Annotated in this window: 72 protein-coding genes and 1 pseudogene (1 of these 73 cut by a window edge); 51 read left to right on the top strand and 22 right to left on the bottom strand. The window is 43.0% G+C overall.

Annotated elements, in window-relative coordinates; genetic code table 11:
- The 4 genes from LWH95_RS09655 to exnP form a co-directional block, all read left to right on the top strand.
- Positions 1–2,636 carry the 3' portion of a dynamin family protein gene (locus LWH95_RS09655; protein ID WP_232919418.1) on the top strand. It extends 946 nt beyond the left edge of the window, so only the last 2,636 of its 3,582 coding nucleotides appear in the window; its start codon lies beyond the left edge, outside the window; its stop codon occupies positions 2,634–2,636.
- Positions 2,637–2,700: 64 nt separating this feature from the next.
- The gene (locus tag LWH95_RS09650; protein ID WP_004397958.1) at positions 2,701–2,958 is read left to right on the top strand and encodes a YpbS family protein; all 258 of its coding nucleotides are present in this window, start codon (positions 2,701–2,703) and stop codon (positions 2,956–2,958) included.
- A 74-nt stretch (positions 2,959–3,032) separates the two neighbouring features.
- On the top strand, positions 3,033–3,179 hold the full coding sequence (locus tag LWH95_RS09645) for a hypothetical protein (protein WP_003230761.1): 147 nt from the start codon (positions 3,033–3,035) through the stop codon (positions 3,177–3,179).
- A 100-nt stretch (positions 3,180–3,279) separates the two neighbouring features.
- The gene (gene exnP / locus LWH95_RS09640) at positions 3,280–4,170 is read left to right on the top strand and encodes a 5'-3' exonuclease (RefSeq protein WP_232919417.1); all 891 of its coding nucleotides are present in this window, start codon (positions 3,280–3,282) and stop codon (positions 4,168–4,170) included.
- 8 nt (positions 4,171–4,178) lie between these two features.
- Here exnP and sspL read toward each other — a convergent pair whose 3' ends face one another.
- The 3 genes from sspL to LWH95_RS09625 are packed head-to-tail and all read right to left on the bottom strand — an operon-like array spanning position 4,179 to position 5,435.
- Positions 4,179–4,307, bottom strand: coding sequence for a small, acid-soluble spore protein L (gene sspL, locus LWH95_RS09635; RefSeq protein WP_004397949.1), 129 nt, complete (start codon positions 4,305–4,307; stop codon positions 4,179–4,181).
- Between the two features lie 40 nt (positions 4,308–4,347).
- Positions 4,348–4,746 carry a reverse transcriptase-like protein gene (locus LWH95_RS09630; protein ID WP_232919416.1) on the bottom strand — a complete coding sequence of 133 codons (399 nt, stop codon included), beginning with the start codon at positions 4,744–4,746 and terminating at the stop codon, positions 4,348–4,350.
- Positions 4,746–5,435, bottom strand: coding sequence for a queuosine precursor transporter (locus LWH95_RS09625; RefSeq protein ID WP_004397946.1), 690 nt, complete (start codon positions 5,433–5,435; stop codon positions 4,746–4,748). Before LWH95_RS09625 ends, LWH95_RS09630 begins: the two co-directional genes overlap by 1 nt.
- An 82-nt stretch (positions 5,436–5,517) precedes the next feature.
- Between LWH95_RS09625 and LWH95_RS09620 the strand changes: the two genes are divergently transcribed.
- Positions 5,518–6,198 (top strand): ribonuclease H family protein, encoded by a 681-nt coding sequence (locus tag LWH95_RS09620; protein WP_232919480.1) that lies wholly within the window; start codon positions 5,518–5,520, stop codon positions 6,196–6,198.
- Positions 6,191–6,373 (top strand): zinc-finger domain-containing protein, encoded by a 183-nt coding sequence (locus tag LWH95_RS09615; protein ID WP_004397944.1) that lies wholly within the window; start codon positions 6,191–6,193, stop codon positions 6,371–6,373. The genes LWH95_RS09620 and LWH95_RS09615 overlap by 8 nt, the downstream gene beginning before the upstream one ends.
- A gap of 28 nt (positions 6,374–6,401) precedes the next feature.
- On the opposite strand, the gene LWH95_RS09610 is transcribed toward LWH95_RS09615, so the two are convergent.
- Complete coding sequence (locus LWH95_RS09610; protein ID WP_004397942.1) at positions 6,402–6,671, bottom strand: DUF2564 family protein; 270 nt, start codon at positions 6,669–6,671, stop codon at positions 6,402–6,404.
- Between the two features lie 155 nt (positions 6,672–6,826).
- On the opposite strand from LWH95_RS09610, the gene degR reads away from it, so the two are divergent.
- On the top strand, positions 6,827–7,009 hold the full coding sequence (gene degR, locus LWH95_RS09605; protein ID WP_004397939.1) for a transcriptional regulator DegR: 183 nt from the start codon (positions 6,827–6,829) through the stop codon (positions 7,007–7,009).
- A 43-nt stretch (positions 7,010–7,052) separates the two neighbouring features.
- Here degR and cspD read toward each other — a convergent pair whose 3' ends face one another.
- The 4 genes from cspD to metA form a co-directional block, all read right to left on the bottom strand.
- Complete coding sequence (gene cspD, locus LWH95_RS09600; protein WP_003153604.1) at positions 7,053–7,253, bottom strand: cold-shock protein CspD; 201 nt, start codon at positions 7,251–7,253, stop codon at positions 7,053–7,055.
- Positions 7,254–7,268: 15 nt separating this feature from the next.
- Positions 7,269–7,415 (bottom strand): hypothetical protein, encoded by a 147-nt coding sequence (locus LWH95_RS09595; RefSeq protein ID WP_133487171.1) that lies wholly within the window; start codon positions 7,413–7,415, stop codon positions 7,269–7,271.
- Positions 7,416–7,496: 81 nt separating this feature from the next.
- Positions 7,497–8,645: a diglucosyl diacylglycerol synthase gene (locus LWH95_RS09590; protein ID WP_004397915.1), complete on the bottom strand. Its 1,149-nt coding sequence runs from the start codon at positions 8,643–8,645 to the stop codon at positions 7,497–7,499.
- A 230-nt stretch (positions 8,646–8,875) separates the two neighbouring features.
- Positions 8,876–9,781 (bottom strand): homoserine O-acetyltransferase MetA, encoded by a 906-nt coding sequence (metA, locus tag LWH95_RS09585; RefSeq protein ID WP_119913946.1) that lies wholly within the window; start codon positions 9,779–9,781, stop codon positions 8,876–8,878.
- Positions 9,782–10,119: 338 nt separating this feature from the next.
- On the opposite strand from metA, the gene LWH95_RS09580 reads away from it, so the two are divergent.
- The 11 genes from LWH95_RS09580 (at position 10,120) to LWH95_RS09530 (ending at position 19,185) form a co-directional block, all read left to right on the top strand.
- Positions 10,120–10,602, top strand: coding sequence for a glutathione peroxidase (locus LWH95_RS09580; protein ID WP_133487173.1), 483 nt, complete (start codon positions 10,120–10,122; stop codon positions 10,600–10,602).
- 13 nt (positions 10,603–10,615) lie between these two features.
- A complete protein-coding gene (locus tag LWH95_RS09575; RefSeq protein WP_133487175.1) occupies positions 10,616–11,233 on the top strand; it encodes an HD domain-containing protein in 618 nt (205 codons plus the stop codon).
- Between the two features lie 59 nt (positions 11,234–11,292).
- Positions 11,293–12,426 (top strand): conserved virulence factor C family protein, encoded by a 1,134-nt coding sequence (locus LWH95_RS09570; RefSeq protein ID WP_133487177.1) that lies wholly within the window; start codon positions 11,293–11,295, stop codon positions 12,424–12,426.
- 286 nt (positions 12,427–12,712) lie between these two features.
- On the top strand, positions 12,713–14,389 hold the full coding sequence (ilvD, locus tag LWH95_RS09565) for a dihydroxy-acid dehydratase (RefSeq protein ID WP_148983096.1): 1,677 nt from the start codon (positions 12,713–12,715) through the stop codon (positions 14,387–14,389).
- Positions 14,390–14,496: 107 nt separating this feature from the next.
- Positions 14,497–14,931: a bacilliredoxin BrxA gene (gene brxA, locus LWH95_RS09560; protein WP_225516703.1), complete on the top strand. Its 435-nt coding sequence runs from the start codon at positions 14,497–14,499 to the stop codon at positions 14,929–14,931.
- A gap of 41 nt (positions 14,932–14,972) precedes the next feature.
- Complete coding sequence (locus tag LWH95_RS09555) at positions 14,973–15,758, top strand: class I SAM-dependent methyltransferase (protein WP_148983097.1); 786 nt, start codon at positions 14,973–14,975, stop codon at positions 15,756–15,758.
- 259 nt (positions 15,759–16,017) lie between these two features.
- Positions 16,018–16,632: a YpjP family protein gene (locus LWH95_RS09550; RefSeq protein WP_232919415.1), complete on the top strand. Its 615-nt coding sequence runs from the start codon at positions 16,018–16,020 to the stop codon at positions 16,630–16,632.
- A 17-nt stretch (positions 16,633–16,649) separates the two neighbouring features.
- Positions 16,650–17,183, top strand: coding sequence for a phosphatidylglycerophosphatase A family protein (locus LWH95_RS09545; protein ID WP_019258702.1), 534 nt, complete (start codon positions 16,650–16,652; stop codon positions 17,181–17,183).
- Positions 17,184–17,266: 83 nt separating this feature from the next.
- A complete protein-coding gene (locus tag LWH95_RS09540; protein ID WP_232919414.1) occupies positions 17,267–18,061 on the top strand; it encodes a thymidylate synthase in 795 nt (264 codons plus the stop codon).
- The gene (gene dfrA / locus LWH95_RS09535; protein ID WP_004397873.1) at positions 18,058–18,564 is read left to right on the top strand and encodes a dihydrofolate reductase DfrA; all 507 of its coding nucleotides are present in this window, start codon (positions 18,058–18,060) and stop codon (positions 18,562–18,564) included. The genes LWH95_RS09540 and dfrA overlap by 4 nt, the downstream gene beginning before the upstream one ends.
- On the top strand, positions 18,565–19,185 hold the full coding sequence (locus tag LWH95_RS09530; RefSeq protein WP_232919413.1) for a lysophospholipid acyltransferase family protein: 621 nt from the start codon (positions 18,565–18,567) through the stop codon (positions 19,183–19,185).
- A 32-nt stretch (positions 19,186–19,217) separates the two neighbouring features.
- Here the strand turns inward: LWH95_RS09530 and trhA are convergent, their stop codons facing one another.
- Both trhA and LWH95_RS09520 read right to left on the bottom strand, forming a co-directional pair.
- Positions 19,218–19,859: a PAQR family membrane homeostasis protein TrhA gene (gene trhA / locus LWH95_RS09525; protein WP_232919412.1), complete on the bottom strand. Its 642-nt coding sequence runs from the start codon at positions 19,857–19,859 to the stop codon at positions 19,218–19,220.
- Between the two features lie 20 nt (positions 19,860–19,879).
- Positions 19,880–20,875 (bottom strand): sigma 54-interacting transcriptional regulator, encoded by a 996-nt coding sequence (locus LWH95_RS09520; RefSeq protein WP_060398862.1) that lies wholly within the window; start codon positions 20,873–20,875, stop codon positions 19,880–19,882.
- A 247-nt stretch (positions 20,876–21,122) separates the two neighbouring features.
- On the opposite strand from LWH95_RS09520, the gene ilvA reads away from it, so the two are divergent.
- From ilvA to LWH95_RS09485, 7 genes are all read left to right on the top strand, one after another.
- Positions 21,123–22,391, top strand: coding sequence for a threonine ammonia-lyase IlvA (gene ilvA, locus LWH95_RS09515; protein WP_232919411.1), 1,269 nt, complete (start codon positions 21,123–21,125; stop codon positions 22,389–22,391).
- An 86-nt stretch (positions 22,392–22,477) separates the two neighbouring features.
- The gene (locus LWH95_RS09510; RefSeq protein ID WP_003218212.1) at positions 22,478–22,729 is read left to right on the top strand and encodes a YpmP family protein; all 252 of its coding nucleotides are present in this window, start codon (positions 22,478–22,480) and stop codon (positions 22,727–22,729) included.
- A gap of 152 nt (positions 22,730–22,881) precedes the next feature.
- On the top strand, positions 22,882–23,463 hold the full coding sequence (gene scuA, locus LWH95_RS09505; RefSeq protein ID WP_088110732.1) for a cytochrome c oxidase assembly accessory protein ScuA: 582 nt from the start codon (positions 22,882–22,884) through the stop codon (positions 23,461–23,463).
- Positions 23,464–23,540: 77 nt separating this feature from the next.
- The gene (locus tag LWH95_RS09500) at positions 23,541–24,308 is read left to right on the top strand and encodes an SGNH/GDSL hydrolase family protein (RefSeq protein ID WP_148983103.1); all 768 of its coding nucleotides are present in this window, start codon (positions 23,541–23,543) and stop codon (positions 24,306–24,308) included.
- A gap of 9 nt (positions 24,309–24,317) precedes the next feature.
- Positions 24,318–24,881, top strand: a complete 564-nt coding sequence (locus LWH95_RS09495) for a YpmS family protein (RefSeq protein ID WP_232919410.1) — start codon at positions 24,318–24,320, stop codon at positions 24,879–24,881.
- A 12-nt stretch (positions 24,882–24,893) separates the two neighbouring features.
- Complete coding sequence (gene ypmT / locus LWH95_RS09490; RefSeq protein WP_003241529.1) at positions 24,894–25,088, top strand: protein YpmT; 195 nt, start codon at positions 24,894–24,896, stop codon at positions 25,086–25,088.
- A gap of 69 nt (positions 25,089–25,157) precedes the next feature.
- On the top strand, positions 25,158–26,495 hold the full coding sequence (locus LWH95_RS09485; RefSeq protein WP_148983105.1) for an MATE family efflux transporter: 1,338 nt from the start codon (positions 25,158–25,160) through the stop codon (positions 26,493–26,495).
- A gap of 50 nt (positions 26,496–26,545) precedes the next feature.
- Here the strand turns inward: LWH95_RS09485 and LWH95_RS09480 are convergent, their stop codons facing one another.
- Positions 26,546–26,971, bottom strand: a complete 426-nt coding sequence (locus LWH95_RS09480; RefSeq protein WP_003241533.1) for a MarR family transcriptional regulator — start codon at positions 26,969–26,971, stop codon at positions 26,546–26,548.
- A gap of 131 nt (positions 26,972–27,102) precedes the next feature.
- Here LWH95_RS09480 and msrA point away from each other — a divergent pair, with 131 nt between their 5' ends.
- Both msrA and msrB read left to right on the top strand, forming a co-directional pair.
- A complete protein-coding gene (msrA, locus tag LWH95_RS09475; protein WP_003241535.1) occupies positions 27,103–27,636 on the top strand; it encodes a peptide-methionine (S)-S-oxide reductase MsrA in 534 nt (177 codons plus the stop codon).
- Positions 27,637–28,071 carry a peptide-methionine (R)-S-oxide reductase MsrB gene (msrB, locus tag LWH95_RS09470; RefSeq protein WP_232919409.1) on the top strand — a complete coding sequence of 145 codons (435 nt, stop codon included), beginning with the start codon at positions 27,637–27,639 and terminating at the stop codon, positions 28,069–28,071. It abuts the gene before it with no gap.
- A gap of 462 nt (positions 28,072–28,533) precedes the next feature.
- On the opposite strand, the gene alr is transcribed toward msrB, so the two are convergent.
- Positions 28,534–29,718 (bottom strand): alanine racemase, encoded by a 1,185-nt coding sequence (alr, locus tag LWH95_RS09465; protein WP_232919479.1) that lies wholly within the window; start codon positions 29,716–29,718, stop codon positions 28,534–28,536.
- Positions 29,719–30,184: 466 nt separating this feature from the next.
- Here alr and LWH95_RS09460 point away from each other — a divergent pair, with 466 nt between their 5' ends.
- Positions 30,185–31,333: a phytase gene (locus LWH95_RS09460; RefSeq protein WP_232919408.1), complete on the top strand. Its 1,149-nt coding sequence runs from the start codon at positions 30,185–30,187 to the stop codon at positions 31,331–31,333.
- Positions 31,334–31,403: 70 nt separating this feature from the next.
- Here the strand turns inward: LWH95_RS09460 and LWH95_RS09455 are convergent, their stop codons facing one another.
- Together LWH95_RS09455 and cgeA are read right to left on the bottom strand one after the other, a co-directional pair.
- Positions 31,404–32,357, bottom strand: a complete 954-nt coding sequence (locus tag LWH95_RS09455; protein ID WP_232919407.1) for a CgeB family protein — start codon at positions 32,355–32,357, stop codon at positions 31,404–31,406.
- A gap of 6 nt (positions 32,358–32,363) precedes the next feature.
- A complete protein-coding gene (cgeA, locus tag LWH95_RS09450) occupies positions 32,364–32,765 on the bottom strand; it encodes a spore crust protein CgeA (RefSeq protein WP_148983109.1) in 402 nt (133 codons plus the stop codon).
- Between the two features lie 207 nt (positions 32,766–32,972).
- Between cgeA and cgeC the strand changes: the two genes are divergently transcribed.
- The 14 genes and pseudogenes from cgeC (at position 32,973) to LWH95_RS09380 (ending at position 43,392) form a co-directional block, all read left to right on the top strand.
- Positions 32,973–33,278 (top strand): spore maturation protein CgeC, encoded by a 306-nt coding sequence (gene cgeC, locus LWH95_RS09445; RefSeq protein ID WP_019258686.1) that lies wholly within the window; start codon positions 32,973–32,975, stop codon positions 33,276–33,278.
- A 64-nt stretch (positions 33,279–33,342) separates the two neighbouring features.
- Positions 33,343–34,623 carry a glycosyltransferase family 2 protein gene (locus LWH95_RS09440; protein ID WP_133487202.1) on the top strand — a complete coding sequence of 427 codons (1,281 nt, stop codon included), beginning with the start codon at positions 33,343–33,345 and terminating at the stop codon, positions 34,621–34,623.
- Positions 34,624–34,651: 28 nt separating this feature from the next.
- Entirely contained in the window at positions 34,652–35,431 is a 780-nt protein-coding gene (gene cgeE / locus LWH95_RS09435) for a spore maturation N-acetyltransferase CgeE (RefSeq protein WP_100274526.1), read from the top strand.
- A gap of 79 nt (positions 35,432–35,510) precedes the next feature.
- Positions 35,511–35,624 (top strand): YjcZ family sporulation protein, encoded by a 114-nt coding sequence (locus LWH95_RS21805; protein ID WP_032732322.1) that lies wholly within the window; start codon positions 35,511–35,513, stop codon positions 35,622–35,624.
- A pseudogene (locus LWH95_RS09425) lies at positions 35,618–35,774 on the top strand (hypothetical protein). Before LWH95_RS21805 ends, LWH95_RS09425 begins: the two are co-directional and overlap by 7 nt.
- A complete protein-coding gene (locus LWH95_RS09420) occupies positions 35,755–37,089 on the top strand; it encodes an aspartate aminotransferase family protein (RefSeq protein WP_232919406.1) in 1,335 nt (444 codons plus the stop codon). The pseudogene LWH95_RS09425 and the gene LWH95_RS09420 overlap by 20 nt, the downstream one beginning before the upstream one ends.
- Positions 37,090–37,095: 6 nt before the next feature.
- Positions 37,096–37,785 (top strand): CoA transferase subunit A, encoded by a 690-nt coding sequence (locus LWH95_RS09415; RefSeq protein WP_133487206.1) that lies wholly within the window; start codon positions 37,096–37,098, stop codon positions 37,783–37,785.
- Positions 37,770–38,423 (top strand): 3-oxoacid CoA-transferase subunit B, encoded by a 654-nt coding sequence (locus tag LWH95_RS09410; protein WP_003241565.1) that lies wholly within the window; start codon positions 37,770–37,772, stop codon positions 38,421–38,423. The genes LWH95_RS09415 and LWH95_RS09410 overlap by 16 nt, the downstream gene beginning before the upstream one ends.
- A gap of 8 nt (positions 38,424–38,431) precedes the next feature.
- Complete coding sequence (locus LWH95_RS09405; RefSeq protein WP_133487208.1) at positions 38,432–39,742, top strand: peptidase; 1,311 nt, start codon at positions 38,432–38,434, stop codon at positions 39,740–39,742.
- Positions 39,720–40,547 carry a putative beta-lysine N-acetyltransferase gene (ablB, locus tag LWH95_RS09400; protein WP_133487210.1) on the top strand — a complete coding sequence of 276 codons (828 nt, stop codon included), beginning with the start codon at positions 39,720–39,722 and terminating at the stop codon, positions 40,545–40,547. Before LWH95_RS09405 ends, ablB begins: the two co-directional genes overlap by 23 nt.
- A 12-nt stretch (positions 40,548–40,559) precedes the next feature.
- Entirely contained in the window at positions 40,560–41,975 is a 1,416-nt protein-coding gene (ablA, locus tag LWH95_RS09395; protein WP_003241571.1) for a lysine 2,3-aminomutase, read from the top strand.
- Complete coding sequence (locus LWH95_RS09390; RefSeq protein ID WP_019258677.1) at positions 41,972–42,250, top strand: YokU family protein; 279 nt, start codon at positions 41,972–41,974, stop codon at positions 42,248–42,250. Before ablA ends, LWH95_RS09390 begins: the two co-directional genes overlap by 4 nt.
- An 86-nt stretch (positions 42,251–42,336) precedes the next feature.
- Entirely contained in the window at positions 42,337–42,561 is a 225-nt protein-coding gene (locus tag LWH95_RS09385; protein ID WP_003241575.1) for a YozE family protein, read from the top strand.
- A gap of 150 nt (positions 42,562–42,711) precedes the next feature.
- Complete coding sequence (locus LWH95_RS09380) at positions 42,712–43,392, top strand: hypothetical protein (protein ID WP_003241576.1); 681 nt, start codon at positions 42,712–42,714, stop codon at positions 43,390–43,392.
- On the opposite strand, the gene LWH95_RS09375 is transcribed toward LWH95_RS09380, so the two are convergent.
- Entirely contained in the window at positions 43,389–43,532 is a 144-nt protein-coding gene (locus tag LWH95_RS09375; RefSeq protein WP_003241578.1) for a hypothetical protein, read from the bottom strand. The genes LWH95_RS09380 and LWH95_RS09375 overlap by 4 nt on opposite strands.
- A gap of 121 nt (positions 43,533–43,653) precedes the next feature.
- Between LWH95_RS09375 and LWH95_RS09370 the strand changes: the two genes are divergently transcribed.
- The 3 genes from LWH95_RS09370 to yodL all read left to right on the top strand — a co-directional run bounded on the left by LWH95_RS09370 (position 43,654) and on the right by yodL (position 44,899).
- Complete coding sequence (locus tag LWH95_RS09370) at positions 43,654–43,830, top strand: YozD family protein (RefSeq protein WP_003241581.1); 177 nt, start codon at positions 43,654–43,656, stop codon at positions 43,828–43,830.
- A 79-nt stretch (positions 43,831–43,909) separates the two neighbouring features.
- Positions 43,910–44,521 carry a phosphatase PAP2 family protein gene (locus tag LWH95_RS09365; protein ID WP_232919478.1) on the top strand — a complete coding sequence of 204 codons (612 nt, stop codon included), beginning with the start codon at positions 43,910–43,912 and terminating at the stop codon, positions 44,519–44,521.
- A 60-nt stretch (positions 44,522–44,581) separates the two neighbouring features.
- On the top strand, positions 44,582–44,899 hold the full coding sequence (gene yodL / locus LWH95_RS09360) for a shape determination protein YodL (RefSeq protein WP_003241586.1): 318 nt from the start codon (positions 44,582–44,584) through the stop codon (positions 44,897–44,899).
- Positions 44,900–44,934: 35 nt separating this feature from the next.
- Here yodL and LWH95_RS09355 read toward each other — a convergent pair whose 3' ends face one another.
- Complete coding sequence (locus LWH95_RS09355) at positions 44,935–45,060, bottom strand: hypothetical protein (RefSeq protein WP_003241588.1); 126 nt, start codon at positions 45,058–45,060, stop codon at positions 44,935–44,937.
- Between the two features lie 202 nt (positions 45,061–45,262).
- On the opposite strand from LWH95_RS09355, the gene deoD reads away from it, so the two are divergent.
- Positions 45,263–45,964, top strand: a complete 702-nt coding sequence (deoD, locus tag LWH95_RS09350) for a purine-nucleoside phosphorylase (protein ID WP_003241589.1) — start codon at positions 45,263–45,265, stop codon at positions 45,962–45,964.
- Positions 45,965–46,046: 82 nt separating this feature from the next.
- Positions 46,047–46,868 carry an LD-carboxypeptidase LdcB gene (gene ldcB, locus LWH95_RS09345; protein WP_032732298.1) on the top strand — a complete coding sequence of 274 codons (822 nt, stop codon included), beginning with the start codon at positions 46,047–46,049 and terminating at the stop codon, positions 46,866–46,868.
- A gap of 82 nt (positions 46,869–46,950) precedes the next feature.
- On the opposite strand, the gene LWH95_RS09340 is transcribed toward ldcB, so the two are convergent.
- On the bottom strand, positions 46,951–47,202 hold the full coding sequence (locus LWH95_RS09340; protein ID WP_003241593.1) for a hypothetical protein: 252 nt from the start codon (positions 47,200–47,202) through the stop codon (positions 46,951–46,953).
- A gap of 87 nt (positions 47,203–47,289) precedes the next feature.
- On the bottom strand, positions 47,290–47,991 hold the full coding sequence (locus LWH95_RS09335; RefSeq protein ID WP_003241595.1) for a class I SAM-dependent methyltransferase: 702 nt from the start codon (positions 47,989–47,991) through the stop codon (positions 47,290–47,292).
- A 153-nt stretch (positions 47,992–48,144) separates the two neighbouring features.
- On the opposite strand from LWH95_RS09335, the gene ctpA reads away from it, so the two are divergent.
- On the top strand, positions 48,145–49,545 hold the full coding sequence (ctpA, locus tag LWH95_RS09330; RefSeq protein WP_232919405.1) for a carboxy-terminal processing protease CtpA: 1,401 nt from the start codon (positions 48,145–48,147) through the stop codon (positions 49,543–49,545).
- A 34-nt stretch (positions 49,546–49,579) separates the two neighbouring features.
- Here ctpA and LWH95_RS09325 read toward each other — a convergent pair whose 3' ends face one another.
- Positions 49,580–51,070: a sodium:solute symporter family protein gene (locus LWH95_RS09325; RefSeq protein WP_232919404.1), complete on the bottom strand. Its 1,491-nt coding sequence runs from the start codon at positions 51,068–51,070 to the stop codon at positions 49,580–49,582.
- Positions 51,070–51,270, bottom strand: a complete 201-nt coding sequence (locus tag LWH95_RS09320; RefSeq protein WP_003241600.1) for a DUF3311 domain-containing protein — start codon at positions 51,268–51,270, stop codon at positions 51,070–51,072. The genes LWH95_RS09325 and LWH95_RS09320 overlap by 1 nt, the downstream gene beginning before the upstream one ends.
- A gap of 183 nt (positions 51,271–51,453) precedes the next feature.
- Here LWH95_RS09320 and LWH95_RS09315 point away from each other — a divergent pair, with 183 nt between their 5' ends.
- Both LWH95_RS09315 and LWH95_RS09310 read left to right on the top strand, forming a co-directional pair.
- A complete protein-coding gene (locus LWH95_RS09315; protein WP_232919403.1) occupies positions 51,454–52,365 on the top strand; it encodes a ring-cleaving dioxygenase in 912 nt (303 codons plus the stop codon).
- Positions 52,366–52,380: 15 nt separating this feature from the next.
- Positions 52,381–52,983, top strand: a complete 603-nt coding sequence (locus LWH95_RS09310; RefSeq protein ID WP_019258669.1) for an alpha/beta hydrolase — start codon at positions 52,381–52,383, stop codon at positions 52,981–52,983.
- A 43-nt stretch (positions 52,984–53,026) separates the two neighbouring features.
- On the opposite strand, the gene LWH95_RS09305 is transcribed toward LWH95_RS09310, so the two are convergent.
- Positions 53,027–53,635: a nitroreductase family protein gene (locus LWH95_RS09305; protein ID WP_003241606.1), complete on the bottom strand. Its 609-nt coding sequence runs from the start codon at positions 53,633–53,635 to the stop codon at positions 53,027–53,029.
- Between the two features lie 129 nt (positions 53,636–53,764).
- On the opposite strand from LWH95_RS09305, the gene yodB reads away from it, so the two are divergent.
- A complete protein-coding gene (gene yodB, locus LWH95_RS09300) occupies positions 53,765–54,103 on the top strand; it encodes a transcriptional regulator YodB (RefSeq protein WP_019258668.1) in 339 nt (112 codons plus the stop codon).
- Positions 54,104–54,546: 443 nt separating this feature from the next.
- Here yodB and LWH95_RS09295 read toward each other — a convergent pair whose 3' ends face one another.
- Complete coding sequence (locus LWH95_RS09295) at positions 54,547–54,936, bottom strand: tautomerase family protein (protein WP_232919402.1); 390 nt, start codon at positions 54,934–54,936, stop codon at positions 54,547–54,549.
- Between the last annotated feature and the right edge of the window lie 27 nt (positions 54,937–54,963).

The raw sequence follows: 54,963 nt of genomic DNA, 5'->3' as shown, positions 1-54,963 counted from the left end.
CAAAACAAGCGACTGAGGCAGAAAACAGGATGCAGGAAGAAATCAATCGAATTTTAAAAAACGCCAACCTGACGCCTTTTGAAATGCGTGAATTGGCAGCTGCATTTCTAGAATCGCGAGAGCCTTCTTTTAAAACCGGCTTTTTCTTTTCTAAAGCAAAAACTGCACAGGAAAGAGATAGAAGACGGAATGCTTTATTCTCTGATGTGACAAAACGAACAGAGGCCGAAGCGGATTGGCATATGATAGACACGTTCCATAAACTCGCTAAGGCATTTGATGTTCATGCAGCTGAAAGTGAAAAGCTGATTCAGGCCTATCGCACTCCGCTTGAAATTGACATCATTGAACGCGCGGTCAAGCATGGTGCAGCTTTTTCTTCTGAATATGTATTGCAATATACAAAAGACTTGGCAGAGCTTATCCGCAAAGAGGCGAAGAGAGAAGCGGCAGACATCATAAAGGCGCTGGCCGCGATGGTGAAAGAGCGTGTTTCCGAAGACGTGCAAACGATCAATGGCCGGCTCATTCAGGAATCAGAAAAACTTGTCCTTCTCCAAGAACAGGCCCGTTTAGAGAATAATGCCCGCGAGAAAGCCGATCGCTTATGGGCCATTTGGGAAGAAGAGTCTGCATGCCCAATGCACATAGACACTGACTGGTTTAAAACGAAGAAAAAAACAGTGGCCGCTCCAGAACAGAAACGAAGTCAAGGCCAGCAGACACAGCAGCCAATACAGAAACCAGAAATCAAAATGGAGCAAGAACTGCCGCTTCAAGACCAGATCAAACGTTTTTACAGATTATCTGACCGTTTAGGCGAGTATAGCATGCTGTCAAAGCAAACCTCAGCCTTTCGGGAAAGGATTAAAAGGCTTGAGGAACGGAAATTTACACTTGCGCTTTTTGGAGGATTCAGCTCGGGGAAATCATCATTTGCCAATGCGCTTGTCGGCGAAAGGGTGCTACCGTCCTCACCAACGCCAACCACAGCCACAATTAACAAAATCACAAAACCAGCCAATGGCAACATCAACAAAACAGCGGATGTGGTGTTTAAGACGGAGGATGACATAACGGCTGACATTTTGCAGCTCACCGGGATACAAGAAGAACCGACAGGCCGTTCTTTCACAGAGAAGTGGGAAAAGGCAGTCAAAAAAAGCCGGATGCAGGAAGAACACATTAAATTAATCAGCAACTTCCTGCTTGCATACGAAAAGTATCAGCAATATATACAGGAACAAAAGAAATTAACGATTCCGCTGTCTGAATTAAAGCCGTATGTAGCAGAGGAGGCAACGGCCTGCGCTGTGAAAGAGGTAACGGTCTATTATACATGCCCGCTGACTGAAAAAGGGATTACAATCGTCGATACGCCCGGCGCGAGCAGCATGAATAAACGGCATACAGAGCTGGCGTTCCAATATATTAAAGATGCCGATGCGTTTTTTTATATGACCTATTATCAGCACTCCTTCTCGAAAGGAGACCGTTCGTTTTTGCGCAAGTTGGGGCTGGTGAAAGAATCGCTCAGCATGGATAAAATGTTTTTCGTCATTAATGCAGCAGACCTTGCGAAAGATAAATCAGAGCTGGAAACAGTGACCGATTATGTCAGCACAGAGCTTGTAAAAGAAGGGATTCATAGTCCGCAGCTCTTTACCGTATCAAGTAAGGAGGAACTGCTGGGAAAATCGGAATCATTTTATAACCAGTTCCCGAAAGTAAGAACGCACTTAGACCGGTTTATCGAAGTTGATGTAAAAAAAGCCGCAACTGCACAGCTCAGTTCGGAAGCAGACAAACTATGCGAAACTGTTTTCCAGCTTCACCAATCACAGCATCAGTCCAAGGAAGAAAAGGAAGCGCAGAAACAGCGCCTTATGCTGTCATTTGAGCGGACAGCAGCCGAAATCGAGAAACGGCGGAACTCAGAAACCATCATTGAGAAGGTAAAAAAAGATACAAGAGAGCAGCTTTATCACATAACACAGCGATTATCTTTTTTTGCGAATGATTTACTAAAATCAGCATTTCATCCGGGGCTTCAGAACGGGGATTGGAAAAAGAACGTCGGGAAGGCAATGAAAACCGCCTTACATGAGTATCAGTTTGAATATGTTCAGGAAATCAAAACACTTGATGTTCGTATGAGCGGTTTCATCGAGCGGCATATCACCGAAGAGTGGCTGGAAAGCTTTCAAAAAACATTAAACGCGGACGGTTATTTTTCCATTTATGCGGGTGATCAGCATTCGACCGGCATACAGCTGAAGGAAGTTGAACCGAAAATAGATGTACGTGCCTTCGAGCAGGAACAAAAAGAGGTCAAATCACCGAAGCACTTTTTTGAACAAAAAGGAAAAGCGGCCTTCATCGAAGCTGTACGGATGAAGCTCACGAAAATCACAGAGGATTGGGTGAAAAATGAAGAAGAAAGCCTTATCTCTCATTACACAGATCACCTCAGGCGCTTGCAGGAAGATATGGCTGAAAAAGCAATGACACAAATAAAGGATCAAAAAGATACGTATTTAGGAGGATATGGGCAAGGGGAACATGCGAAAGAAATTGAAAAGGCATACCAGGCATGCATCTCCTGGCAAAGATCAGACAATACAATAAAAATGTAAAATTCAGTTGGCTTGTATTTCAAGTCATGATAGACTAAATAGAAAAAAGCGAGATGAACGATTCATGTCAGAGGTACATAAAGCAATTTCAGCACATTCATCAAAACAGCACGAGCATATCAAAGCATTTATGCGTCTTGAAAACATGCGTGAACTGGCCATTGAAGAAGCGGTTTCAAAATGCAAAAACGATGAGCCTTTTACTACAGATGCGATTAATGAAATTACCGAGCAGATCAATCAGCTCGCCAAAAAAGGGATCGTACCGACAAGACGCCTTGTATCAACGGAAATGGTCAGAGAATACGTAAGCCGTATGTAAGCTGGATGATCCTGTCGCGAGTGAATCTCCTGCCGGAAGCATATACTATGTGTATCCGACGTAAGGGGGGATTCATGTTGGGCAGAACAAAGCTGGGAAACAGAAATGCACAGGCGAATAACAATGCCAAAAAGAAAAACGGATTTCAAACCCATTTTGACTCTTACGCAGGACGCGAAGCTGAAAAGCTGATCGCCAGCAACAAAAGACACAACGACTGATGATACACAAAACAGTATCTCTAATCAAAGAGATGCTGTTTTTTATTTTTGGGCTGCTTTATGGTAAAATAGAAAGAATGAAAGAAAAGGGAGTTATCTTATGAATAATAATAAACTATTGCTAGTTGACGGCATGGCTCTTTTATTCCGGGCGTTTTTTGCCACGGCCGTGCATCGCAACTTTATGATAAATGACAGCGGGGTGCCGACGAACGGCGTCAACGGGTTTTTAAAGCATTTGATCACAGCTGTGGAAACATTCCAGCCGACACATGTCGTCTGCTGCTGGGACATGGGGAGCAAAACGTATCGAAATGACCTGTTCCAAGATTATAAGGCGAACCGCAGCGCACCGCCTGTAGAGCTTATTCCGCAGTTTGATTTGGCAAAGGAAGCGGCCGCTGAGCTTGGGATTATGAACATCGGCTTTGCCGGGTATGAAGCGGATGATTGTATCGGAACTCTTGCCGATTTATTTGCCAATGAAGCTGACATTACGATCGTAACAGGGGACAGAGATTTACTTCAGCTGTTAACGGATGAAGTGAGTGTGGCCTTGCTCCAAAAAGGAATCGGAAATTATAAAGTCTATACAAAAGAGACTTTTTATGAAGAAACAGGCGTCCTGCCGAAAGCTTTGATTGATATTAAAGCGCTTATGGGTGATTCCAGTGATAACTATCCTGGCGTCAAAGGGATTGGAGAAAAAACAGCCTACAAACTGATTCGTGAATACGAAACGATTGACCGTTTATTAGAAAATCTTTCTTTGCTTCCGAAGGGGCAGCAGGGGAAAATTCAGCAAGGCTTGAGCGATTTGGAGATGTCGAGGAAGCTTGCGGAAATTCATTGCTCTGTTCCGCTGGTCTGCACACTGAAAGACGCTCTATTTACACTGCAAATGGAGCAGGCGGCTGACATGCTTCGCCGCCACCAAATCAAAGGAATTGAGCGTATGCTCGAAAAGCTGAACGCTAGAGAGATCGTGTAAGATCTTCTCTAGCGTTTTGTATTGCTTTTTTTGGCTCTTTCCTCAAGCTCTGTTTTAGGGTCGTCATGTGTATTACCTTCCAGGTCGCCTTGCGGAGTCACACCGCCGGTCAGCCGGCCTTTATCTTTCTTTTTCATGTTTGTTCACCTCGTCATTAGGATGACCATTGATCGAGATTTAATTCTTATCATTCAGCCGAATCGCTTCTTTTGCCAGCTGGTCGGCTTTTTGGTTTTGCTTGCCCGGTATCCATTTGATGAAAAAAAGAGGGAAGGCCGCTTTTAATCGGATGATTTCTTCCACATACGGGTGATATGTTTTATTTTTGACCATTTCAAACTCAGCGGCCCGTTCCACAATATCTGAATCGGTTCGAAAGGAAACAGATTGATACCCGCGCTTTGCACATAGCTTCATCCCTTCAATTAATGCAAGAAATTCCGCTTCCTGGTTTGTATGCATTCCGACTGGAATAGAGAAAGATTCTGCTTTTCCTTCATGTTTGATAAAAATGCCGACACCGGAAGGCCCGGGATTACCGGCGCTTGCGCCGTCTACATAAATTTCTGTAGGCATTATGAACTCCTTTCATCATTCGGTATCATTTTTTTCGCTGCATAAGCATAAGGCAAGGAAATCAAAGATACCGCAAACTTAATCAAATATGTAGAAATAAAAATATGAAGCCAAACGCCTGCCGGATAAATGCCGAAAAAAGCGACACCAGTAAATATCAGTGTATCAAATAGCTGGCTGACTGCTGTACTGCCGCCGTTTCTGAGCCATAAAAGCCGATCAGAAGGAAATATCCTTCTAATTGCCGAATATACATAAACATCCAGCGTTTGGCTGAAGATAAAGGCAAGCAGACTTCCTAACGCGACTCGTGGAAGGAATCCGAAAATCGTTTCCAGCGCAGTTTGTGATATGTCGCTGGAAGCCGGTTCAAAAAGCAGCACGCCCTGCATGACAAATGTCAGCGTCAGGAGCGTTGAGAATCCGAGCCATACCGCTTTTCTAGCTTCAGCCGGTCCGTATTTTTCATTCAGTACATCTGTCGCAAAAAAGATTGTGCCGTACATCACATTCCCGAGCGTTGCTGTTAAGCCAAACAGTTCGACTGTCTTGACGACTTGAAGGTTGGCGCAGACTGTCGCAAAACCGATCCAAACAAACAGTCCCATTTTGCCAAATCCTTTATAAAATAAAAGAACAATGATAAAATGAATGATCGCAAAAATGATCCAAAACGAATTATTAAACAAAATGAAAAAGCTTCCTTTCCGGGATTAGATTGGTTTGATTATAGCACAAGCCCGGCAACTAATGAATGGTAAGGTGATCGTAATGAAGCTCAGACCGCATATGAAAATAGAAGCAAAAGGGACGGGATCCGTCTCATTTTTGGGTGAAGACTGGCTGACTGCTCAGCAAGCACGTATGCTAGCCAGAGAACTCGGCCGTTTTCCATACATGAAAGAGCTCGAGTTTGAAGACGAGAAAGGCGGCAGCTGGACGCTGAAGGAATTGGAAAAGCTGACCGAGGAGCTTGCTCAAGAGCCTGATGATATTACTGTTTATTTTGACGGCAGTTTCGATAAGGAGAGCGAACTGGCCGGACTCGGAATCGTCATTTATTATTCATTGGGAGGAATCCGGCATCGCTTGAGAAAAAATAAAAGCTTCCGGCTGAAAACCAATAATGAAGCTGAATACGCGGCGCTATATGAAGCAATAAGAGAAGTAAGAGAGCTTGGGGCAAGCAGAAATTCAATTACGATCAAAGGGGATTCACTTGTTGTGCTGAATCAGCTTGACGGCAGCTGGCCTTGCTATGATCCGTCGCATAATGAATGGCTGGACAAAATAGAAGCACTCATTGAATCGCTGAAGCTTACCCCAACCTACGAAACCATACAGCGGAAAGACAACCAGGAAGCTGACGGCCTCGCTAAAAAAATTCTATCCCATCAATTCGTAGAAAGCCACACGAAATTAGACCGTAACGGAGATGACGATATTGGATAAGAAAATGATTTTTAAAGAACTGACAGAACTGCACGATGAATACTGCAAGGATTGTTTTATTAAGAAGCAATTTCGCAAGGAATTTGGCAAAACCTATGCGCATTCATTTTGCATTAATAAATGTACGGTTGGTGAAAAGCTGAAAGCATACGGCGATGTTTTAACCAATCACTAAAGAATAAAAACCGCAGAAGCTGCGGTTTTTATTCTTTGAATTCATCAAGCTGATGCTGGCTATCATCCAGCAGCTGCTGTTGCTGCTGAACAAATTCAGGATCATCGAGAGCTGCCAGCTCTTCAGATTGTGACAGTTCTCTTGCATCCTCAATAGCTTGGTATGCGGAATCGACTAATGTTGTGCTTTGGCCTCTCGTCGCAGCTCCTGTCGTTTTTTGCGCTGTTTCCACCGCTAGTTCCAGCTGCCGCTTATCAGTAAATCCAGCCTGATCCTCTTTATGAAATTCTGATGTCACAAAAAACACCTCCGCAACTATTTTGCAGAGTTTTTTTGAAATTTATGTACCAAAATAGAAAATAAAATGAAAATAAGCCGATATAACTATTGAACCAGAATAAATAGGTCTGATTTACTATTTGGGGTATCTTGGAAGAGAAGGGGAACGCAGCTATGGATGATAAAGACTTGAAGTCGATCCTTCACAAAACATTTATAGAAATATACAGTGATTTAGAAGAACTGGCGGATATCGCGAAAAAAGGGAAGCCGTCAATGGAAAAGCATGTTGCAGAGATTGAACAGAGGTGCAAACAAAATATTTTGGCTATTGAAATTCAGATGAAAATCAAATAGGAGAGGCAAATGCCTCTCCTCTATTTGTCGTCATGTATTGAGTTTAGAGTTTTACAACATTAGAAGCTTGAGGTCCACGATTACCTTCGACAATTTCAAAAGAAACTTCTTGTCCTTCTTCTAATGATTTGTATCCTTCTCCTTCGATAGCTGTGAAGTGAACAAATACATCGTCTCCGCCTTCAACTTCAATGAAGCCGAATCCTTTTTCGTTGTTGAACCATTTTACTTTACCGTTTTGCATATTGCTTAATTCCTCCTAGTACTGTAGCACCCGTGTGCTAAAAAAAATTTTGTCATCATTTAACGTTGATTCATTGTTAAATGATGGTTCAACTATACACCATCTGGGAGCACCCGTCAAGTTGCGAAACTGCTTATTTTTTAAAAGAAGGGCAAGTTTCACAAAAAAATGTAACCGCTTTTATAGATAGGTGAATATAAATAAAAAGAGCACACGATTTTCGTGTGCTCTCTATGAACATCATTAAGATAGCGCTTTGGCTTTTTGTTTGGATGTCATCATTTCTGATTCCTTCAGGATATCCTCTAAGATCACTTCAGAGGAGTTTGCTAAATGAAGCTCCTTAATGTTTTTCTTCATGCGCTGTAAGGTATCTTCATCTGCGAGAAGGGAAGTGACTGACTCGAGAATCTCTTCATGACGGTTCACGACAATGGCAGCTCCGCGATCTTCAAAGAAGTTTGCATTTTCTTTTTCCTGGCCAGGCACGGGTTTGTACAGAATGACAGGCACACCGATGGCAGTTGCTTCTGTCAAAGTAATGCCCCCAGGTTTTGTAATCATGCAATCTGTGATCCGGAACAGCTCATCGATGCGCTCCACATAGCCAAGAACTTTTAATTTGTCACCGTTTTCTGCTTCAAGCGCGCTTAAAGATTCCTTTAAAGCCGTATTTTTCCCGCACACGACAACCACTTGCACATGATCATCTTTGACAAGATTTTCACACAGCTCTTTTACGTTCTTTAGAACACCGTGGGCGCCTGCCATAATAAGAAGCACTTTTTTGTTTGGTGAAAGATTGTACTTTTTATATATCGGCTCCACCGGCAGGGATTCTTCAAATTGCGGCCTGATTGGAATTCCGGTGATTTTCACGTTGCTTGGATGAGTGCCGATCTCCAGCAGTTTTTCCTTCACATAATCTGTCGCCACATAATATTTATCCACGTTTTCGTGAACCCAAATTTTATGAAGGCAAAAATCAGTCATAACGTTGAAGGTAGGGATGACTCTTCCTGTTCGGCGTCTGTATTCCGGCACGACGATCATCGGAAATGTATTAATAATAATATCGGGCTGATGTTCCTCGACAAGTTCGCCCAATCGTTTATTACCCATTTTAAAGTAAATATTAAATTTACGTTTATTATAGATTTTGTCAACTCCGTAATAAAACAAACGATAAAACTGTTTCCCGATTGAGAAGCTTTTTAAATAAAGGTACTGAGTTACCTCTGAAACAATCGGATTTGACTCTTGGTACAAATTAGAAACTGTTACATGCTGAAAGCCGAGACGTACACATTGCTCGTAAAGCGTTTTGGCTACCTGCACATGTCCATTTCCGTAATTTGCAGTCAAAATTAATACTCTTTTATTGGTATTCAAGTAAATTCACCTCAATGTAATCAACAACAAGCAAGCTTCATGCATCGTAAGGAGTTATTGTCTATACATAAACATAACACAAATACATAATTGAATTATTAATGCAGTGAAAAAATTAAGCTAATTTTAAATGATTTGGATTCCAGTATTTTAAATTTTTGTTATACGCAGACTGAATCAGATGTATTTTATCATATTTTTTGCTCAGCGTATCACTAAAAAAAGAAAAATTAGTCCCATTCGTAAGGAGTTTCTTGGTAAACGTAATAATTCAGCCAGTTCATAAACAATAATGTCGCATGCGCTTTCCAGCGATTCACTGGCTCTTCGCTGTCTTTTGCGAAATAATGTTTAGGCGCCTCGACAGTAGAAAGGTTTCGCTCCAGATCTCTTTCATACTCTTGAAGAAGCGTATTTGTATCATATTCGGGGTGCCCTGTTAAAAAGACTTGTTTTTCGTCTTTTGACACAATTAAGCAAACCCCAGCTTCCTTTGATGCGGATAGAATATTTAACTCGGGCACTGCTTGAAGCTGTTCCATATTTATATCTGTATGCCGGGAATGCGGCACGTAGTATAGCTCGTCAAAACCTCTTACCAATCTTTCGTGTTTTGCAAGAACGGAATGTTCGAACACACCGAAGATCTTTTTCGGCATTTGAATTTTTTCCACACCGTAATGGTAGTACAAACCTGCTTGAGCGCCCCAGCAAATATGCAAGGTTGAAGTGACATTCGTTTTGCTCCACTCCATGATCTCTTTGAGCTCTTCCCAATAAGAAACCTCTTCAAACGCCAAATGCTCGATCGGCGCACCGGTGATAATCATGCCGTCAAACTTCTTGTGACGGATATTGGAAAAAGTCGTGTAAAATTCGTCAAGGTGTTCTCTTGCAGTATTTTTCGGCGTGTGTGTGCTTGGGATTAAAAATGTAAAATGAACCTGTAAAGGCGAATTTCCAAGCAATCTGAGAAGCTGAGTCTCTGTTTGGATTTTTTTCGGCATCAAATTCAATATGATAATTTTTTGCGGCCGGATATCCTGATGAAATGCTCTGCTTTCATCCATTACAAATATATGTTCACTCTCAAGCACCTGTTTTGCCGGCAGGTGTGTTGGTATATTAATAGGCAACGTGCCACCTCCATCATTTCCCCGTTTAATTTTCTTCATTATAGGAATTTTCACGCCAATTTTCAATCTATCTATAAGGGTTGATGGGGAAACAACGGAAAACTCTTTAAATAAAACGCATAGATACGCCTTTTGGTTTCACTGTAAAATGATTTTCCATGATGTATCTAAGAAGGTAAATGTAATGTTTTATAGAATGATAAGATAAAAAATGAGCCGCATGAATTTAAGGTTCATTTGACTCTTTTCTTAAGAGTTCTGATAAATGATGTTTGCATTTTGAATTGAGATATAAAAAAGGTAAAATAATCAGCACTAGGGACATAGGAGGGACTTACATGTCTATATATCATATGAAGGTACGTACAATAAAAGGGAAAGACATGACACTTCAGCCTTTTGCCGGAAAGGTATTGATGATCGTGAATACAGCGAGTAAATGCGGTTTTACTCCGCAATTGAAGCAGCTTCAGGAGTTATATGATACATATCAGCAGGAGGGCCTAGAGATCTTAGGGTTCCCCTGCAATCAATTTATGAACCAAGAGCCTGGTGACGAGGCAGACATACAGGATTTTTGCGAAACAAATTACGGTGTTACGTTTCCTATGTTTTCAAAAGTAGAAGTAAACGGGAAAAATGCCCACCCGCTGTTTGTGTATTTGACAGAGCATGCGAAAGGGATGCTGGGAACTAAGGCGATCAAGTGGAATTTCACAAAATTTGTAGTGGACAGAAATGGAGAAATCGTTGACCGATATTCTCCCAATACAAATCCGAAAGAGCTGGAAGACGTTATCGTGAACCTATTAGGGCAATAAAGAGGGTGTTTTTGTGAAGGAATTGAAGCAGACAGAGCAAATTAGGACATGGGTTCAATCTGTCCTTACCGGCGAAAGCTCTGGACATGATTGGCATCATGTATCAAGAGTTGCAGATCTTGCTGTGTATATTGGAGAAAAGGAAAATGCGGATTTGTTCATTGTTGAAACGGCGGCTTTGGTTCATGATTTAATTGATGTCAAGCTGCCTGACACGGTCAGGCTTTCAGTGAGTGAAGTTTATGACCAGCTCGTTTCTTTCGGAGTTGGAATAGAGGCTGCTGACAGAGTGGTTGATATTATCACAAGGATGTCCTTTCGGGACAGGGAAAAGCTGGCGGAAGAGCCGCTCTCAATTGAGGGGAAAGCCGTACAGGACGCTGACAGGCTTGATGCGATCGGTGCTGTCGGTATTGCGAGAACTTTTATGTTTGCGGGCGCAAAAGGCTACAGCCTTTATGGAGATGATCAAAGCGCCTACGCTCATTTTTTTGATAAGCTGCTGCAGCTGAAAGATATGATGAATACAGACACCGCACGGGAACTGGCAGAAGAAAGACATGATTTTATGCTCCATTTTGTCCGCCAATTAGAAAAAGACATACCCGGGATTGATGCCAAAACGTCGTAATAGAAGGCTTGCTGTGACTATGATAGAATAAGTCACAGATATGCTATAGGAGGACGATCATGAAGATAAAATCAATTGAACCTACCCCAAGCCCGAATACAATGAAGGTCATCTTAACGGAAGAGCTTCCGGCGGGCAAAAGCAATAACTATAAACCGGATCAAGCAGAAGGCGCACCGCCTGTTATAGCGGAAATCCTTAACATAAAAGGGGTTAAAGGTGTCTACCACGTCGCTGATTTTCTTGCTGTTGAACGGAACGCAAGATACGACTGGAAAGACATTTTACCGCAAGTCCGCTCTGCATTTGGGATGGAAAGTGCTGAAAGTGCAGAAGAAAATCGCTCTGACCAAGAGTCTTTTGGAGAGGTGAAAGTTTTTGTGCAGATGTTCAGCGGCATTCCTATGCAGGTCAAATTGACGGATGGGGAGCGGGAAGAGCGCTTCGGGTTACCTGAACGCTTTCAGCAGGCGATCTTAAAACTCAGGTCTGAAGCTTCAAATGTTGTGTTTGAGCGGGCCTGGAAAGAACAAGGCGTCAGATTCGGCGACTTTAATGAAATCGGTCATGACGTGACAGAAGAGCTTCAGGCCGCATACAGTGATGAACGGCTGAAACGGCTGACAGAAGCAGCAGCTCAGGGAAAGGGCGAAGCAAAACAAGCTGTACAGCGCAAAGCGTATAAAGTAACGCTTGATATGCTGGATGATGAGGACTGGAAAAAGCGTTATGCACATCTCGAGCAGATGGATCCGAAAGAGGAGGATATCCCGGTTTTACAGAAGGCATTGGATGATCCCAAGGTGTCCATCAGAAGACAGGCTGTTGTGTATTTAGGGATGATTGAAACACCTGATGTTCTTCCTTTATTGTATAAGGCACTTGAGGACAAAGCTGTCTCAGTGAGAAGAACGGCCGGAGACTGCCTGTCTGATATCGGCGACCCTCAAGCCATTCCTGCTATGATCAAATCGTTAAGCGACTCCAGCAAGCTTGTTCGCTGGCGTGCGGCTATGTTCCTGTACGAAGTCGGCGATGAAAGTGCAATTGAAGCTTTGCGCGCTGCCGAAGATGATCCCGAATTTGAGGTCAGCCTTCAAGTGAAAATGGCGCTTGAGCGTATTGAGCATGGAGAAGAAGCAAAAGGTTCGGTTTGGAAACAAATGACAGAGAGCAGAAAAAAAGGAGAATAGAAAGAAAAAGGTGCAGATCATGCACCTTTTTTTGTGAATTCACTTTTTATAAAAATTATTTCGAATATTGTTGAAAAATGCCCGAAAACTATTTATAGTAAGTAACAATATTAATAGTTGGAGGGTTTACATCGACAGAAAACTATATAAATATAAAAACATGAAGGAAACAATTAAGGCGAGGGCGGCCTGTATTTTATCTTTTTGCAAAAATAGCCCACAAATAAACTGAAAATTGTTAAAATAAAATCCAGTCTAACAATTGAAAGTATTTAGGAGGATCACCATGGCAGAATTACGCAGTAACATGATCACACAAGGAATCGATAGAGCTCCGCACCGCAGTTTGCTTCGTGCAGCAGGTGTAAAAGAAGAGGATTTCGGCAAACCGTTTATTGCGGTTTGTAATTCATACATTGATATCGTTCCCGGTCATGTTCACTTGCAGGAGTTTGGGAAAATCGTAAAAGAAGCAATCAGAGAAGCCGGGGGCGTACCGTTTGAATTTAATACCATCGGAGTAGATGACGGCATCGCGATGGGGCATATCGGTATGAGGTATTCGCTGCCGAGCCGTGAAATCATCGCGGATTCTGTGGAAACAGTCGTATCCGCGCACTGGTTTGACGGAATGGTCTGTATTCCGAACTGTGACAAAATCACGCCGGGAATGCTTATGGCGGCAATGCGCATCAATATTCCAACGATTTTTGTCAGCGGCGGGCCGATGGCGGCAGGAAGAACAAGTGACGGGCGCAAAATCTCCCTTTCCTCAGTATTCGAAGGGGTAGGCGCTTACCAAGCCGGAAAAATCAATGAAAACGAGCTTCAAGAACTAGAGCAATTCGGATGCCCAACGTGCGGGTCTTGCTCTGGAATGTTTACAGCAAACTCAATGAACTGTCTGTCCGAAGCACTTGGACTAGCTTTGCCGGGTAATGGAACCATTCTCGCGACATCACCGGAACGAAAAGAGTTTGTCAGAAAATCGGCTACGCAATTAATGGAAACAATTCGCAAGGATATCAAACCGCGTGATATCGTCACAGTAAAAGCGATTGATAACGCCTTTGCACTCGATATGGCGCTCGGCGGTTCAACAAATACCGTTCTTCATACGCTTGCTCTAGCAAACGAAGCCGGCGTTGAATACTCTTTAGAACGCATTAACGAAGTCGCTGAGCGCGTGCCGCATTTGGCCAAGCTGGCTCCTGCATCAGATGTGTTTATTGAAGATCTTCATGAAGCGGGCGGCGTGTCAGCGGCACTGAATGAACTTTCCAAGAAAGAAGGAGCGCTTCATTTAGACGCGCTGACTGTTACAGGAAAAACACTTGGAGAAACCATTGCCGGACATGAAGTGAAGGATTTTGACGTCATCCATCCGCTGGATAAACCATTCACTGAAAAGGGCGGCCTTGCTGTTTTATTTGGCAATCTGGCTCCAGACGGCGCTATCATTAAAACGGGCGGCGTACAGAACGGAATTACGAGACACGAAGGTCCGGCTGTCGTATTTGATTCTCAGGATGAGGCGCTTGACGGCATAATCAACCGGAAAGTAAAAGAAGGCGACGTCGTCATCATCCGATACGAAGGGCCAAAAGGCGGACCTGGAATGCCGGAAATGCTGGCGCCTACTTCTCAGATCGTTGGGATGGGACTCGGACCAAAAGTGGCATTGATTACGGACGGACGTTTTTCCGGAGCCTCTCGAGGCCTCTCGATCGGCCACGTTTCACCAGAGGCCGCAGAGGGAGGACCGCTTGCCTTTGTTGAAAACGGAGATCATATCATCGTTGATATTGAAAAACGTATCTTGGATGTACAAGTGCCAGAGGAAGAATGGGAAAAACGGAAAGCGAACTGGAAAGGTTTTGAACCTAAGGTCAAAACCGGCTACTTGGCGCGTTATTCTAAACTGGTGACAAGCGCCAACACCGGCGGTATCATGAAAATCTAGACAGCGGGGAATCACTTTCTCCTATTTTAAGTCGTGAACATTTGAAATCCGGCCCTCTCTATAGTATCCTTTACATCAGATGAAGGATAATAGAGGGGGCTTTTTTTATGTCAATGGCTTATGAAGAATACATGCGCCAGCTTGTCGTACCGATGCGCCGCGAGCTGACTGGAGCAGGTTTTGAAGAATTAACAACAGCGGAAGAAGTAGAAAACTTTATGGAAAAGGCAGAGGGCACAACTCTTGTAGTGGTTAACTCTGTGTGTGGCTGTGCGGCAGGCCTTGCGCGTCCTGCGGCAACACAGGCAGTCCTCCAGCACGATAAAACACCTGACAATACGGTGACTGTATTTGCGGGCCAAGATAAAGAAGCTACTGCAAAAATGCGTGAGTATTTTACTGGCCAGGAGCCTTCTTCACCGTCAATGGCTCTTTTGAAAGGCAAAGAAGTCGTACATTTTATTCCGCGTCATGAAATTGAAGGACACGATATGGAAGAGATCATGAAAAATTTGACCGCTGCCTTCGATGCACACTGCTAAATGCCCGTTTTCCGGGCATTTTCTTTTTGGGAGTATAGAAGATGATAACAACAAGCTATAGACCGACTGAACACACCATAAAAACCGCAAAGCAGCTTTCTAAAGAGCTGGGCATGCCATATTGCGGCCGAAATAAACAAACCGTTGAAAACCTGCTGAAGTCAGCTGAACGTGATTTGCTTGTGGTCGGCAAAGAGCGGTTTGAACTTTATACGAAACAAGGTGCCAAATTCTTTTTTCATCCGAATACAGCGATGTTTAGAGCCAAACGCTTCTTACGGGGGGAGAAAGAGCCGATGCTTCGGGCAGCTGGTTTATCGGAAGGGGATACGTTTTTAGATTGCACACTCGGACTGGGTTCGGATGCCATTATCGCAAGTATGGCAGTAGGCGAAACAGGCTCTGTGATTGGGATCGAAAAAACCCAACTTGTATCCGTTTTGGTGAGGACGGGACTGCATTCATGGGAAACGGACATAGAAGAGCTTCAAGCTGCAATGAGAAGAATCCAAGTGGAGAATGGGGATTGCTTTGAATATATCAAGCAGCTTCCTGACGACTCTGTTGATGTAATTTATTTCGATCCAATGTTTCATGAGCCTGTAGAGACATCTGACGGCATCGCACCTTTACGGGATTTGGCAGAGGATTTAGTTTTTCATGAAGGGTGTATCAAAGAAGCGGTGCGCGCTGCCAGAAAAAGCGTAGTGCTAAAAGACCACTGGAAAAGCCCGCGATTTGAACAGTTTGGTTTTCACGTCATGAAAAGAAAAACAGCACTGTTTCATTATGGCGTTATTCAAGTTGCAAGTAAAACAAGCCCGTGACTACTCTCACGGGCTTTCTGTTAATCGGTGACTTCCATGACGACAAAGTATAACAATGTTAAGAGTGAAACTGTGGCAAACAAAGCGTCAATCATGCGGAAAGCCTCCTTTCATAGTATATTGTAAGCGTTTTTACATATGCGGCAAAGCAACGAATCTCCTAATTTCCATATCAGTTTCATATAGTACATGACTTGCATGTTTCGGGTGTGCTAAAATAAGAGAAACATGACAATAAAATAGAGAGGAATAAGCAGTCATGAAATTGTGGATGAGAAAGACCCTTGTGGTTTTATTTACCATCGTAACGTTCGGGCTCGTATCTCCTCCGGCTGCTCTTATGGCGGACAAGCCCTCCGGACAGCCGAGCAGTCTTGAGCAGAATGATTACACCGCTTTTTATGATGAGCATGACCTGTATGATGATTATGAGTCGGAAGACAGGCGAGATCCTGAACTGCTTTTTCAATCGTACAAGGAACAGCTCCTTGACAGCGCTGAGGATCAATCCTTTTTGAAATTCGGCAGCAAAATCGCTTCTGTCATTGAGGATGACTATCGGAATGAGATCCTGCCGAAAATCGAAAATGTGATTAGCGATTTTTTAGCGACATTGCAAGATGATGAGGCATATCAGGATGTTGTGATCTCGAGCAAGCCTTCAGCAGGCAAAACGGAAAAAATTTTCAACGTTTACAATCGGACGACTGGAGAAGATCTCCTCAGATTCCATGTGCGCAGAGACCACCCGCCTCATGACGGCTACTGGTTTAATTTTCACTATCATACAGCAGAAGATGGATTTCAATCACATCATGAGCTTGGGAGCATTTACTGGGACCGCAACACGCCTCCCAACTGGATGAGTGCGTAAAGGAGATGCCATTAGACATGAAAAAGTACACAATGAATGAAATGGTCGATATAACAAAAGATATGCTGAACAAACGGGGCGTTATGATAGAAGATATTGCCCAGATTGTTCAAAAGCTTCAGGAAAAATATAATCCAAATCTGCCGCTCAGTGTTTGTATGGAAAATGTAGAAAAAGTGCTGAACAAACGTGAAATTATTCATGCTGTATTAACAGGACTTGCGCTTGATCAGCTTGCTGAGCAGAAATTGCTTCCTGAACCGCTGCAGCACCTTGTTGAAACGGATGAACCGCTTTACGGCATAGATGAAATTATCCCGCTTTCAATCGTCAATGTGTACGGGTCGATCGGTTTGACTAACTTCGGTTATCTAGATAAAGAGAAGATTGGAATTATTAAGGAACTTGATGAAAGTCCAGACGGTATCCATACCTTTTTGGATGATATTGTGGCAGCACTTGCGGCAGCAGCGGCGAGCAGGATTGCCCATACGCATCAGGATCTGCAAGATGAAGAAAAAGAACAGGATGAAAAGCCTGTCGTCAGCTGACTATAAAAAAATCATTTCTGGGTTCAGAAATGATTTTTTATTGTGTTACACTACTAGAAGACTACTTTTAAAGGATGAAAAAAATGAAACAGTATAAGGATTTATGCAGGTATGTTTTAGAGCATGGCGAAAAAAAAGGAGACCGGACAGGGACCGGAACAATTAGCACCTTCGGGTATCAAATGAGATTTAATTTACAGGAAGGCTTTCCGATGTTGACCACTAAAAAACTCCACTTTAAATCAATTGCACATGAATTGCTTTGGTTTTTAAAAGGGGATACCAATGTACGCTATCTGCAGGAAAATGGAGTGCGGATCTGGAATGAGTGGGCTGATGAAAACGGTGAACTCGGGCCTGTATACGGTTCACAATGGCGTTCTTGGCGGGGAGCTGACGGGGAAACCGTTGATCAAATTTCCCGTCTTATTGAGGATATTAAGACAAATCCGAATTCCAGACGCTTAATCGTCAGTGCCTGGAATGTTGCTGAAATTGATAAAATGGCGTTGCCGCCGTGCCATTGCCTGTTCCAATTCTACGTGTCTGACGGCAAGCTGTCCTGTCAGCTGTATCAGCGCTCTGCCGATGTTTTCCTCGGTGTGCCGTTTAACATTACTTCTTATGCCCTGCTAACCATGATGATTGCTCATGTGACTGGGCTTGAACCGGGAGAGTTTATTCATACATTTGGCGATGTCCATATTTATCAAAACCATATTGAACAAGTCAATTTGCAACTGACAAGAGACATTCGCCCGCTTCCGAAGCTTCGTTTCGCCAGGGAGATTGATTCTATTTTCAACTTTGCATTTGAGGACTTTATCATCGAGGATTATGATCCGCATCCTCATATCAAAGGAGCGGTAAGCGTATGATTTCGTTCATTTTTGCGATGGATGCCAACAGGCTTATCGGCAAAGACAATGATTTGCCGTGGCATTTACCCAATGATCTTGCGTACTTTAAAAAAGTAACATCGGGCCATTCAATCATTATGGGCCGAAAAACATATGAATCCATTGGACGTCCGCTTCCAAACCGGAAAAATATTGTTGTCACTTCAGCGCCGGCTTCAGAATTTCCGGGATGCACGGTTGTCAGTTCATTAAAGGATGTGCTGGACATTTGTTCAGGTTCTGAGGAATGCTTTGTGATCGGAGGGGCTCAGCTCTATACAGCGCTGTTCCCTTATGCGGACAGACTGTATATGACCAAAATTCATCACGAGTTTGAGGGTGACCGTCACTTCCCTGAATTTGATGAAACCAATTGGAAGCTGGTTTCTTCTGAGCAGGGGATCAAGGACGAAAAAAACCCGTACGATTACGAATTTCTAATGTATGAAAAAAAGAATTCTTCTGAAGCGGGAGGATTTTAATTGGTTCGTTACAGCTTGCTAGTAGTTTATATTGTGTATATGCTGTTAAAAAATATGAAACAATTATTTAATCAAACGATGCTTGACCCCCGTCTGTCATACAAAAAACAGATGACTCTTGTCTATGAACAGCCAAAGGCGTTTATGGAAGGCTGCATCGGCATCACCGGTTCAGTTGTGACGATCCATCAGCTTGAACCAATACCGAGCGGTCCTGTTTTGTATGTGCATCCCCGTTTGCGTTTGGCTGAACTGGCCTTAATTGCTGGATATATTGAGGAACCGGCCGGCTTTATCGCTAATCCAAAAGTATTTCGCTTGCCTTTTATTGGGCAATGGCTTAATCGGATGGATGTGATTGCAGACGGCAGTTCAGAAAAGGTATATGAAGATGTGACGAAACAGCTTGAAAAAGGACAAAGCCTGATTCTTTCATTAGATGGTTCTATAGATCCTGTTGAACTTGCGGCCCGCTATCATCTTCCGTTGGTGATGGTGGAAACGAAAGGGACAGATGAACTGCAAAAGGGATCGATTTTTAAACGTTTAAAACCGGCAGACATTGAATTGTCATTTTCAAAAGCTTATATACCTGCAAATGAAAAGCAATTACGTGCATAAAAAAGCGCAGTCTTTAAGACTGCGCTTTTCTGTTACGACATGAACGGCACCTTCACACAATAAAGCAGCACGCAGAAGAACATCGCAGCGCTTCCGCCTAATACAAAGCTGTGCCAAATGGCGTGATGGAAGGGGATCTTTTTCCAAATGTAAAAGATGGTTCCGACAGAGTATAAAATGCCGCCGAGAAAAAGAAGGCTGAATCCCGCTCCGCTCAGCGAAGCATATAAAGGTTTAACCGCGATAATCATCAGCCACCCCATGATCAAATACACTAAGGTTGACAATAGGATAAAGCGTTTCACGAAGAAAATTTTAAAAACGATTCCGCCTAGGGCGAGTGACCATACGATAACCAGCAGGGTGAAGCCGAGCGTGCCTTTCAGCGGGCCCAGCAAAAAAGGCGTATAGGTTCCGGCGATCAGAACGTAAATGGCGCTATGGTCAATAATCTCCAAAATATCCTTCGTTTTTTTATGTGTGATGCTGTGAAGCAGTGTGGAGCTTAGATAAAGCAGCAGCATAGAGATACCGAATATCGTAAAGCTGACAATATCCCATGCGGAGCCGTAATTAGCTGCAAATATGATCAGAAACACTAGTGCGGGTATGGATAAGAGTACACCGATGCCATGTGTAATTGCATTGGCGATCTCTTCTTTGATTGTAAACAAGTGCATTCTCCTTTCGATCGCTAGATCATTTGATTTTTCAGCGTTTCTAAAAAGCTCAAGCCCTCTAACGTAATTTTAGTGCCGGCGCGTCCGCGGCTTTTTGTGACATAATCTTTTTTCTCCAAATAGTCGAGTCGGCTTCTGACCTGCTGAGGAGTTAACGACGTTTGGGTGTTTTTGCTGTGTTCGGAAATGATCCGTCTGCTGGCTGGCTCTCCTTTTTCGTTTAACGCTTTTATTGTTTCCAAAATAAACAAAAACTCCGCTTTTTCCATTAAAGTCAGCAGCTTCGCTTTTTTCTTTGACGCTTTTCCGTCTATTGCGCCCCTAATGTATGGCGGGACGTCATATGAATGAATTGTTCCTCCGCTTGACACTGCTGCCATATAATCTGCGGCGTTTTTTAATTCTCTGACATTGCCTTCAAATGTGTGCTGCTCAAGCATCGGAAAGACTGAGGGATCAATTAACAATTGCTGACCTGAATTTGAGAGAAAATACTGTGTCAAAAGCGGTATATCGCTTTTTCGTTCAGACAATTCGGGAAGTGTGAGCGTTAAAATATTCAGTCTGTAAAATAAGTCTTGTCTGAATGTATGTTCCGCGCATCCGTCTGCGGAAGCACAGATCATTCGCGGTTTTTCCGTGTCTGAATCAAGCGCTTTTAGCAGCTGAGCTTGTACAGAAGCAGGCATACGCCATACTTCATCAATAAAAAGGGTTCCTCGTGCCGTTTTTTGAAACGCTCCTGAGTTTCCGTTAGGACCAAAAAGCTCATGCATAAGGCTTTCTTCCGAGTGGGCGCTGCAATTGACGCTAATAAAAGGTTCGTTGTTTCTCGAAGATCTCTGGTGTATGGCTTGTGCGAAATGATCTTTCCCTGTTCCGATTTTTCCTGTGATCAGGACGGGAAGCTCCGATAATGAGAACTGCTTAGCGATTCTCTTCGCTTCCAAAAATGTTTGATGTTCTCCGATTAGGTTATGAAATGTGTTGAGTGTTGGTGCGGTATTCATCAATTGGCTCCTTTTGGTTCTAATTGGTTTTATTATATCATGTCTTTTGGCTGAAAACACCTATTATTTACGATCATCTTTTTTCTTGGGTCAGCAGGATACTGATGACGCAGATGTTACAACAGGATGTGGTGAATATAGTCTGTATTTTTTTAATTATTAAATAAAAATAATTGTCTTATTTTTTGAATATTCGTGTTATAATGGCATATTAAATAGGGATTTAAAACAAGAAAGGAATCTGTACATGAAACCGTTGCTTAAAGAAAACTCTCTCATCCAAGTGAAAGACATTTTAAAGGCTCATCAAAACGTGAAGGATGTTGTGATTCACACACCTTTGCAAAGGAATGACAGACTTTCTGAGAGATATCAATGCAATATCTATTTGAAACGTGAAGACTTGCAAGTTGTCAGATCTTTTAAGCTCAGAGGGGCTTATCATAAAATGAAACAGCTTTCCAGCGAGCAGACTGAGAACGGAGTTGTGTGTGCAAGTGCCGGAAACCATGCTCAAGGTGTGGCGTTCTCATGTAAACATCTTGGCATTCACGGGAAAATTTTTATGCCGTCTACAACACCGAGACAAAAAGTGTCTCAAGTTGAACTGTTCGGAAAAGGATTTATCGATATTATTTTGACAGGTGATACGTTTGACGATGCGTATAAAAGCGCTGTTGAGTGCTGCGAGGCGGAATCCCGGACGTTTATCCATCCGTTCGATGACCCGGATGTAATGGCCGGACAGGGAACGCTGGCAGTCGAGATTTTAAACGACATTGATACAGAACCGCATTTTCTGTTTGCAAGTGTCGGAGGCGGCGGCCTTCTCTCAGGGGTAGGTACATATTTGAAAAATGTGTCCCCTGATACAAAGGTAATTGCTGTTGAGCCGGCTGGTGCGGGATCCTATTTTGAATCAAACAAAGCCGGGCATGTCATCACACTTGATAAAATTGATAAATTTGTTGATGGAGCAGCTGTTAAAAAAATTGGGGAGGAAACGTTCCAGACGCTGGAAGCGGTCGTGGATGACATCCTCCTTGTGCCTGAAGGGAAAGTATGTACATCCATTCTTGAATTATATAACGAATGTGCGATTGTTGCTGAACCGGCTGGAGCTCTTTCTGTTGCCGCGCTTGATTTGTACAAGGATGAAATTAAAGGCAAAAATGTAGTGTGTGTGGTCAGCGGGGGCAATAACGATATCGGAAGAATGCAGGAAATGAAAGAGCGGTCTTTGATTTTTGAGGGACTTCAGCATTATTTTATCGTCAATTTTCCGCAAAGAGCGGGAGCGCTCCGCGAGTTTCTTGACGAAGTCCTCGGACCTAATGATGACATTACAAGGTTTGAATATACAAAGAAAAATAATAAAAGCAACGGGCCTGCTCTTGTCGGCATCGAGCTGCAGAACAAGGCAGACTATGGACCGCTGATTGAACGGATGAATAGAAAAGCGTTTCATTATGTAGAGGTGAATAAGGATGAGGACTTGTTTCATTTGCTGATCTAATTTTTTCACACAACCGCGCAAAATGACAGACAGCCTGGCTGGCATTGTATATAATAGAAGAAAAACAAAAAAAGAGGATTGATAGCTTGTTACTCAAAAGCCTAGAGTTCAAACGCAGTGATGGGATTCAGGTGAAAGTGACAGAAATACCTGTTTTAAAGGAAGATGAGCACTATTTCTTTATGTTACATCACCATTTGCAGTTCTACTTAAAAGAAGTGTTTTCATCAAACAGCAGGGCAAAAGTGTATTCTTTCCGACATTATATGAAGCGCCGGATGAAATGGGCAGATTATCAGGCTGTTTTTCATCAAGAGGTGTTAAAGCACAACGCGTGATATGGCGTTTATACCTGTGTGTCCCCCTTTGTATTTGTACATTGGGAGGCATGCAGGATTTTTTTTGACCGGTATCGAATACAAATATGGGACGCAGCAGGTAAGGACTGTTTTGGAAAGCGTTTTTATGCTGGCTGGAAAGGGTGAAAGTCATGAAGGTTATCAAGGGTTTAACGGCAGGGCTGTTTTTTCTACTTTTGTGTGCCTGCGGAGGACAACAGATTAAAGATCCGCTCAATTACGAGGTGGAGCCTTTTACATTTCAAAACCAAGACGGCAAGAACGTTTCTTTAGAGAGTTTAAAAGGAGAAGTATGGCTGGCGGATTTTATTTTTACCAATTGTGAAACTATATGCCCGCCAATGACCGCTCATATGACTGAGCTGCAAAAAAAACTGAAAGCCGAGAATATAGATGTCCGCATCGTATCCTTTAGTGTTGACCCAGAAAACGATAAGCCAAAACAGCTGAAGAAATTTGCCGCAAATTATCCATTATCTTTTGATAACTGGGATTTCCTCACGGGATACAGCCAGAGTGACATTGAAGCGTTCGCGCTTAAGAGCTTTAAAGCAATTGTGAAGAAACCGGAGGGAGAGGACCAAGTCATTCATCAATCTTCTTTTTATTTGGTAGGCCCCAACGGTAAGGTGCTGAAAGATTACAATGGAGTGGAAAATACACCGTACGATGATATCATCGCGGATGTGAAGACAGCCAGTACACTCAAGTAAGCTAGGAGACTAGGCATTTGCAAATCTTCTAAAACATGATACACTTTCCACTAGTAGAATGGGAAGGAGCAACAAGATTGAAGCTGCGCATTTTTTCACTCATGGCCAGTTTGATTTTGCTTCTTACTGCTTGTACGAGCATACGTACAGCATCTGAGGGAAAACAAAAAGCCCATGAAACGAAAACGAAAGAGCACATTGTCATTGCGGCTGTCGGAGATTCGCTGACAGAAGGTGTCGGAGATCCTGACGGAAAGGGATACGTCGGCAAGGTGGCGGATTCTATCCGGTCAGATAAACAAGTCAAAACGGTAGACGTAAAGAATTATGCCGTGAAAGGGAACCGTTCGGATGATTTGTTAGAGAAACTAAAAGATAAAAAGGTTCAAAAAGGCATAAAGGACGCAGATTATGTCTTTTTTACCATTGGCGGTAATGATTTGATGAAAGTCCTTCGCCAAAACTTTCTGCAATTAACCGTTGAACCGTTTCAGGAAGCGGAAAAGCCGTATAAAAAGCGTTTTGAAAAAATCATTTCTGAAATCCGGGAGCTGAATGATCACGCTGAGCTGATTTATGTCAGCATGTATAATCCGTTTACGTTCACGCTATCTGAATTAAATGAAATAAACGGAGTCGTCACTGATTGGAACCATATTGCTGAAAAAGAGCTGAAAAAAGATAAACATGCAAAAATCATTCAAATTGAAGACTTGTTCAATCAAAAAAGTGACAGCAGCCGAATTTCTGAGGAAGATGATTTTCATCCTAATGGTACGGGCTATTCCCTTATCGCGAAGCGGGTCTATCAAGCCATTAAAAAAGAAGGATTACCGAAAGAGTAGGGTGACATCATGAATAAGTGGAAACGACTGTTTTTTATATTGCTTGCAATCAATATTGTTCTCGCCGCTGGGTTTTTGACACTTGTTATGCTACCGGGAGAACAAGCTCAGGTGAAGGATTCATCTCAGAGTGAGTATGGATTTCAAGTGACAAGCACAAAAGAATCATTAGCTGCGTTTGTCAACTCATATTTAAACGACAAAGCATCAAACAAGCTTGATTATAAAGTAGAGATAGATGACGATGTTCATGTCGCAGGGAAAATCAAGGCTTTTTCCACGTCCATTGATGCGTTTGTCGCTTTTGAACCGACTGTGAAAAAAAATGGCGATGTGGAGTTGAATGTCACGAAATTTTCGTTAGGGAAATTGAGTATACCGATTAGCTTTGTGTTAAATTATATGGACAGCTTTTACGAATTGCCGTCATTTGTCCACGTTCATCCCGGCGATAAAAGCATTGAAGTGCGTCTGTCAGAAATGCCTTTAACGAATGGAATGTATGTCAAAGCGGATAAAATAAATTTAGAAAAAGATGAAATTGAGTTTTCCTATTACCATCCTAAACAATAGAGGTGACTGAAAATGAAACGGATTTACCAGTATTTCAGTTTATTATCCTTTATATTTTCCCTGTATTTCGGCTGGCTTGCTTATCATCATCTGGCTACTGAAGATATGGATCAAATGTATTTAAACGTTTCCTATTGTGCCTTGTTCCTAAGTGTGATGGTGTTTACATTCGGTATGAGAGACCGGAAAAAAACCGATAAATCATGAAAAAGAGACATGAAACAACGTCTCTTTTTTCGTGCGCCTGAAGAAAATTTGAGAACACGAGGAGAAAAAATGAAAGCATACGATTTTACACAGGGGAACGTGCTGAAACAGCTTGTGCTGTTTTCAATGCCTATTATGCTCGGAAACGCATTGCAGGTTTCCTTTCAATTTATAGACAGTTTGTGGATCGGAAATTTACTGGGGGCAAAGGCCCTTGGGGCAGCCGCGGTATCAAGCACGATTGTATTAACCGTGCTGTCTTTTATTTTGGGCCTTAACAATGCGACGTTAACGATTTTGTCACAGCAAAAGGGAAAAGATGATGAAAAAGGAATGGCGTCGTATATTAACGCATTTGTTGTTTTATTAACAGGCCTAAGCATCGGATTCGGCGCGGCCGGTTTTTTTCTGTCAGAGCTTTTGCTTCGTCTTCTAAAAACGCCGGAGTCGATGATTCCGCTTGCTGAGACCTATTTACAGATTCAATTTATCGGCATTTTATTTTTGTTTGGATATAACTTTATCAGTACTGTGCTTCGGGCGCTTGGCGACAGCAAAACACCTCTCCGGTTTATTGCGTTTGCCGTTGTGCTGAATACAGTGTTAGCACCGCTCTTTATTTCTGTGTTCCGCATGGGAATAGCGGGAGCTGCTTATTCGACAATTTTGTCACAGGGCATTGCGTTTCTGTATGGGTTGTTTTATGTCATCAAACATAAGCTTGTGCCGTTCTCTATTCCGCGCATGCCCAAATGGGAAGAGTCCGCGCTGATTTTAAAACTCGGGATTCCAGCCGGTCTGCAGATGATGGTGATTACAGGCGGCATGATGGCGATTATGAGTGTTGTCAACTCATACGGAGAGCACGTTGTGTCAGGCTTCGGCGCGGTGCAGCGGCTCGACAGCATCATTACGCTTCCGGCTATGGCTGCCGGTACGGCGGTCAACAGTATGGCAGGGCAAAATATCGGAGTCGGAAACTATAAAAGAGTGGGAACCATTGCGAGGCTTGGTGTGATGGCTGTTATTTCTTGCATGCTGGTGATTGCAATTATACTTTGGGTATTTGGTAAATACCTCATGAGGTTATTTATCAGCGAGCCTGATGCGGTCGCGTTTGGTGAACAATATTTGCGCTGGATCGCGTTTTTCTATCCTTTTATCGGAATTAATTTCGTACTGAACGGAATCGTCAGGGCAGCGGGAGCGATGCTGCAGGTGCTGGTTTTAAATTTGATATCGTTTTGGGTTTTGAGATATCCTTTCACAGCCCTATTTTCAGCTTGGCTTGGACAGAAAGGAATCGGGCTCGGAATCGGAATGAGTTTTTTATTAAGCAGCTGTGCGGCTTTTTTGTATTACAGATACGGCCGCTGGAAAACAATGAAACTGTTCACTGCAAAATAAGTGAGCGTTGTGAAAAGCACATACCCATATATAGCGGTATGTGCTTTTTTTCACCGTTTTTTATCAAGTTTGCTGAAGAGCTCGATTAATGAGGCAAGTTCGGCATCACTGTAGCAGTCAAAGCGTTTAAAGAAATATTCCGTTTTTTTCTCGTTGAAATGCTGAAGGACTTTTTCACCCGCTTCAGTGATATGAATGCGGATGATGCGTCTGTCTTCCTTCGATCTGATTCTCGTAATCCATTCCTTTTCTACCAGCGCATCAGTCACAGCCGTAATGTGACTTGCCGATACCTCTAAAATAGGCGCAAATTCAGTAACTTTTTTGGGCCCTTGTTCACTGAGGATCCGCAGAATCGTAAATTCATTCCGTGACAGCTCTTTATCTAGAATTTCATTGATTTCGTTGCGTATTTGTTTAAAGACTTTACGGAGTAAAGTTTCCATATCGTACATCATCTGTGTTCTTACTTTCAAATTTGTGAACCTCCATTACATAAGCATATTGCTTAAAACCTATAGATTTTATTGAAAAGCAGAATCATTTTCATTCTATTATTACATGCTATAATATAATAATACCACGTATTAACAAAGGAGGCACCAGTATGTCTGAAAAAAAAGAAATCGCCACATTTGCAGGAGGCTGTTTTTGGTGTATGGTTAAACCTTTTGACGAACAGCCGGGAATTGAAAAAGTGGTGTCCGGGTATACAGGCGGCCATACTGAAAACCCTACGTATGAAGAGGTGTGCAGTGAAACGACAGGTCATCGTGAAGCGGTTCAAATCACGTTTCATCCTGATGTGTTCCCTTATGAAAAACTGCTTGAATTATTTTGGCAGCAAATCGACCCGACAGATGCCGGCGGCCAGTTTGCAGATCGCGGCACCTCCTACCGTGCAGCCATTTTTTATCATAATGAAAAACAAAAGGAGCTTGCGGAAGCTTCCAAGCAGCGCCTGGCAGAAAGCGGCGTCTTTAAAGACCCGATTGTAACGGACATTTTAAAAGCTGAACCTTTCTATGAAGCGGAAGACTACCATCAGCATTTTTATAAAAAGAATCCAGGACATTATCAGCGCTACCGGACAGGTTCTGGACGAGCCGGATTTATCAGCGAGCATTGGGGGGCGAAATAAATGGCGTACAATAAAGAAGAAAAAATGAAGTCACTAAATCGCATGCAATATGAGGTGACGCAAAATAACGGCACGGAGCCGCCGTTTCAAAATGAATATTGGGATCATAAAGAGGAAGGGATGTATGTAGACATTGTGTCAGGCAAGCCATTGTTTACATCCAAGGATAAATTTGATTCCCACTGCGGCTGGCCAAGCTTTACAAAGCCGATTGAAGAAGAAGAAGTGGAAGAAAAACTAGATACGAGCCACGGCATGATTCGCACAGAAGTGAGAAGCCGCACTGCTGATTCTCATCTTGGCCATGTATTTAATGACGGACCGGGGCCAAGCGGGCTGCGTTACTGCATAAATTCAGCGGCGCTGCGTTTTGTGCCGAAGGATAAACTGAAAGAAGAAGGGTACGAAAGCTATCTGTATCTCTTTGATAAATAAATCAAAAAAACAGGCCTGCCTAATGGATAGACAGGCTTGTTTTTATGCCTTTTTTTCTTGATGCAAATCTTCAATATCTGGGCAATTCTGTCTTTTGTAATAAGTGGGGCTTGATCTGATTGATACCCAGGCAGATTGACTTTGCGAACTGGAAGGGTCACATAGGATTGGCAGTGATTCAATTTCATGAGGGGATGTTAATTGTTTACGGTTCTGTTGTATAAACAATGATTTCGCGTTTTTTAATTTGACCTTGTAAGTTTTCCTTTTCTGGCTTTCCACCAGCATCCAACTCCCTGTCTAGTCCAATTGTCGGGCAAGTTGGATGACAATGGAGAGATTTAGAAATTTGTCGAAGATTTCTATACATCAGAAAAATCCCTCAGATGAGGAACCTTGATTTTGCATAAAAGAAGATTTTAAGATGAACAACCTCGTGTTTGTATAAAAATAAGTGAACATCTACACGTACAATACTGGAGTTGATACCTTAAAAATCTCGCGATCTCTTATATAAAAACGAGGGACGCGGCGGCTTAATGTAGACACCACTTCATAGTTAATCGTGTTGAGCATTTCAGCAACTTCATCTACGGGAATCTCAGCTCCCCTTTGCTGACCATAAATCACGACTTCCTCTCCTTGTTTACCTTCACCGCTCTCTCCTAAACTAACCATTATCATATCCATTGTCACTCTTCCCACTACCGGCACTCGTCTTCCGCGATGAAGAACAAATCCGCGATTGGAAAGTGCACGGGAATAACCGTCAGCATAGCCGACCGGGAGTGTAGCGATTACTTCCTCAGGCTCCGCGATGTATGTAGCACCATAACTAATGGTCCGCGGTTCTGTTCGCATCGTTTTCACATAAGCGATACGCGCCTTTAAACTTAATGCAGGTGTAAGCCTAACGAGGTTAAGTTCTTTTATATATGCTGAAGGATATAAACCATATAAGCCTATACCTAAACGAATCATATCAGCACTAAATTCAGGGAAAGCGATAGCGGCAGCCGTATTGCTCATATGCACGGTGGGCAGCTCAATGCCTTGCTTCTTTAAAAAGCTGAGAAAACTGACAAATTTATCGTGCTGCAGCTTGGTTAGTGTGGTGTCTGGTTCATCAGCTGTTGAGAAATGTGTAAAAATACCTGCCCATCTTAGGGATTTACTTGCTGTTAGTGCTTTCACTACTGCTAAAAGTTCTTCTTTTGTACGTACACCTAATCGGCCCATACCAGTATCCACATTAATATGTATACCCAATCGGTTAGTACTTGCTTCATTTTCCAATATTTCGTTAGCTTTTTTAATCCAATCAACCTGAAATGCGGATAACTCTATATTCCAAGCTGCTGACTTTTTCACACAACTAAGGGATGTAAAACCAAGCACAAGAATAGGTGCTGTAATCCCTGCTTTTCGTAAAACGATTCCTTCCTCCACGCTGGCAACAGCGAGCTCACTCGCCCCGTGTTCCAGTGCATGGCGCGCTACTTCTACAGACCCATGACCATAACCGTTCGCTTTTACGACAGCCATAATTTTGCTCTTTTTTGGTATATGATGGCGTATGGCTCGCAAATTTTTTTTTATGGCGTCAAGATTGACTTCGATCCAAACTTCTCGGCAAAGCTTTGTCATCAACGATTCCTTCCTTCTTATGGAATAGTACAAACCGCATTTAGCCGCAATAATCTTAATGTTAATTGTTGGATGATTCCAATTTTATTTTTATTCAACTTTAACTGAAATCATTCAACAGCAAATCCAGGATTTACGAGAAGGTGCTCATAGATGCTCGAGTTAATGAAAGCAACCAATAAAAAAATTTAGGGGAATGATCATGTCGCAAAGTACTTTTTTAAATAGAAAATGAAAATAGACGTAACAGAGAATATTCTAACTAAATAAACAATGTACTAAATATTCAATTTGGTTTATTTCGCGCCGCAAAAGCAAATCTGACGAGAGATTTTCACGTACATCGTAAGGAAAAGCGATTTATGAGTCAGAAACACTATAAAAAAAGGGTTCATTTTCCTCACAGTTAAAGACCTGTATATATTTTACAATAGAGAGTGATAGTGATAAAAAGGAGGGTATTCAAATGAAGGTTTCAAAAACAATGCTGCTAAGCACTGCCGCGGGTTTATTTCTTAGCCTGACAGCAAACTCGGTGTCGGCACATCATGTGAATGAGGAACAGCATTTTAAAGTGACGGCGGAAACGGAGACAGATCCAGTCGCTTCTGGTGATGACGCAGCGGATGACCCGGCCATTTGGGTCAATGAAAAGCATCCGGAAAAAAGCAAGTTGATCACGACAAATAAGAAATCAGGTCTAGTCGTGTATGATTTGGACGGCAAACAGATTCATTCTTTCGAGTTTGGCAAACTCAATAATGTCGATCTGCGCTATGATTTTCCATTTAGAGGCGAAAAAATTGATATAGCTGCCGCCTCCAACCGGTCTGAAGGAAAGAATACAATTGAAGTATATGCAATTGACGGGGATAAAGGAATATTGAAAAGCATTACAGACCCGAACCATCCTATAGCCACTAATATTTCTGAGGTATACGGATTCAGCCTGTATCATAGTCAGAAAACAGGAGCATTTTACGCATTAGCGACAGGCAAACAAGGAGAATTTGAGCAGTATGAAATTGTTGATAATGGAAAGGGTTATGTGACAGGGAAAAAAGTGCGTGAATTTAAATTGAATTCTCAGACCGAAGGCCTTGTTGCGGATGATGAGTACGGGAACCTGTACATAGCAGAGGAAGATGAAGCCATCTGGAAATTTAATGCTGAGCCTGGCGGAGGATCAAAGGGGCAGGTTGTCGACGTTGCGACAGGAGAACATTTGACAGCTGATATTGAGGGACTGACGATCTATTATGCGCCAGACGGCAAAGGATATCTCATGGCTTCAAGTCAAGGAAGTAACAGCTATGCAATGTATGAACGGCAGGGAAGCAATCGCTATGTAGCCAACTTTGACATTACAGATGGCGAGAAGATAGACAGTACTAGTGATACAGATGGTATTGATGTTCTCGGCTTCGGGCTTGGCCCAAAATATCCGTACGGGATTTTTGTGGCGCAGGACGGCGAAAATATTGAAAATGGACAAGCCGTCAATCAAAACTTCAAAATTGTGTCGTGGGAACAGATTGCAAAGCATCTCGGCGGAAAGCCTGATCCTCATAAACAGGTGAATCCGAGGAAGCTGAAGGACCGTTCTGACGGCTAAAAAAGAAAGCAGCTGAGTAAGCTGCTTTTTTCTGTAGATCAAAAAATCGTTCATATCAATGAACGATTTTTCAAGAAAGCGACAGATGAATCGCCTTTAGTTTTGCAGGAAGCTCATCATACGTATTTGCGGGTACGGTCTCTTTGTAATTGGCTGCTGCTGCTTTATGCCGTTCCTCAGGATGGTTGATATAGAAAGCGGCTTTTTCCTTAAAATCGTTGATGTTGTGATAAGAAATAAAGGATGAAAAAGGATGTGCCGCGGGTAAATCTGTTAATTGAAATGCTTCACATGCAGCGATATCAAACGTTCTGTTATTAAAACTGGCATTTTTGATGCGGATATGATTTTTGTTGAAAGCAAAATGATAGGGCCGATGCGCATTGATCACGATATCTGCCCCATTGTAATAATGAACGGCCTGTTCGGGCGGAACCCACGTGCTGACGACATCGATATGCGGCTGTTTGAGCACTTTTTTAGGCAGATATTTTCTCCATTCCTTTCCGATTACTCGAACCGTGAAAGGCAGATGTACCGCTTCTTTCATAAGCTGAACCCGATTAGGGTAAGGATAGCCGATGATAAGCAGATTTGAATGAAAGGAATGTTCTGTGTCCATTTTTTTAAACAGCCGATGATTAACTGGAATCGGAACATAATAGACGTGCTGGCAGCCAAGCTCCCGGTAATAGAGAGCGGCATTTTGTTCAATTGTTAATATGGCGTCAGCGTGCTTAATCACCTGAAGACTGATATCAATATAAAATGGGTCTTCGGTCAGCCAAACATACACGGGGATACCCTTACCCTTTAACCAGGTCAGCCAGTCGTGAGGAACGCGGTCTCCTACCATCATAAGTGCGAAGTCCGGCTGAAACGTTTCGATCTTCACCAGAGATTCTGCCTCCGGTGTATCTGCAGACATATACTCTGTAAGAGTGTTTCGAAAACATTCTTCAGCCCAGCGGTCAAAATAACTGTATATTCCTCCGTATCCCGACTGGATATACAAGACTTTCATCAGATGTTATGAAAAGAACGTAACGCTTTCTACTTTGTCTACATCAATTAATGTTGTAGCTTGACCTGCCGGAGTGACGGAGCTTTCCTGTGTTACAAATACGATACCGTGAACTTGATCGAAAGCAACGAAGACAACCGGGCCGATCATGTCACCGGAATCAGTCACAATACTGATTGTAGTGCCTGGCGTAACTCTGGCAAAAATCCATCTTGCCGGAAGGGAAGGATCTAAAAGAGATTCAGCCGTAACGGTTTCGCTTTCATCTACTTTTTGATCGATGGCAGCTTCAAGCAAGTCTTTAAGATTATTATCCACGTTTTCTCCTCCTTCTGTTGCAGTTGAGAATAAAGGGCTTAAAAGGGTTTTAATCAAATCCTTTTTTAACTGCGCGTTTTCAGAGCTCATTACACACACCTCCTATTCAATAGTGAACTCACGTTAATCATATTCCTCGGGCTGCCATTTGGTATGAGTCGAACGCCGTACCTGATCTATTTTTCATATATTTTAAGGAAAAAGCTGATTTTTTAAATGAGCGTATATCGCCTATACCATAAATCGAAGTCAGTTCATATTGTGAAATAGAGTATAAGGATAAAGGAGAGGGATTGTTTGGATTTAGAGAAACACGTGAATCATGAAGAAAACCAAGATGAACTGCATTTTATTCTGCTTTTGCTGATTTTGCTCATACGTCAATCATCTTCTGAAGGAAATCCATCTGATCTCAGACGTCAGCTCGTATTTGCAAAAGAGCTTGGCGTACCGGTTTCAACAGTTCATCTGTTGAATGGAAATACGCTTCAAAACGTCATCGTAAAAGAAGTTCTGACTGATTTGGTTATTTTTCAAAACCCGTTAAATAATACGAGATCTCATGTCGCACTCTCAAGTATTGTAAGCTGGGGTGCTTTTTAAATGATGACAGAGGCTCTGCTTGCTGCGGAGCCGTTTTTATGTTTGACGATAGGAGGGTGTATAGATGGGAGAGAAAGTGTCCATTATTTTAACGAGTTACAACAAACCTAATTATCTGCAAAAAGCGATCGAAAGCGTCATGAAGCAAACATATGATCACTGGGAGCTATTTATCATGGATGATCATTCTAATGAAGAAACAACTGCGGTGATTCACAAGTACCTTCATGACCAGCGCATTCGTTATCAAAACAGTTTCGTACATCCCGCAGAACGACTAAAAACAACCCGTTATGCCACATTAATTAACAGCGCGCTCCCATATGCCGACGGCGATTACATTTCCTATCTCACCGATGACACTGTTTATCACCCTGAGCGGCTGAGCCGTATGGTGCAGACGTTTTCACATAAGCCTGAGGCACAAGCTGTCTATTCAAAACAAAAAGTTGTACATGTAAACGAAAGGGGAGAGGAAATTTCCCATTTCTATAGAAATGCCAATGCAGTGCTTGATCAGGCCGCTTTTCAAGTTGATCATTGTTCAGTTATGCATCGCCGTTCGCTACTTGATCGTATTCAACATAAATATGGAAGCTATTGGGATGATGATATGAAGCATTGGAATCATGGCGACTCAATTTTTTGGGCCAGGATCAACAACTTTGCCCCATTTTTGCCGATAAATGAAGTATTAGATACAACCTATAAAACCCCCGATTCATTTCAAAATGCATATCGGTTTCTGCCCGCTGATTTGATTGACGGTTCTTTTGTAAAAGGTTCAGATCAAAACGTGTATTTTCTTGATCAGGGTGTAAGGCATCCTGTCGGGGAAAGGTGGGGTTCTTTGTATCTAAATCGGACTGTGGCTGTTCCGGACCCGTATTTATTCCAATATAGCATTGGAAAGATTTTAAACATTCCGAACTATATATTAGTAAAGGAAGCTGACCATCCAGCAATATTTTATATCGAAGCCGGAAAAAAAAGACGGATTGAGGGCCAGTATGCTTTTCAGTTTTATCAATTTAAAAGAAAAGACATATTGACAATTGAAAAAGAAGAACTGGAGGCGCTGCCGGAAGGGCTGCCAATTACGCGGGAACGATCTGGATGGATCGAAAATCCGCCTGGGCGAAGGCTGTTTTTTATAGAACGCGAGCCGTTTTTGTTTCTAAACGGCGTCTTTCACCCGATTAGTGAGCAAGTAGCAAGGAAATTCTTTTTACATCAGAAGCCAATATCCGCTTCTTTCCGAAATATTCAGCAATTTCCAATTGGAAAGCCGTTTTATCCGGTGTACGATGAGATTATAAAGAAATTGAATATTGCAACTGAGTAAAGGTATAGGTCATAAAAAGGAGACGTTCATGACAGGACATTATTCAAAAACGGAACATCAATATATATTGTTAACGTCTGAATCAGCATCGTTTGATCATTACAGCGTATATAGAGATCCGGAACTTCCGCAAATTTTTTCTCATAACTTTGTTCAGCTCCATGATACGTTTCCATTGGAGCGGTTACTGGATTTTTTGCCATCCGTACCAAAGCTTCTTGATGCGAATTATCTTCATTTAAAAGCGTCCCCGCAGCATGTTTTTCCGCTCGGTTTGAAGCAATCGCTTGTAAAAAGCGGATTTGTTGTCGAGGATGAGCTGTTTTATGACATGAAGCTTGATGACTGGAAGGGGCAGACGGGACATCCGTTAACGGCATGGGGGACGGCAAAAAGCCTTAGCGACGGATCTTCTATCATGAAAATTTACGATTCCATTTATATTGGAGAAGCGATCGCTGAACAAAAACTAAAAAGAAAATATCCCTTTTACAAAGCGGGTACGATTATCCTGGTTGTTTGTTACAGCGACCAGGAACAGAAGATTCCCATTGGATGCGGGGAGCTGTTCATTCATCCGCAAGAGAAAACGGCCAAAATCGAAGAAGTGGCAATTTTGGATCAGTTTCAAAGGAAGGGCTATGGCAGTATCTTAGTGAAAGAAATGCTGTCCATCGCCAAATCACTAGGAATGGAAGCGGCCTATTTAGTGGCTACAAGCATTGACGGAGCAACCCATTTTTACGAAAAGCTGACGTTTAAAAAATATGAGCGGGTGCATACTGTTTTTCATTATTTCCTTACATGAAATAGGCGTTCGCACAAACCATTTGGGACTTGGCCCGCATAAAATGCCGTATATCGTGATAAGAAAGGATGAAAACAGCATGCATAGATACCCTGGATACGGTTACGGATTTGGCTGCGAGAAAAATACGTTTGTATTGATTGTTGTCTTGTTCATTTTATTAATTATTGTCGGAGCCGCTTTTATTTGCTAGAAGGTGAAATTCAAAAAGAGCCTTTCCGTTCAGGAAGGCTCTTTTTTGTGTGAAAAAGTTTTTGCGGGGAACGTCATGACGCAATTTGGACACTCATACAATATAGCAAATGGGTTTTTGAGGTGGGAGCATGAGCAGTTATTTGATTAAGCCGGAGCTTAGTTCGGCCTATCCGGTTGTCAGCTATGCGAAGGGTTCATATGTTTATGATCAAACTGGAAAAAGATATCTTGACGGCTCATCAGGTGCGGTGACATGCAACATCGGCCACGGGGTTCGTGATGTGACTGAGAAGCTGAAAGAACAGCTTGATCAGGTGTCTTTTGCTTACCGCTCACAGTTTACGAGTGAGCCCGCCGAGCAATTAGCCGCTCTCTTGGCGCAGGAGCTTCCGGGAGATGTGAATTGGTCTTTTTTTGTCAACAGCGGTTCAGAAGCAATAGAAACCGCTATGAAAATCGCCATTCAATATTGGCAGGAAAAAAAACAAACGCAAAAATCCATCTTTTTGTCGCGATGGAGCAGTTACCACGGAATAACTTTGGGAGCGCTTTCATTATCTGGTTTTTATGAAAGGAGATACCGGTTCACCCATCTAGTTGAACGATATCCCGCTATCTCAGCTCCTCATGTTTATCGGCAGAATCATAAGACGGAAGAGGATTTTGTTCAGGCTGCCGCTGATGAACTCGATACGGCCATCAAAAGAATCGGAAGCCAATTTATCGCCGGCTTTGTGGCTGAGCCTATCATCGGAGCCGCAGGAGCAGCGATCACTCCGCCTCCGGGATATTATGAAAGATTAAGTGAGGTATGCCGCACACACGAAGTGCTCTTTATTGCAGACGAAGTGATGACAGGGCTTGGAAGAACAGGAAGGATGCTTGCGACAGAACATTGGCACACCGTTCCAGATATTGCTGTACTGGGGAAGGGCCTCGGTGCCGGGTATGCGCCAATTGCCGCTGCCGTTGTATCTGACTCTATTATTGAGACGATAAAACAAGGTTCAGGTGTGATTATGAGCGGCCACACATATAGTGCACACCCCTATTCTGCCAAAGCTGCTCTTGAAGTTTTGCGATATGTGTTAAAGCATGACTTGATCAAGCAATCAGAAAAAAAGGGGGCTGCGCTGAAAAAGCAGCTTGTTGAGACAGCATCTCAAAGCGAGATCATTGGTGATGTGCGCGGAAAAGGACTGCTATTAGGCGTTGAATTTGTATCTGACAAGAAAACGAAGAACGTTTTTCCGCCAGAGCAGGCGGTTACCCAGCGCATGATCGGCGAGGCGAAAAAACGCGGGCTGATTGTTTATCCTGCCAAAGCGGGAATAGACAGCGGGGAAGGAGATGCTGTCATTATTGCTCCTCCTTTTACCATTTCAGACGGTGAGGCTAAAGAGCTCATATCTATTTTTTTAGAAACAGTTGTAGCGGTCGAAAAAATACTGAAAAAGGATTGAAATCAAATGGCGCCATTTCAAAAAACAATCAGCATCGAAACAGCAATTGCAGATATTCAGGACGGATCGGTCCTCATGTTCGGCGGTTTTGGCGGAGTCGGATCGCCTCCATCATTGATTGAAGCTATATTGGACAGCGGTGTAACGGATTTAACCGTCATATGCAACGATGCCGGGTTTCCGGAAATAGGGATCGGTCCGCTTATTGTCAATCAACGAGTCAAAACCCTGATCGCCTCGCATATCGGTTCCAATCCTGTAGCAGGTAAACAGATGACTGACGGGACGTTAGAGGTTCAATTTTCACCACAGGGAACGCTTGCAGAACGGATTCGTGCCGGCGGAGCGGGACTCGGCGGCATTTTAACCGACGTCGGTATTGATAATCAAATGGTTTGTGAGGAAAAGGACATCGTGTCTGTGGCTGGAAAGCGATATTTGGTTGAAGAGGCGCTGACGGCTGATTTTGCATTCATCAATGCGCACATTGCAGATGAATTCGGCAATTTAACGTATGACAAAACAGCACGCAATATGAATCCGCTTATGGCAATGGCCGCCAGTAGAACCTTTGCCGAAGCTGAGAGGATCGTCCCGATGGGGGAGATTTCTGAAGAAATGATTGTCACACCGGGGGTTTTTGTCGAGGGGGTTGTGAGAAGCGAAGGAGTGAAGTGGAAATGGGCTTGGGAGTAGCTGAGAGAGAACAGATCGCAAAACGGGCCGCCTCTGAAATCAAGCCGGGCATGATTGTGAATCTCGGTATCGGCATCCCATCCTTGGTGCCAAACTTTTTGCCGCCTGACATGCAGGTCATGCTGCAGGCGGAAAACGGTGTGCTCGGCATTGGCGAAAGCCCTCAAAAGGGAGATGAGGATGAAAATTTATGCAACGCAGCGGGATTTCCGGTTCGGGCTGTAAAAGGAGCGTCTTATTTTGATACAACGATGTCTTTTGCGATGATCAGAAGAGGCAAAATTGACATTACGATTTTAGGCGCCCTGCAGGTGAGCCAGTCAGGTGATTTGGCAAATTGGCTTGTCCCGGGAAAAAAGGTGCCGGGCATGGGCGGTGCGATGGAACTGGCCCAAAAAGCGAAAAAAGTGGTTGTCGTCATGAGTCATACAGATCAAAAGGGAAGGCCTAAATTAACAGAAACATGCACGCTTCCATTAACTGCAGCAGGCTGTGTAGATATGATCATTACTGAAAAAGCCGTTCTTGAGGTCGACGGCCATCATTTCATATTAAAAGAGCTGATGAATGGCTCGACAATTGACGAGGTGACGAGGCTGACTGAAGCTGAAATCAAAATAGATATGCCTTTTTCTTAAAAGGGGGAATGAGGATGCAGGGTATTGAGAGAAAAGTAATCGAGTGGCTTGATCAGCATTCGGCCAAAGCCATTCGTCTTCTCAAAAGGCTGATAGGAGAAAAAAGCACATTAGGCTCAGAATTTAACGCCCAAGCTGTTGTGCTTGAAAAGCTGCGGCAATTTCATATGGACATAGACGTGTGGGAGCCAAGCCTAAAGCAATTAAAACAGCATCCCTACTTTAAATCAGACCGTTCCGATTTTCATGAAAGCCCGAACATCGTTGCAAAAAAAACGGGAGCGGGCGGGGGCCGGTCGCTGATTTTAAACGGTCATATCGATGTTGTGCCTGAAGGAAGCGTAAAGGATTGGAAGTATGAACCGTTTCAAGCTGTCGAAGAAAACGGTAAAATATACGGCCGCGGCTCAACGGATATGAAGGGAGGCAATACAGCCCTTCTTTTTGCTTTAGAAGCCCTGCACGCTTGCGATGTCAAATTGAAGGGAGATGTATTGTTTCAAAGTGTTGTAGATGAAGAGTGCGGCGGCGCTGGAACACTGTCTGCCATCATGAGAGGCTACCGTGCTGACGGCGCGCTGATTCCGGAACCGACGAATATGAAACTTTTTATAAAGCAGCAGGGCTCGATGTGGTTTCGGATCACAGTAAAAGGATTAGCGGCACATGGGGGCACACGCTATGAAGGTGTGAGCGCGATTGAAAAAAGCATGCACGTGATCACAGCCATACAAGAGCTGGAGAAAGCCCGCAATGCGAGAATTTCAGATCCGCTGTATGACAATGTCCCAATACCGGTACCGGTGAATATCGGCACCATCTCAGGCGGTGCGTGGCCATCTTCAGTTGCAGACCGTGTCGTCATAGAAGGGAGATGCGGAATTGCTCCCCATGAAAAGCCTGAAGCTGTAAAAATGGAATTGGAAAACTGGCTGAGGGATTTAGAATACCGTGACGAATGGTTTAAACATCATCCGATTAAAGTAGAATGGTTTGGCGCTCAATGGCTTCCGAATGATTTACCAGATGACCATCCTTTAATCTCAGTGCTGCAATCAGCCTATCAAAAAATGAAACAGACAGAGCCAATGATCGAAGCCTCGCCATGGGGAACAGACGGAGGGCTTTTATACCATGCTGGAGATACGCCAGTGATCGTCTTCGGGCCTGGAGAAACAAAAACAGCTCATCAGGCAAACGAATACATTGAGGTTGAAGCCATGATAGAATCTGCTAAAATTATTGCACTTTTTGTTATGGATTGGTGCGGGCTTCATACAGACGGGGAGGATGCGGATGCTCAAGTCAATAAAGAGTAACTTTGTCACAGCGGTTTTGGACCATGACGACTTTAACAAACGAATCAGAGTAGTTCGTTATGACGGAGCCATTGAGAAGGCGCTGCCTGATATCGTGGCAACGGCAAAAGAAGAGGATGCGGAAAAAATCATCGTCTATACGAAACAGCACGATGAGGCAGTGCTTGCCAAACACTTATTTGTGCCGGAGGGTTTTCTCAAGGGCTATTATCTCGGCCACCCGGCTTGCGTCATGGTCCGTTACCTCACAGAGAAACGGAGACAAACAGATTCTTATATAGAAGAACAGGAGACCATCGAAGCCTTATATCGCACAGCACCTCACCACCGCAGCGAAACTACACCCGTTTTTACGATGAGAAAAGCAGAAACAAACGACATGTACCAGCTATCCATGCTGTATAAAAAAGTATTCCGTACGTACCCGACCCCCGTATTTGATCCTGCTTATATTGAAAAGACGATGAATGAAAATACGATGTATTATGTCATGTTTGATCATGATCGTCTGATCAGTGCAGCAAGCGCAGATAGCAATCCAGAGCTGGGTCATGCGGAAATAACCGACTGCGCTGTGCTTCCGGAATATCGGGGCCGTTCGCTGACAAGCCTTTTAATTGAGGCTTTAGAAAAGGAAATGGCCGAGAAGGGTATCTTTCATGTATTTTCTCTCGCCCGTGCTGCGTCTTTTGGGATGAATGCTGTGTTGTACCATTCCGGCTATCAGTACGGCGGAAGACTGATCAACAATTGCTATATAGCCGAAGGTCTTGAAAACATGAATATTTGGTGCAAGCACCTGTAAGGAGGAATTCATTTGGCAAACAAATGGCATAAACCGAAACGGCATTGGAAGGAGATCGAGTTATGGAAGGATGTTCCGGAAGAGAAATGGAATGATTGGCTTTGGCAGCTGACACATACGGTAAGAACGGTAGATGATTTAAAAAAAGTCATTAATCTGACCGAGGATGAAGAGGAAGGTGTCAGAATTTCGACCAAAACAATCCCCCTAAATATTACACCTTACTATGCTTCATTAATGGATCCCGATAATCCGAGATGCCCGATCCGCATGCAGTCTGTACCGCTTTCTGAAGAAATGCACAAAACAAAATACGATCTGGAAGACCCGCTCCATGAGGATGAAGATTCACCGGTACCCGGTCTGACGCACCGCTATCCCGACCGTGTGCTGTTTCTTGTCACTAATCAATGTTCCATGTACTGCCGCTACTGCACAAGAAGGCGTTTTTCCGGACAAATCGGAATGGGAGTCCCCAAAAAACAGCTTGATGCTGCGATTGCTTATATCCGGGAAACACCTGAAATCCGCGATTGTTTAATTTCAGGCGGTGACGGGTTACTAATCAATGATCAAATTTTAGAATACATTTTAAAAGAGCTTCGCAGCATTCCGCATCTGGAAGTGATCAGAATCGGAACAAGGGCGCCGGTCGTCTTTCCACAGCGCATTACCGATCAACTGTGCGAGATTTTGAAAAAATATCATCCGGTCTGGCTGAACACTCATTTCAACACAAGCATCGAAATGACAGAGGAATCCGTTGAGGCCTGTGAAAAGCTGGTGAACGCAGGAGTGCCGGTCGGAAATCAGGCAGTCGTGTTAGCCGGTATTAATGATTCAGTTCCAATCATGAAAAAGCTCATGCACGACTTGGTAAAAATCAGAGTCCGTCCATATTATATTTATCAATGTGATCTGTCAGAAGGCATCGGACATTTCAGAGCCCCCGTTTCCAAAGGTTTGGAGATCATTGAAGGGCTGAGAGGCCATACCTCAGGCTATGCGGTTCCTACCTTTGTCGTTGACGCGCCAGGCGGCGGGGGGAAAATCGCTTTGCAGCCAAACTATGTACTGTCGCAAAGCCCTGACAAAGTCATCTTAAGAAATTTTGAAGGCGTCATTACGTCATATCCGGAACCGGAGAATTATATCCCTAATCAGGCTGACGCCTATTTTGAGTCCGTTTTCCCTGAAATCGCTGACAAAAAGGAGCCGATCGGGCTGAGTGCCATTTTTGCCGACAAAGAGGTTTCTTTTACACCGGAAAATGTAGCCAGAATCAAAAGGAGAGAGGCATACACAGCGAATCCCGAGCATGAAACATTAAAAGACCGGCGTGAGAAAAGAGACCAGCTAAAAGAAAAGAAATTTTTGGCGCAGCAGAAAAAACAGAAAGAGGCTGAAATCGGAGGGGATTCTTCATGAAAACATGCGAATGGTGCGGCGAGCTTGAAGCAGTACCCGGCAGGAACACGGTGTACTGGGAGCTCCCTGACGGAACAAGAGCCATAGAACTGACAGACACCCCCGCCATGGTGTGTGCTTCCTGCGGAATGACCTATCAAGAGGAAAACACGATTAAGGAGATTGAGGATCAGCTGCTTTTGATTCAAACAAAAAAACTGCCTGAAAGCCTGACGTACCAGCAGCTCATGGAGACAGAAAGGATTCTGAAACGCAACTATTTTGACTTCTCCTGAATGATGTTTCGGTATTCTTTTGTTGTAATTTTACACTTGAACTGTATAATAGAACAACAAAAGACAGACACCAGGAGGGGAAACCCATGAAATCCTTTTATCACTATTTATTGAAATACAGACACCCTAAGCCGAAGGACAGCATCAGTGAATTTGCCAATCAGGCGTATGAGGATCACAGCTTTCCGAAAACCTCAACCGATTATCATGAAATCAGTTCATATTTAGAGCTGAACGCTGATTACCTTCACACGATGGCTACGTTTGATGAAGCTTGGGATCAATACGAGGCTGAAGTGCACGGCAGATAATAGCTGTTCCATCCGCAGATCACTGCGGATTTTTTTATGTCCTCACCCATACCAGAATTGGATATTTCCTTTGGTTTTCATGCCCATGCGAATTGGCGTCACCCGGCATACGATAGCGTATGAGAAATGTTGCGGCGAGGGGGAGACACCGTGAAGCAAAATAAACCGAAATTCCAAGTAGGGGATATCGTAGTCGTCATTATGTATGGAACAGTCGGCACCATCACAAAAGTACACCAAATTGATAAACACTATCTATATGAAGTCAATCATAATGAAGTCTTATACTTTGAGTCGTCCATTCAGCTTTACAAAGATTATGAGGGTGTCATTGTCGACATGGAAAAGCTTGATATCGAGTATGAATTCCTTATTGGGGACGTCGTTTATGTAAAAGATTATGGAAAAGAACTCTTTCGTATTATCGGCCACAGAACAGAAATTTGGAGATATTTAGAAGATGGCTGGGAAGATATCATTTATGAGCTGACCCGTTTAAAGGATGGAGAGTGGCTTGAAACGGAGGAAGAGGATCTCACGCTGGTGCTAAGAAAATATGAAATGGACCAGTTTGTACATCAGCTTTTGTTTGTCCACTATGTCGGAGAAACTGCCCAAGAGATCGGCGAAGATATTGCATCGTCTGCTCTTCTTCAGTTTGAAGGTGATGATGAAGATCAAGATACCCTTCACATCCTTGCTGTATCAATTGTTGATGAGCTTCTGGATATTTATAATGACTACAAAATTCTGTACGAAATGTTTCAAGATGAAGAATATAAAGATATGATGATGTTTGTTCTGGAAAGTTTAAAAGAGCACTTCAGTTAGTTTGTGAACATACGGATCAAAACATATAAAAAATAAGGCAGACAGCCCCAAATCATCACTTGCGTCATTCCTTTGAGCGTTTTTTCCATTATAATATCAAATCTTTCTCCGTCCAGTGCTTCCATCATTTTAGCGATCATATAGTCAGCCTCCTATGGCTTGTTTTTTTATTCAATGTATATGACCGAAAGAATTGTTTAGAACACCGGGTATAATTCAGCCTGTTTTTTCATAAAACATAAAAAAGGAGGCGGTACGGAGATGAAAGAAATAGATCTTGTGATTGATACGGAAGAAATCGCTGAATTTTTTTACAGAGAGCTTGCAAGACGGGGCTACATACCGAGTGAGGATGAGCTGTTTGAAATCGCTGATATTACCTTTGATTATTTGATAGAAAAATGTATGATAGATGAAGAGCTGGACGAAGATGATTGAGGCATGAAACCGGAGCGCCCAGCTCCGGTTTTATTATTCATGTTCTATGACTTCTGTGAAAATCGAGGTGGTTAAAATGTTGTACAAGCCCGTTAGTCTGTTTCTTTTCTTTCTTTTTCTAGCTGCGGTCATTCATTCAAATGCTGTTCAATCTGCAGATGAAATGATAAGCAAGGCAGCTGTTTTGATTCGCCAGCCATGGCTTAACGATGTCATGACAGGGATCACGCATCTTGGAGCTTCTTCTTTCCTGTTCCCTCTCCTCCTGATCATTGGAGTGGGCCTGTTATTTTACAGAAAAACATGGGACGGGCTTTTGATGCTTTTGGTATTCGGTGCAGATCGGCTGTTAAACAAAGTGTTAAAAGAATGGATCGAACGAGTGAGGCCTGATTTTGCACCGCTGGTTCATGAATCATCCTTCAGCTTTCCGAGCGGCCACGCTATGAACGCTACCTATGTCTATCCTGTCGTTGCCTACTTTTTAGTAAAACACCTCCCGTTTTTGTCCAAACATAAAAAAATGGTATACACCATAGCCGGCGTGATCACGGTTTTGGTCGGCATAAGCAGAGTCTATCTGGGTGTGCATTTTGTGACCGACGTGCTAGGCGGCTTTAGTCTCGGCCTGCTTCTGTTTTTCCTCGTAAAAGGTTTTGACGAAAAGATTAAGCGGTTTCGACAAAAATAGAGAGAGGAAAACCGGACAAAAACGCTAATATGTTAAAGAAATAAAAGGGAGGGGATCTTGATGATGTTATCCGTGTTTAAAAAGAAGTCTTGTTCCTATGATGTGACAATATTTCAAACACCCCGGTTTGGCGAAAAAAAGGGCTACAGACCCGTCTATCGAACTGAACTGAACGGGAGCGATCATCAAGACGTGCTGAAAAGAGCATTCTCTTTGTTTAATGTATTTGACACTGTTCCAAGTGATTATGATGCGAGATTTATGGCCACAGGGGACGTGATTCTGATTGATGAAGGAAGAAAAGGGAAAACATATTATAAACTGCTTCCCGCCGGATGGAGGAAAATCAATCGTCTGATTGTACAAACGACAAAATGAAAAGAAAACTGCGGATTTCCGCAGTTTTCTGCAGTTTAAGGCTTGCGTTTGGCAGCGGAATACTCTTTCTCGTGCGCCTCTTCAGCTGCAATCACGTCTTTTGCAGGTATGTGGTTGTTCTTTTTTTGGCCGGTGATCCGGTTACGCTGTTTTTTACCCATGTCCCATCCCTCCTTCCTGCGGTTAGCTTTTCAAATAAACACCTCAATTATCCCGTTTTTCTCCGGAAGTGCCCAAACGGCCCCGGAACATTTCTTTTTTCGCCATATTCCTTTATAATCAATGCTGAAGTTTGTCTCATCATGACATTCGTTGTAAAATGAACGGACTGGATGATAATTTAGATTTACAGGAGGATATGAGATGAGTGTACATATAGGTGCTGAAAAAGGACAGATTGCGGACACAGTGCTTTTGCCGGGAGATCCTCTCAGAGCAAAATTTATTGCTGAAACGTATCTTGAAAATGTAGAATGCTACAATGAAGTTAGAGGCATGTATGGATTTACGGGTACATATAAAGGCAAAAAAATCTCCGTGCAAGGCACGGGAATGGGCGTTCCATCGATTTCAATTTATGTGAATGAATTAATTCAAAGCTACGATGTGCAAAATTTAATAAGAGTAGGTTCTTGCGGCGCTATCCGTAAAGATGTCAAAGTGCGGGACGTCATTTTGGCTATGACCTCTTCAACTGATTCTCAAATGAACAGAGTCGCTTTCGGAAGCATTGATTTTGCGCCTTGCGCAGATTTTGAGCTTTTAAAAAATGCCTATGATGCCGCAAAGGATAAAGGCGTGCCGGTCACTGTAGGAAGCGTATTTACAGCTGACCAATTCTACAACGACGATTCGCAAATCGAAAAGCTTGCAAAATACGGTGTCCTGGGCGTAGAGATGGAAACGACTGCATTATATACATTAGCAGCGAAGCACGGAAGAAAAGCGCTGTCAATTCTCACTGTGAGCGATCACGTATTAACAGGAGAAGAAACGACAGCGGAAGAGCGTCAAACGACATTTCATGATATGATAGAAGTGGCTTTACATTCCGTATCACAATAAAATAAATCAAGAGGCGTGCTGGGTGCCGGCAGCCTCTTCTTTATGAATGCGGAAACGATTGATAAAAGGAAGGTAATGTAATATGAAAAAGTCCGGTAAATGGTTTTCACTGGCTGCCGCTCTGAGTGTAACGGCAATAGTCGGAGCCGGCTGCAGCATGTCAAACGGAGATGCTCAAAAGGATACGAAAACCACAGCAGAAACAAAGCAAACTGAACAAAAAACAGCTGACAGCAAAAAAGCAAACACTCAGGACAGTGCGTTTTCATTGGAAAGCAAATATTTCAATAATATTAAAAAAGTGGACGGTCTGGAAACCATTCAAAATCCAGAAAACATACTCGCGCTTGTCAATAAAGAATACGCACTGCCCGGAAACTATGAACCTAGTGATCTAGTCATACCTGATGTAGAGTTCTCTTTTGAAGAAAAGATTCAAAAACGTTACATCAGAAAGGAAGCGGCCGACGCATTAAAAACGATGTTCGATGCTGCGAAAAAGGAAGGCTATGAACTGGCAGCTGTTTCAGGATACCGTTCGTATGACAGACAGCAAGTCATTTTTAACAATGAAGTCAGCCTAAAAGGGGAAAAGAAGGCAAGGGAAGCGGTCGCTTACCCGGGTGAAAGCGAGCACCAAACAGGCCTTGCGATGGACATCTCGAGCCGAAGCAACGGTTTTCAGATAAATGAAGCGTTCGGCAGCACGGCAGACGGAAAATGGGTGCAGGACAATGCTTATAAATATGGCTTTATCATTCGCTATCCAAAAAATAAAGAAGATATCACCAAATACGAATATGAGCCATGGCACCTGCGCTATGTAGGCAAAAAGGCCGCAAAGGTCATCCATGATAATGATTTAACGCTGGAAGAGTACTTTGAAAAAGTGAAGAAAATCTAACAGTAAAAGCCCGCTTACAATTGATAAGCGGGCTTTATTGTGTTTGGTGAATCTAGCATTTGTTCATACATTTATTCTATGCTTACCAGAAGAATAAACCAGCTAGAGCCACTCCTGTAATTAAACCGAGGGAAATACCGTAAGCCGCTCCGTATCCCCAATAACCGCCCCAATATCCGTAACCAAAACCTCTCGGCCCTCCGCCGGTCGGAGCTATAAAAACTTTGTCTCTTGTTACACGTGTAATTCTGCCGACGTGAACTCTTCCGCCTCTCTCTGTAATTCTGACGACTTTACCTTGATGGTTTCTGCAAAGATGGTAATATCTCTCCAATATTGTTTCCCTCCTATACTGACTTTCTATCAGCATATGATAGATAGGATAAAAAGGTTGGACGAAAACAGGGGGCGATACGCCGTTTTACTTATGCGCGACAAAGATACAATGTCCCATGAACTCGCTATATATCTGCATGAGTTCATAATGTGTTTGAAGCGTATCGTAGTAGATAGGAGCGATCGTTTGCGATAAATCCATTTCTGTGGTCGGTTCAAATTCCATGTCATCTGGAAGAAGTGTTATCGCTTCCGTTTTTTGAAAACCATAAGACCTAAGAGTTTTATGCCACTCGGTTTCTTCATGTAAACAAGTAAAACCGTAGAAATCCATCATTCGCTTTTTTTCTGCAGGCGGCATCGGTTTTTTTAAAGCTGCTTCAATACCAATCAGCATCCCGCCGGGCTTCAATACTCTCGAAATTTCTTGGAGAGAGGGCGTCAAATCAGAAAAACTGAGGACCGATTCTGACAGGACGCAGGAAAAGGACTCAGAAGAGAACGGGAGATGTTCCAGCTCTGCCTGATATGCAGTGATGGCAAGCCCTTCATTTGCAAATCTTTTTTTCGCTTTCTCTAGCATGATAGGGTCTTTATCAACGACTGTTACAGGATACAGTAAATGTCCTAAATAAGCCGCTGTTTGGCCTGTTCCGCATCCGGCATCAAGAATCGGCTGATCTGGGGAGGGGGCAGCTTTTTGCAAGACCGCTTTTGAAAAAGCCAGCCCGCCTGGATGCGCCCCTGCGACACCGAATAAGGACAGCATTTCTAAATATCGGCTCAATATCGAATCCTCCTTTTTCTTTATCATATGTCGTATAAAGACATAGGTTTATGAAAAGCGAAAGAAGGGCGTTTTCTCTTTCATTTCTGCTCCGAGTTGACGAATAAGAATTCGTCCATGATAATAATGTAAGAAGAAAAAGGTGGTGTTTAATTGAAACGGCAATTAAAACTGTTTTTTATTGTGCTGATCACTGCGGTTGTCGCTTCAGCGCTTACTTTATTTATTACGGGCAATTCCAGCATCCTGGGCCAGAAATCAGCAAGCATGGGAGACAGCGAGTTCGACAAATTAAATAAAGCGTATGAGCAAATCAAAAGTGATTACTACCAAAAGACAGATGATGACAAATTAGTAGACGGAGCAATTAAAGGAATGATTGAATCTCTGGATGATCCGTATTCCACATATATGGATCAAGAGGAAGCAAAATCATTCGATGAGACGATTTCCGCATCCTTTGAAGGCATCGGAGCCCAAGTAGAGGAGAAAGACGGTGAAATCCTTATTGTATCGCCTATTAAAGGTTCACCTGCTGAAAAAGCCGGAATCAAACCGAGGGACCAAATCCTTAAGGTGAACGGAAAAAGCGTCAAAGGCATGAATGTAAATCAAGCTGTCGCTTTAATCCGCGGCAAAAAGGGCACAAAAGTGAAGCTTGAACTGAACAGAGCGGGAGTCGGAAATATCGATCTTTCCATTAAGCGCGATACCATTCCTGTAGAGACCGTCTATTCTAAGATGAAAGACAACAACATCGGCGAAATCCAAATCACTTCTTTCTCTGAAACAACTGCTAAAGAGCTGACGAGTGCGATTGACAGTTTAGAGAAAAAAGGCGCCAAAGGCTATATTTTAGACTTAAGGGGCAACCCGGGCGGCTTAATGGACCAAGCGATTACAATGAGCAACCTGTTTATTGATAAAGGGAAAAACATCATGCAGGTTGAATACAAAAACGGTTCTAAAGAAGTCATGAAGGCTGAAAAAGAACGAACAGTGACCAAACCGACCGTCGTTTTAGTGAATGACGGCACAGCCAGCGCCGCCGAAATTATGGCCGCTGCCCTTCACGAATCGTCAGGCATACCATTAATCGGTGAAACGACATTTGGCAAGGGCACAGTGCAGACAGCAAAAGAATATGATGATGGCTCAACCGTAAAACTGACAGTCGCCAAATGGCTGACTGCCGATGGTGAATGGATTCACAAAAAAGGCATCAAGCCTCAAGTGAAAGCAGAGCTGCCTGATTACGCGAAACTGCCGTATTTGGATGCGGATAAAACGTACAAGTCAGGTGATTCAGGCACCAACGTCAAAGTAGCTCAGCAAATGTTCAAAGCACTTGGCTATCAGGTGAAAGTGAACAGTACGTATGATCAGGATTTTGCATCTGTGGTCAAACAGTTCCAGAAAAAAGAGAAGCTGAAAGAAACTGGCGTACTGACTGGCGATACAACAACGAAATTAATGACAGAACTTCAAAAGAAGCTGTCAAATAATGACACGCAAATGGAAAAAGCAATTGAAACACTGAAAAAAGAAATGTAAAAAAACCCATACGCGGTTGCCGCGTATGGGTTTTTTATGCACCCTTTTGATTCGGGTTTTGGTCTTGTTTATTACCAAATAAACCTTCAATAACAGGATTGGACCCTGCTTTTTTGACGAACAGCGGGTTGAGAATAACCACAGCGATGATATTGGCGGCCAATCCCCAGAACCCTTCATAAATGCCATGTGCGGATTGAGTGGTATACACAATAAACGTAACCGCAAGGCCGACCAATAATCCGATAACTGTCGCTTCTTTCGTTTGGTTTTTCCAGAATAGGCTGACAGCAATCGCCGGGAAGATTTGCACCATGCCGGATACGCCTAATAACTGGAGTGTCACTAAGGCAGTCGGGAACAGCATTCCAAACAGAAGCGCTAGGCCGATGACAACAAACACCATTGAACGTGTGACTAGTGTCAGCTTGCTTTGAGACACATTCGGATGAATCAAATCCCGATATAGGTTATTGGCGAATAAGTTTGATGCCCCGATTGCCATGATGGAACAAGGAATCAATGAGGCAAGAGCGATAGTGGCATATGCAAAACCTTGTGCCACGCCGCCGTAAGATGTTTGAATCAAATGCAGCAGCGCCAGTCTTGGATTTTTATCTTCCGGCAGAACAAGAAATGCGATAAAGCCAAGAAAAATGACCAAAATTAAAACAATATTATAAAGCGGTAAAAACATGCTGTTTTTTCTTACTGCATCGGCGCTTTTCGCTGTGAAAACTCCTGTAGCCGCATGTGCCCACATAAAAAGTGCAAGAGCGGAAACAATAGATGCTGTGATAAACCAAGGAATGCCTTTTGGCCCATCAGCCGGTATCGTCAGCATTTGCGGCGCTTCCTTTACTAACGTGTCAATCATTGGTGTCCAGCCGTTAAAATGAATGAGAGGAAGGGACACCACCATAAACAGCATAATAACCCATACTAAAATGTCTTTAATGATTGCTGTATAAGTAGGACCTTTAATCCCGCTGAAGAATGTGTAAAGAGCAACAAGAATAAATGAAATGATGACAACGAATTTCACATTAATATATCCGGTGCCGGCAACCTGGAGCGTATCTTGAATGCCGCTCAGTTGAAGGCATATGTACGGAATAAGCATCAGCACACCGACGATGGCAACAAGGCTTGCTAAAAGCTTACTGTCAAAACGCTCCCGGGCGTAATCCGCAAGTGTCGTTAATTTATGAATTTTCGCAACTTTCCAAAGTTTCGGCAGGAAGAAGTAGGCGATAAAGTAGGCCAATACAGAATAAGGAATGGCGAAAAATGCAACGCTTCCGCCCGTATAAGCAGTACTGGTTAACCCTAAGAAAGTATATGCCGTATAGAGGTCAGCGCCTACTAAAAACCAGACGAGAAGGCCGCCAAAGCGTCTGCCTCCGACAGACCATTCTTCCACCGAGGTGCGTGAGGATTTGTCTCTTCCGGCGAGAAATCCGATACAGACAACGGTTAAAACGATAACAGCTGTAATGAGAAGTGCAGTGAGATTCCCTTGCATTATTCAAGCCCTCCATCTTTTTTTTGCATCTGGTAAATGCCAAACGAGCATAACGGCGTAATGATAATCCACAACAGCAGCCAAAGGTGGAAAAACGGAAGGCCGAACATAATCGGTTCAATTCGATTCACAAGCGGCAATAGCGCAAGTTGGGCGAATGGCAAAAGAATGAGAATAACAATAAGTGCTTTTTTAACCATTTACTTTCCTCCTGAAACATGATAATGCTCACTATAATAGCAGTTGTAAGATAAGATCACAAGATAATTATTAGAAAAAAATGATTTTTTCAATTATTTAACCAAAACACATTGTTTGCATCCTGCTCAATAAAGGTTTAAAATAATAAATATCTTGAAATCGAGATAAATAGGAGTGGGAAAATGAAAACAGAAGGATTGCACCACGTCACAGCATTCGCCAGAGATCCGCAAGAAAACTTGCGATTTTATACAGAAGTGCTCGGGCTTCGGCTTGTCAAAAAAACAGTAAACTTCGATGATCCCGCAACGTACCATTTTTACTTCGGGAATCAAAATGGAGATCCCGGTACAATTATGACCTTTTTCCCGTTCCAAGGAAGCGGGCAGGGAACGGTAGGTAAAGGCCAAGCGGGCCGGGTGTACTTTTCAGTTCCAAAAGGCTCCTTGTCTTTTTGGAAGGAACGTCTTGAGAAAAACGGGCTGAAACTGGAGGAAAAAACGTTATTCGGTGAAAGGGCGCTTGTTTTTCATGATACGGAAGACCTTCCGTTAGCGATCATAGAGGATGAGGAAAGCGATAAAAGTGAGTGGACACCTGACGGCATTTCAGAATATGAGGCGATTACGGGAATGAAAGGCGTGCTGCTGTATTCCTACGACCCGCATGCGACCATTCAATTGTTAACGGAAAGTCTCGGATACTCCAAAGCGGCTGAAGAAGACAAGATTGTCAGACTGATATCCTCAGCGGCCATCGGGGGCGTTATTGACGTACATTTACACCCTGAAAAAAGAGGGGTGGGAGGTTATGGCACGGTACACCATGTAGCGTTTCGGACAACGAAAGAGGAACAGGCGAAATGGCTCCCGATTATTGCGGAAAACCACCTTCCTTCGTCAGAAATCCTTGACAGAGAATACTTTACATCCGTTTATTTCAGAGAGAAAGGCGGTATCTTATTTGAAATCGCCACAGATGAGCCGGGCTTTATGACAGATGAAACGTTTGATGAGCTGGGGACCTCATTAAAATTGCCTGTATGGCTGGAGAAACATAGACAACAAATAACAGACATGTTGCCTGAACTTTAAAAGGGGGAATTTACGATGAAGCATATTTATGAAAAAGGCACATCTGACAACGTACTGCTGCTGCTGCATGGAACAGGCGGTAATGAACACGATCTGCTTTCATTGGGACGGTTTATAGACCCTCATGCCCATTTGCTTGGTGTCAGAGGATCGGTGCTTGAAAATGGAATGCCGCGATTTTTCAAACGCCTGAGTGAAGGTGTCTTTGATGAAAAGGACCTCGTGGAGCGGACAAGAGAATTGAAAGATTTTATCGACGAGGCTGCAGAAATGCATCAATTTGACCGCGGCCGAGTGATTGCAGTCGGTTATTCAAACGGCGCAAATATTGCAGCAAGCCTGCTTTTCCATTATAAAGATGTCTTAAAAGGGGCTATTCTGCATCATCCGATGGTTCCGGTTCGCGGTATCACGCTGCCTGATATGACGGGACTCCCAGTTTTTATAGGTGCCGGGAAATACGACCCTCTCTGCACGAAGGAAGAATCAGAAGAGCTTCACCGCTATTTACGTGACAGCGGGGCATCAGCCTCCGTATTCTGGCAGGATGGGGGCCATCAGCTGACGCAGCATGAAGCTGAACAGGCTCGCGAATGGTACAAAAATGCGATTGTATAAAAAAAACCTTAGTCCGTTTTTCGGACTAAGGTTTTTCATATCCTTACAGCCAAGTTGACACTTTTGAAAGCGATAAGCGGTTGCTTTGATGGGCAGGTTTCAATGCTTTTCCGATTGAAATAAGCATAACCGGAACATAGCGCTCACTGATATCAAATTGCTTTTGGAACTGCTCTTTGTTAAATCCGCCGATTGCGCACGTGTCATAACCCTTTGCTTTTGCGGCAATCATAAGCTGCATAGCGGCTAAAGAAGCATTTAAGAAAGCAGAATCACGTGCGAATTGCTCGCTTTGGTAGGCGCCGTTAATTTGGCCGAGCAATGTTTGTTTGATTTCATCTGTAATATAGCCTTGGCTTGCCAATTCAGCGTAAACTTCTTCACCGTTTTCATTTGCCTTTAAATCGCCTAAAATAGCGACAACAGCAGAAGACTCAACGATTTGTTTTTGATTATACGCTACAGGAAGAAGCGCCGCTTTTGATTCATCGCTGTGGAATACTGTGAAATGCCAATGCTGAAGGTTCCAAGCTGAAGGCGCTTTAGCGGCAAGGTCCAATAGCTCAGTCAGCTCTTCCTTAGAGATCGGGGCATTTGTATCATATTCCTTTACAGATGCACGTGCTTTTAAAACATCCAGAGTATTCGTCATAGTGTTTCCTCCTTCGGATAAACGTGGTATGATAATAGAAAAGTTAGAAGCTTACTAAATGTAACTTGAAAGATTATTGTAATGGATCATTGAATACATGTCAATCAATAGATGAAGGGATGAAGACTTGTGGGAAATACAATGTGCCCTAAAATGGAATCCGCTTTTTCATTGCTGGGAAAACGATGGAACGGTCTGATCATCCATGTGCTAATGGATGGGCCGAAACGGTTTAAAGAGATAACGGAAACAATACCGATGATCAGCCAAAAAATGCTTGCGGAACGCCTTAAGGAGCTTGAACAAAACGAGATCGTCCAGCGGCAGGTTCTCCCTGAAACGCCGGTCAAAGTCATCTACACGCTGACTGAAAAAGGAACAGCGCTTCAAGCTGTATTCCAAGAGATGCAGGCGTGGGCCGATCAATTTTGCGAGCCCGGTGAAACAGTGTGCGAAGAAGAGAAATAAGGAAAGAGGCGTCCGGGAAAGAGTCTTATTTCAATAATAAAGTCATGTAAGGGGTGGTGGTTCATACCGTTTACATGACTTTTTATATTTGTCAAAATGGCTTTTACAGGTTTGCAAAAGTAATGTGAATATGAAGAGAATATACAAAAATAGGAAATGTTCAATCTGTGAAAAAATGATTAGCAGCTAACCTATTGTTAATGGGGATCATCATTTATCTCGTTTTGCAAATCGTCAAAACGGAACTCTATCTGCCTAGATTTTATATTTACTGCCAAAACCCAGTCAGCTTCCATTGGAATTACATTAGCATCGAAACTGGATTTAAAAAAAGGAGATCAAGGTTCTATCCACCAAATTTGGGATTTTTTATCAAAAAGAAATGAGAGAATTAAAAAAGAGAGCTTCTGATGAAGCTCTCTTTTTTACTATGTTTCATTATTTTATAGTTTTCCATTCAAAAATTGCGCCTCACCAAGACCAAAACTCCAGTCTGCGTCACCATTCTCGGTAATGGAAACCATTAGGTCTTCTGGGGAAATACCGCATTCTGCTTCTAGCTTTTCAGCCAGCAGGGCATACAATTTTTCCTTTTGGCTTTCTGTTCTTGTTTTGCTCGTTATACTGATGATAACCAGATCCTTAGTTCTTTGAAATCCTAATCCTGTATCCTGGATCATAAGCTCGTTTGCTGGATGCTGATGGACAATTTGATAACGGTCTCTTTCCGGAACACCAAACGCTTCGACCATCGCTTGGTGAGCAGTATCTAATAACAATTGCAGTGATTTTTCGTCACGCCCTTTAATTACATCAAAACGTAATAATGGCATGTGAATTCCTCCTCTTGTGAAGTCTGT

The organism is Bacillus sp. G16, from assembly GCF_021282335.1.
GTDB classification, from domain to species: Bacteria; Bacillota; Bacilli; order Bacillales; family Bacillaceae; genus Bacillus; species Bacillus inaquosorum.
This window is presented reverse-complemented; position numbering and strand designations above follow the sequence as displayed.

Excerpts from the sequence above, each read along its gene's own strand:
- LWH95_RS09650 (WP_004397958.1), top strand. The coding sequence starts at position 2,701 with ATGTCAGAGGTACATAAAGCAATTTCAGCACATTCATCAAAACAGCAC.
- LWH95_RS09645 (WP_003230761.1), top strand. The coding sequence starts at position 3,033 with ATGTTGGGCAGAACAAAGCTGGGAAACAGAAATGCACAGGCGAATAAC.
- exnP (WP_232919417.1), top strand. The coding sequence starts at position 3,280 with ATGAATAATAATAAACTATTGCTAGTTGACGGCATGGCTCTTTTATTC.
- sspL (WP_004397949.1), bottom strand. The coding sequence starts at position 4,307 with ATGAAAAAGAAAGATAAAGGCCGGCTGACCGGCGGTGTGACTCCGCAA.
- LWH95_RS09630 (WP_232919416.1), bottom strand. The coding sequence starts at position 4,746 with ATGCCTACAGAAATTTATGTAGACGGCGCAAGCGCCGGTAATCCCGGG.
- LWH95_RS09620 (WP_232919480.1), top strand. The coding sequence starts at position 5,518 with ATGAAGCTCAGACCGCATATGAAAATAGAAGCAAAAGGGACGGGATCC.
- degR (WP_004397939.1), top strand. The coding sequence starts at position 6,827 with ATGGATGATAAAGACTTGAAGTCGATCCTTCACAAAACATTTATAGAA.
- cspD (WP_003153604.1), bottom strand. The coding sequence starts at position 7,253 with ATGCAAAACGGTAAAGTAAAATGGTTCAACAACGAAAAAGGATTCGGC.
- LWH95_RS09580 (WP_133487173.1), top strand. The coding sequence starts at position 10,120 with ATGTCTATATATCATATGAAGGTACGTACAATAAAAGGGAAAGACATG.
- LWH95_RS09570 (WP_133487177.1), top strand. The coding sequence starts at position 11,293 with ATGAAGATAAAATCAATTGAACCTACCCCAAGCCCGAATACAATGAAG.
- ilvD (WP_148983096.1), top strand. The coding sequence starts at position 12,713 with ATGGCAGAATTACGCAGTAACATGATCACACAAGGAATCGATAGAGCT.
- brxA (WP_225516703.1), top strand. The coding sequence starts at position 14,497 with ATGTCAATGGCTTATGAAGAATACATGCGCCAGCTTGTCGTACCGATG.
- LWH95_RS09555 (WP_148983097.1), top strand. The coding sequence starts at position 14,973 with ATGATAACAACAAGCTATAGACCGACTGAACACACCATAAAAACCGCA.
- LWH95_RS09550 (WP_232919415.1), top strand. The coding sequence starts at position 16,018 with ATGAAATTGTGGATGAGAAAGACCCTTGTGGTTTTATTTACCATCGTA.
- LWH95_RS09545 (WP_019258702.1), top strand. The coding sequence starts at position 16,650 with ATGAAAAAGTACACAATGAATGAAATGGTCGATATAACAAAAGATATG.
- LWH95_RS09540 (WP_232919414.1), top strand. The coding sequence starts at position 17,267 with ATGAAACAGTATAAGGATTTATGCAGGTATGTTTTAGAGCATGGCGAA.
- dfrA (WP_004397873.1), top strand. The coding sequence starts at position 18,058 with ATGATTTCGTTCATTTTTGCGATGGATGCCAACAGGCTTATCGGCAAA.
- LWH95_RS09520 (WP_060398862.1), bottom strand. The coding sequence starts at position 20,875 with ATGAATACCGCACCAACACTCAACACATTTCATAACCTAATCGGAGAA.
- ilvA (WP_232919411.1), top strand. The coding sequence starts at position 21,123 with ATGAAACCGTTGCTTAAAGAAAACTCTCTCATCCAAGTGAAAGACATT.
- scuA (WP_088110732.1), top strand. The coding sequence starts at position 22,882 with ATGAAGGTTATCAAGGGTTTAACGGCAGGGCTGTTTTTTCTACTTTTG.
- LWH95_RS09495 (WP_232919410.1), top strand. The coding sequence starts at position 24,318 with ATGAATAAGTGGAAACGACTGTTTTTTATATTGCTTGCAATCAATATT.
- ypmT (WP_003241529.1), top strand. The coding sequence starts at position 24,894 with ATGAAACGGATTTACCAGTATTTCAGTTTATTATCCTTTATATTTTCC.
- LWH95_RS09485 (WP_148983105.1), top strand. The coding sequence starts at position 25,158 with ATGAAAGCATACGATTTTACACAGGGGAACGTGCTGAAACAGCTTGTG.
- msrA (WP_003241535.1), top strand. The coding sequence starts at position 27,103 with ATGTCTGAAAAAAAAGAAATCGCCACATTTGCAGGAGGCTGTTTTTGG.
- msrB (WP_232919409.1), top strand. The coding sequence starts at position 27,637 with ATGGCGTACAATAAAGAAGAAAAAATGAAGTCACTAAATCGCATGCAA.
- alr (WP_232919479.1), bottom strand. The coding sequence starts at position 29,718 with ATGACAAAGCTTTGCCGAGAAGTTTGGATCGAAGTCAATCTTGACGCC.
- LWH95_RS09460 (WP_232919408.1), top strand. The coding sequence starts at position 30,185 with ATGAAGGTTTCAAAAACAATGCTGCTAAGCACTGCCGCGGGTTTATTT.
- LWH95_RS09455 (WP_232919407.1), bottom strand. The coding sequence starts at position 32,357 with ATGAAAGTCTTGTATATCCAGTCGGGATACGGAGGAATATACAGTTAT.
- cgeA (WP_148983109.1), bottom strand. The coding sequence starts at position 32,765 with ATGAGCTCTGAAAACGCGCAGTTAAAAAAGGATTTGATTAAAACCCTT.
- LWH95_RS09440 (WP_133487202.1), top strand. The coding sequence starts at position 33,343 with ATGGGAGAGAAAGTGTCCATTATTTTAACGAGTTACAACAAACCTAAT.
- cgeE (WP_100274526.1), top strand. The coding sequence starts at position 34,652 with ATGACAGGACATTATTCAAAAACGGAACATCAATATATATTGTTAACG.
- LWH95_RS21805 (WP_032732322.1), top strand. The coding sequence starts at position 35,511 with ATGCATAGATACCCTGGATACGGTTACGGATTTGGCTGCGAGAAAAAT.
- LWH95_RS09420 (WP_232919406.1), top strand. The coding sequence starts at position 35,755 with ATGAGCAGTTATTTGATTAAGCCGGAGCTTAGTTCGGCCTATCCGGTT.
- LWH95_RS09415 (WP_133487206.1), top strand. The coding sequence starts at position 37,096 with ATGGCGCCATTTCAAAAAACAATCAGCATCGAAACAGCAATTGCAGAT.
- LWH95_RS09410 (WP_003241565.1), top strand. The coding sequence starts at position 37,770 with ATGGGCTTGGGAGTAGCTGAGAGAGAACAGATCGCAAAACGGGCCGCC.
- LWH95_RS09405 (WP_133487208.1), top strand. The coding sequence starts at position 38,432 with ATGAGGATGCAGGGTATTGAGAGAAAAGTAATCGAGTGGCTTGATCAG.
- ablB (WP_133487210.1), top strand. The coding sequence starts at position 39,720 with ATGCTCAAGTCAATAAAGAGTAACTTTGTCACAGCGGTTTTGGACCAT.
- LWH95_RS09390 (WP_019258677.1), top strand. The coding sequence starts at position 41,972 with ATGAAAACATGCGAATGGTGCGGCGAGCTTGAAGCAGTACCCGGCAGG.
- LWH95_RS09385 (WP_003241575.1), top strand. The coding sequence starts at position 42,337 with ATGAAATCCTTTTATCACTATTTATTGAAATACAGACACCCTAAGCCG.
- LWH95_RS09375 (WP_003241578.1), bottom strand. The coding sequence starts at position 43,532 with ATGATCGCTAAAATGATGGAAGCACTGGACGGAGAAAGATTTGATATT.
- LWH95_RS09370 (WP_003241581.1), top strand. The coding sequence starts at position 43,654 with ATGAAAGAAATAGATCTTGTGATTGATACGGAAGAAATCGCTGAATTT.
- yodL (WP_003241586.1), top strand. The coding sequence starts at position 44,582 with ATGATGTTATCCGTGTTTAAAAAGAAGTCTTGTTCCTATGATGTGACA.
- LWH95_RS09355 (WP_003241588.1), bottom strand. The coding sequence starts at position 45,060 with ATGGGTAAAAAACAGCGTAACCGGATCACCGGCCAAAAAAAGAACAAC.
- deoD (WP_003241589.1), top strand. The coding sequence starts at position 45,263 with ATGAGTGTACATATAGGTGCTGAAAAAGGACAGATTGCGGACACAGTG.
- ldcB (WP_032732298.1), top strand. The coding sequence starts at position 46,047 with ATGAAAAAGTCCGGTAAATGGTTTTCACTGGCTGCCGCTCTGAGTGTA.
- LWH95_RS09325 (WP_232919404.1), bottom strand. The coding sequence starts at position 51,070 with ATGCAAGGGAATCTCACTGCACTTCTCATTACAGCTGTTATCGTTTTA.
- LWH95_RS09320 (WP_003241600.1), bottom strand. The coding sequence starts at position 51,270 with ATGGTTAAAAAAGCACTTATTGTTATTCTCATTCTTTTGCCATTCGCC.
- LWH95_RS09315 (WP_232919403.1), top strand. The coding sequence starts at position 51,454 with ATGAAAACAGAAGGATTGCACCACGTCACAGCATTCGCCAGAGATCCG.
- LWH95_RS09310 (WP_019258669.1), top strand. The coding sequence starts at position 52,381 with ATGAAGCATATTTATGAAAAAGGCACATCTGACAACGTACTGCTGCTG.
- LWH95_RS09305 (WP_003241606.1), bottom strand. The coding sequence starts at position 53,635 with ATGACGAATACTCTGGATGTTTTAAAAGCACGTGCATCTGTAAAGGAA.
- LWH95_RS09295 (WP_232919402.1), bottom strand. The coding sequence starts at position 54,936 with ATGCCATTATTACGTTTTGATGTAATTAAAGGGCGTGACGAAAAATCA.